The following is a 55565-nucleotide window of genomic DNA, read 5'->3' on the forward strand; positions in this document are numbered from 1 at the left end:
CGGGATGGCGAAAATGGCCGCGAACAGTAACGGTCCGCCCCTCATGCTCGCCGCCTGACGCGGCAAGCTCTCCCCCTTTAATTTCTGGAAGATTGGAGTTCGCCGATGCGCGAAGCGATGCAACTCGTCCCTATGGTCATAGAACAATCCAGCAGAGGGGAGCGGTCTTTTGACATTTACTCTCGCCTTCTTCGCGAACGCATCATCTTCCTCAACGGCGAGGTCAACGATACCGTTTCCGCTCTGGTCTGCGCGCAGTTACTGTTCCTTGAGGCCGAGAATCCAAAGAAGCCGATCAATCTTTACATCAATTCGCCGGGCGGCGTCGTGACCAGCGGCCTCGCCATGTACGACACCATGCGCTTTATCCGCGCACCGGTTCATACGCTTTGCATGGGGACAGCCCGTTCTATGGGATCGTTCCTGCTGATGGCAGGCGAGGCCGGCGAAAGAGCTGCTTTGCCCAATGCCAGTATCCTCATTCACCAGCCATCCGGTGGCTTTCAGGGGCAGGCTTCCGACATGCTGATTCATGCCGAGGAAATTCTGAAGACCAAGCATCGCATGACGCGGCTCTATGCAGAGCATTGCGGACGCTCCTATGAAGACTTTGAGCGCGGGATGGATCGCGACCGCTTCATGACGGCGGAAGAAGCATTAGAATGGGGTCTTATCGACCGTATTCTAAAGGTTCGGGAAGACACGAACAGCCTATAATCTGTCGCGAAAATCACGAAACCTACTACACGTTTTGTCCGTGGCCTAATGTCAGGTCTTCGGGGGCGCGCTCAAGCGAATGAATGACCGCAAGGGGGTCGAGAGCTGAATGGCAGCTAGACGTTCGAGCTGCCTGAAAGCGGACTGTCCGTTGCCGGCCCCGTTGCAAACGTTCCAAGGCTTATGCAACATCGAGGGGGTAGAACTCCTAGCGCAGCCACAAGGAGGCGGCATCCGTTGTGCAAAAGGTATTTGTCTTCGGGACGCTCAAGAGGGGTTTCCCGCTTCACGACCAGGGACTGTCAGGAGCGAAGTTTCTGGGAGGATATAGGACCCGGAAGCACTATCCGCTGCTCGTTGCCGGACCGTGGTTCGCGCCTATGATGGCAGTCGTTTGGCCGATGCTATTTGAACTTGCCTTGGTAGAATTCGGACCAGTTCGCTCGTACCAACCAAGGCTTCACAACAACGAGTTCTCCCGTCTCGGCCTTCGACTTTGCATCAAGCAGTGCCTTTGTCATGAACTGTATCTCCGGTGATGACGTTCCGGTAAGTTGTTGGAGGTCACGGGCTGAGAGCCGTTTTTTGGAACCGTAGCGTGCTGACATGTCATCCTTGATCGAGTGCCCCATGAGCAATTTTCGCCCTCTATGACTGATGCCAGTCGAATCGAGGAATTGTGCGTAGGAGTGCCGGGTAGAATAGGCCGCCACATTTGCTCTCTGAATGTGCACTTTCTTCTTCAGATACTGCCAGCTTTTGGTGATCGGCTGGCCCCATCGCATTTCCCCATTGGGTTTCGGATAGGGTTCCCATTCCGGGAACAAGGCCGTGCAACCGATCTTCTTCAATTCCTTCACGCGGGTCAGTAATCCAAGTTCGAGGACGAGAGGGTGGATCGGGATAACGCGCTCTGAACCGGCGGTCTTGAACTTGACGACTTCCTCGATCGGCACCCGTCCCTTTTCCGGATCGAATGAGCGCAGGTCGAAATACAAAATGCCATCTACTTCCCTGATGTGGCTGGCGTCGAGCTGACCGAATTCACCGATGCGCATGCCGTGAAGGATGAGGATAATATAGCCCCAATAGAGGTGCGATTGGACGAAATACTTACCCGGTTGCCAAATCTGTTTCGGGGTCTTGCACCCTTGAAACAGCGGTTGCGAAAATATCTTCACGACCTCGTCATATTCGAATGCATCGCGTTCAAGCGACGTCAGATTCTTGCCGCTAACCGTGTTGAAGACTGGTTTGGGATGTTTGTAATAGCCCTTCCTGATAAGCCAGCCGAAGAATTTCGAGAGCGAGTTGTGATAGCCGTTCCGGAGGCGTGCTTCCGTCAGGCGTTTTAGGTTTCTCCAACCGTACTTTTGCGCGTGTTCGTACCGCGCTGACAGGGACACGCGTTGGTTCCTGGGGATGCCCGTGCGATCAGGGATTTCAGGAAGCATCTTGTCGAGTGCCTTCGCCTGCTCGTTGGTGAAAAGGCCAACAGGCCCATCGCCCATCTGGTCGATCAGAAACTGGACGGTCAGTTCCACATCGCGGCGGCCGTCGGCACTGCCGCCGGTCGTCTGTAGATATTCGGCCAATGCTTCGGAGAAGAGCGGGCTCGATGCTGCCGGATCAATTTCAGTGGTCTGGTCCGTCATCTCCTGTGGCGGTGTTGATGCTGGTGACGAAGGCAATGGCGGTGTTTGCGTGACAGGCTGCGATATTCTGAAACTCTCGGGTACCGCGTCGAATTGGACCGCCGCCTGCATATCGGCTCGACCTCGTTCATATTCCTTCACCCGCTCAGCCTTTCGCAGATAGGCCTCGGCCTCCACATTTTGCTGAACGAAGGCCTTCAGAAGTTCCGGGAAGTCTGGCTCGATCATGCCCGGGTCGCATCCTGCCGCCTGTGCTCGTCGGTTCAGGTTCTTTAGTAGTTCCTCGTAATTCCGTCGGGCGAACAGGCGTTCATTGGAGATCGGCCATACGTCTTGGAGATACGTCCGGAGTTCAACGACGTTCTTCTTGAACAGGGAGGGGTAATCGATGCTCTCGTTCATCCTATGAAACCAGACCAGGCACTCCGAGAGCCTCATCCGGGCCAAGCGATAATCGCTCGTTCGGAGTGAGGCGCGGTAGAGCGGTTTGCCGACGAGCGGCGCACACTGAACGGCGAAACGGACCTGCATGAAATAGCGTCCGTCACGCCTTGCAAGATAGGAGGCACGTGCCATGAGATCTCCGCGTACATTTGCGTGAGATGTCTCACAGTCTCCGGAACCTCCCGGCTCCGTTAACTAGCTGATTTTCCTATTCGGGATCAATGGTAGCGGAGGAGGGACTCGAACCCCCGACACAAGGATTATGATTCCTCTGCTCTAACCAACTGAGCTACTCCGCCACAAGATGCACCGCGCGGGTTTCGAATGACGCAGCGTCTTGAAGACGGGCGGATATAAGGGGCTGTGTCCGGGCCTGTCAAGCGCATCCGGCGCCGATAACAGGGCAATTTACGGGCCTTTCTCGCGAGGGTTTCGGTTGACGAACGATCTTTGCCTTTTCTGCGGGGTTGAGTTGCGGCGTCCAGCCCGATAAGTGTCGGAAAAGCTAGCTATAAGAAGTATGTATGAAGCCGCGTATAGCCGTCCTCGGATGTGGGTATTGGGGGTCTAACCACATCCGCACGCTGAAATCACTCGGCGCACTGAGCGCCGTATCGGATGCCAACCGCGCGAGGGCAGAGGGGTTCGCCAGCGAACACGACTGCCGCGCCGTGGATCCTGACGGCCTGTTTGCGGATGAGAGCATCGATGCGATCGTCATGGCCCTGCCGCCGCAGTTTCATGCCGACTATGCTATCCAGGCCGTCGAAGCCGGTAAGGACGTGCTGGTGGAAAAGCCCATCGCGCTTACGGTTGCCGATGCAGAAGAGGCCGTCGCGGTGGCGCACCGGGCCAATCGCATTTTCATGGTCGGGCATGTGCTGCGGTTTCACCCGGCATTTGAAACCCTCAAGGCCCTGATCGATGCGGGGGAACTCGGGGAAGTCGGCTATGTCCATTCGCACAGGCTCGGCCTCGGCAAGTTTCACACGGAAAACGATGCGCTTTGGGATCTCGCGCCGCACGATCTGTCCATGATCCTTGCGATTACCGGGGCAGCGCCGGCCGAGGTGCGTGGAGAAGGAGCGGCGCTGCTCGACCATCTAAGCGATTTCGCTCATCTCCATATGCGTTTCGAGAACGGATTGCGGGGGCATCTGTTCACGTCGCGGCTCAATCCGTATCGCGAGCGACGTCTGACCGTGGTGGGGACCAAAGCCATGGCCGTGTTCGACGATGTGGAGCCGTGGAGTCGGAAGCTGGCCCTCTATAATCATGCCGTGTGGCAGGATAGCGGACAATGGGCCTTTACGACCAATGAGCCGCACTATGTCGACGTCGAGGAAGGCATGCCGCTGACACGTGAGCTGGAGCATTTCATCGAGTGCATAGAAACGCGCAGCACTCCACGCACGACGGGTGAGGAGGCCATCGAAGTCTTACGGATTTTGACTGCGGGGACGATCTCTCACAATCGTTGAGATGCTTGGTTATGCTGGTGCTTCTGCCAGCCGCGAAAGCATGGCCTCTGCTTCCACGTGCTTCTCCGTGCGGTCGATGAAACCTCCGCCAAGAACCCGGGTATCGTCGCTGTCATCGGCGTAGAGAACACAAGCCTGACCCGGGGCCACGCCGTTCTCGCCATCGTGAAGCTCGACCCATGTGGTATCATCCTGATGGTAAAGGGTGGCAGGCGCCGGCTGTCTGGTCGAGCGCACTTTGGCAAACACTTCGATGCCTTCGTCTGGCAATGTGTCGAGTGGGCCGTCGCCCAGCCAATTGACCTTGCGCAGGAAGATCCGCCGGGTCTCCAGAGCCTCGCGCGGGCCGACAATCACACGGGCGTTTTCGGCATCCAGATGAACCACATAGAGCGGCTCGCCCGTGGATACGCCAATACCGCGACGCTGGCCGATGGTGTAATGCAGAATGCCCTTGTGCCGCCCAAGCGCGCGCCCATCGATATGGACAATGTCACCCGGTGCCGCCGCATTCGGCCGCAAGCGCGAAATTATGTCGGTGTACTTTCCCTGAGGGACGAAGCAAATGTCCTGACTGTCCTGCTTCGTGGCCACCACCAGCCCCATCTCCTCAGCCAGCGCGCGCACCTGTGGCTTGGATAGATCGCCCAATGGGAAGCGCAGGAAATCGATCTGCTCCTGGGTTGTCGCGAACAGGAAATAGCTCTGGTCCCGGTCGGCATCGACCGGGCGATACATCGCCCGGTGCGTTCCGTTGGCCCGGGAACGAATATAATGTCCGGTCGCCAGCGCGTCGGCGCCAAGATCGCGTGCGGTTTCGAGAAGATCCGCAAACTTTACCGTCTGATTGCAGGAAATGCAGGGAATGGGCGTCTCGCCCGCGACATAGCTCTCGGCGAAGGGGTCGATCACCGCTTCACGGAAACGCTTTTCGTAGTCGAGGACGTAGTGCGGAATTCCCAATGTCTCCGCCACCCGCCGCGCATCATCGATATCCTGGCCGGCGCAGCAGGAGCCCGGCCGGTGTGCAGCCGCGCCATGGTCGTAAAGCTGAAGCGTAATCCCGATGACCTCGTAGCCTTCCCTCGCCAGAATGCCGGCAACAACGGAAGAATCGACACCGCCCGACATCGCTACGACGACGCGCGTCTCCTCCGGGCGGCCAGGCAGATCGAGGCTGTTCATGGGTATTCTTCCGTTGCTTGTACTGTCGCTTACATATCCGGAGGCTAGATGGCAACGCTGCGCTACCAGGTCAAGATGCGATCCGACGCAGGCCAACCCGTTCACTTCGCATTTGAATCAATACGTGCGCAAATCCCTAACGGCGGATTCATTTCCGTTACAGTACTCTTACCACGCGTTTAGGCAAATCTTAAAAGCTGCGGCTGTATGGTCGCGGCGGTTAGGTCAAGTGTAGAGAGTAAAATGACCGATCTGATGCGACCGCGCGTAAAATATGTTATCGGGCCGGACGGCAGTCCGTTGACCATTGCTGATCTTCCTCCGACGAATACGCGCCGTTGGGTCATACGCCGCAAGGCGGAAGTCGTTGCGGCGGTTCGCGGTGGCCTTTTGAGTTTGGAAGAGGCATGCCAGCGCTACAAGCTTACAGTCGAAGAGTTTCTTTCCTGGCAGGCCTCGATCGATGAATACGGCCTCCAAGGCTTGCGAACGACACGAATTCAACAATATCGGCACTGATTGTCAGAGCTGCTGAAGGGCGGCGTCGCGCTTGGCGCGCCCGGACCGGAGGCGTCGTATCTGCCCCGATGCGGTGTGGTACCGCCGATTAATTCTTCAGAGATAAAACGAGCTTCAGAGACGATTAAGGGCGCGCGTCATCCGCGCGCCCATGCTTTTGATAATACGTGGCCACAGACCGGGATCAGCTTCAGCCGGTCATTACCTGCGGCTTGCTGCCGGTTCCGCGTTGCTTGGTGTCGCGCGATTCCAGCGCTTCGGCTTTATGCAATTCGGTTTCGGCTTCTTCCAACTCGGCCTGAGCCTGCTCTTTCTGTTGCTGCAGGTCGGATTGCGAGGTCCGCAGGTTATCGCGGCGGAGCCGTGCCGCCTTTGCAAATGTCGGATAGGCAAAATGGTTCTGGTCGGTAATGCCGGCTTTGCTTTCCTCATTGGCAATTTGAGCATCCAGCTCGTCTGCCATGCGCTTGAACTCTGCGATCATGGTTTCGAGTTGCTCGACCCTGCGACGCTGTTCGCTCACCTGAAATTGTTTCAGTCGAACAAGATTTTCACGTGATTTCATCTTGGGTACTCCACAAGACGCGGACGATTCCCGGAAGCGTTGGCTCCGGATCCGGCGCCAGACCTACGGTTCAAGGTTACCGTCTGCCTGTTCAGCGGCCGGTTTGGAAAATAAAACCTCAAGCTTCGCCCCCCGCGGTAACGTTTCGTTTACGGACAACGTTAATCATAAGACCCATGGCTTAAGGCTCGGTAAAAATCCGGATTGTGCCGACGGCAGATCCTACGGGGCCTTCAGATTGCGAGCCGGCTAGGCAGCCGGGTCGAAGCTTGAAGTGAATTGAAGTGGATTCGGCATTTGAATCAGCGATATGGCCTGAAAAGCTGAAATCTGATCTTAGCGGTTGCAACCGCGAATCAGATTTTGTTAACCATTAAGTGGCAGCTTCCGAATCAGGCAATCATGCTCCGGTGTCGGATACCTGCTGGACCCGTTCGGCGGCGGAAAGGGGAATAAGATGCGCGTTCTGCTGGTTGAAGATGACAGTGCGATTGCACAAAGCGTCGAGTTGATGCTGAAGTCCGAGAGCTTCAATGTCTACACGACGGATCTTGGCGAGGAAGGTGTCGATCTCGGCAAGCTCTACGATTACGACATTATCGTTCTCGACTTGAACCTCCCAGACATGTCCGGATACGAGGTGCTGCGGACGCTGCGTCTTTCCAAGGTGAAGACGCCGATCCTTATCCTTTCCGGCATGGCCGGCATCGAGGATAAGGTGAGGGGGCTCGGCTTCGGCGCCGACGATTATATGACCAAGCCGTTCCACAAGGACGAGTTGGTTGCCCGAATTCATGCGATTGTCCGCCGTTCGAAGGGACATGCACAGTCGATCATCACGACCGGCGACCTGGTGGTGAACCTCGATGCCAAGACCGTGGAGGTCGGGGGACAGCGCGTGCATCTGACCGGCAAGGAATACCAGATGCTGGAGCTGTTGTCCTTGCGCAAGGGCACGACACTCACCAAGGAGATGTTCCTCAACCATCTCTATGGCGGCATGGACGAGCCGGAACTGAAGATCATCGACGTCTTCATCTGCAAGCTTCGCAAGAAGCTCGACACGGCTTCCGGCGGCCAGAATTATATCGAGACCGTCTGGGGACGCGGCTATGTGCTGCGCGAACCCGAAGAAATCCGCGAAAGCGCCTGACGCTTTCCTTTCCGACAATCACACAGGGCCCGGTCACGCGCCGGGCCCTTTTGCATGCCCGCGTGCAGAGTTACGCTACGCCGCCGCCAATTCGCGGAAGCTCTCCAGAAGCTGTGTGCGGGTGAAAGGCTTCAGCAGATAGCCTTTAGCGCCCGCACGCTTGGCGCGCATGATCTGGCCGACATCCACCGCGCTGAGGCACAGCAGGATGTGCGGCTTCGTTTCCGGATCGATGGCCATCAGCCGCGCTATGAGTTCGTCGGAGCGCATATCCGGCAGGCTGCCGTCGGCCATGATGATCTCGGGCAGCTCCTGGGCGCAGATGTTGAGCGCCTCCTGAGCGCTTGCGGCTTCTGCCACCAGCATCTCAGGTCCGGCAAGAATGCGCTTGGCGACTTTGCGGATCACGCTTGAGTCGTCGACGATAAGACAGCGCTTCATTGTTCCGGTCCTGTTTGCACGGCCGCACGACCCGTTTGCTACCAAGACGCTAGCAAAAGTCTGTAAAGGCGGAACAAACCGGTATGGTAAATTATGCGCTAACCCGCCGTCAGAACGATCTCTTCGGCCGTGGCGTGGATGGAGATTGGCATCTCCGTCTCCCGGCTCAGCAGAATCGTATAATAATGCTGCACACTGTGGGCGTCGATTGGTTCCTCGGGTTCCTTGCCTGAATGCAGTTCAAGGAACTTGGGCGGCACGCGCACCATCGGGCCTTTTGCGCGGATGGTGAATTTCGGCGCGGTTTCAAGGTTTTCGAGGTAGATCGACAGCTTGCCACCGCGGGGAATTGCGCCATTGGCCACGAGGATGAGGTTCAGGAGGAGCTTGACCTTGTTCTTCGGCAGGAGCGCGCGGCCGCCAATCCATTCCAGATCGGGCTTTTCGTTACGGATGAAGGCAGTGGCAACTGTTTCGGCATCGCCGGTGTCGATCTGCATGCCGGCTGAACCGGCCGCCCCAAAGGCTATGCGCGCGAATTGCAGTCGCGCCGAAGCGTTGATGGCGCTGGTTTGAATGAGGCGCATGGCGTCTTCGTCCGCGCCGCCTTCTTCCAGCAGTTCCAGCCCGTTGTTGATTGCCCCCACCGGGGAAATAATGTCGTGGCAGACGCGGCTGCACAGCAGTGCAGCGAGGTCGGGCGCGCTGAGTGAAGGAAAGTTTGTCATTGTCTTGAGCCGTCCCCTGTCGAATATCCGGATCGGGCATGGTGGAAGCCATGGCCCGCGAATCGCAATCACTACAACGGTATTCTTGGTTACACATCACGGGAGAGACGGGCAACAAAGCACTGCGATCGGATGCAGCGCAGACCGTATTCTCCTTCGGGTTTAATGGTTGAAAAAGATTTACCGGTTAATCTCAAATTATCCGCAGTATGGCGCTATGCGCCAATTCGGCCGCACGGGCAGCCTTAGGCTGTCAGGTACTAACAGCCTAGCACCAACGGGATGGAGATACCGATGCCATTCAGTCTTTTGAGCCGTGCAAGAATCGGGCTCTTCTTTTTGACGTTCACTATACTGAGCGTGGCGGCTGTGCTGACAGCGCCTACCGCGCGCGCTCAGAGTGACGGCTATACCATGCAGGAGATTGTCGACACGGGCAGCGACTTCTTTGGCGCGACGACCGGCGGCTTGGCCACCGTTGTGGAGAAAATTTTTTCCCGATACGGACTGCCGAACGGCTATGTTCTTGGCCAGGAGGGTTCGGGTGCCTTCGTGGGCGGATTGACCTATGGTGAGGGGACGCTCTTCACCAAAAACGTCGGCGACCATAACGTCTACTGGCAGGGTCCTTCGGTTGGTTGGGATTTCGGCGGACAGGGCTCCCGCGTCATGATGCTGGTTTACAACCTCAACAATATCAACGAGTTGTACCGTCGCTATGCTGGCGTAGCAGGGTCCGCCTACATTGTGGCCGGTCTGGGCTTCAACGTGATGAAAAACGGTCATGTGCTGGTCGTGCCCATCCGCACCGGGGTAGGGGCTCGTCTCGGAGTTAATCTGGGCTACTTGAAGATGACCGCCAGTCCGACCTGGAATCCATTTTGAGCGAGCGTGCAAGCCGGCAGAGAAACACTGGATTCCCGGTCGCCTGACGTGGCACACTGATAGCAGTCAAAGCGCGGGAATCCTGCCAGGTGTTACAACTCGTTCTGTCTTTCATTCTTGGCTTCCTCGTTGCGGGCGGTATCGCGCTCGCTATCATGCCGATTCTCTGGCGGCGGGCGGGCGCTGCCATGCGCAGGCGCATCGAGGCGTCGCTGCCCATGTCGCGTGAGGAATTGCAGGCTGAAATAGATGCGGTGAATGCAGAGCACGCCATGACCGTGCGCCGGTTGGAAATGAAGGTTGCGGCGAGCAAGAAAAAAGCCGGCGAGGACTTCATCGAGATCAACCGCCTCCGCGAACAACTTGCCCGGTTCCAGGACAGCAGCGCGGAAAAGGACGAAGCCCTTGCCGGGCTTGAGCAGGAAAGGGAAAGCTTAGCTTCCACGCTCGCAGCCCGCGAAGCGGAGTTTGCAAAGGCGTCCTCCCGCTTGGCGGAGGTAGAGCGCCGACTTGCGGACAAGCATGCAGACTTGGAAAGGCTTTCCGAATCGTACGAGGAAGCATCGCTGACCTCCAGCAGCCGGCAGGTGGAGTTGTTGGCGCGCGAGACGGAGGTCGAACGGCTTAATGATTCACTTGCACAGATGCAGCGCGAGCGCGAGAGAGCCGAACGCGCCGTTCAGGAGGCGAAAGTCGAAGTCAGCCAGACCGAGGAGCAACTGCGAACGGAACGCCATCAGGTGGAGGAACTGAAACGCCAGCAGGATCGTGCCGCGGCCGATTTGCGCGGCCGGGACGAGAACCTGGAGCGGCTGCAGAAGGAGATCGTGCGCTTGAAGGAAAAGGTCCGCGAACGCGACAAAGCTTTGAAGGAAGGGAAGGTCGCTTTGGCGGATATGAAGAAGCAGAACAAAGATCTGGAAGTACAGGTCGCCGATTTGCAGCTTCAGCTTTCCGGTGGGTCGGATACCACGGCAGCTCCCAAGAGGCGCAAGCCGCGGAAATCCTCGGCGAATGGGACGGCCGATGCGGCGCTGCGCGAGCAAATTGCCTCGCTGGCGGCAGAGGTGGTCAGCATGACTGCCGCTTTAGAAGGACCGGATTCCCCGATCGAGAAAAATCTTGCCGAAGTTCCCAAGGACAATGGCGAGGACGTGAGCGCGCAGCAAATGCCGAGTCTGGCCGAGAGGGTTAAAGCTCTACGGCTGAAGACAACGTCGGCGGAATAGCCCGCTCAACGACCCCACAAGCTATGGAGTGCGACGGCCGAAGCGGCGGCAACATTGAGGCTGTCGAAGTCCTCCCGTATTGGAATGCGAACGGATGTAAGCCTGTCGAGCAGAGCTGGCGGCAGGCCTGGCCCCTCGGCACCAAGCAGGAGAGCCGTGCGTCGTCCCGTTCTGATCGTGTCGATGTCCTGCGATCCGCCGGGGCTCAGCGCGATAATCTGAAATCCTTGTGTCTCGAGCGCCGTGATCATGTCTTCGGCGTTTCCGCCGCGCGTGAAAGGCACCTTCAGCGCTGCGCCGACCGAAACGCGGATGGCCTTCCGGTAAAGCGGGTCACAGGAGGTCGCATCCATGAGCACCGCATCGGCACCGAAAGCGGCGGCATTTCGGAAGATTGCGCCCATATTGTCGTGATTGGCGATGCCCGCAAGCGCCACGACGAGTGCACGGTCCGGCAATCGCGAAATCAGGGCTTCAGCCGTCTCTTCCTTGCCGCGCTTACCGATGGCTAGCACGCCGCGATGGATGGAAAACCCTGCGATCCGGTCCATCACCGCCCCGCTCGCAACATAAACCGGCACATCGCCGGGCACACGCCGCAGCAATTCGTCCATACCGGCAACACGATTGTCGCGCAGCAGAACGGATTCAGCGTTGAAACGAGCCCTCGAGAAGAGCACATTGAGCACGACCTTGCCTTCCGCCACGAAGCGGCCTTGCCGCCCGACGAGGTCGCGCTCGCGGATATCGCGATAGGCAGCGGTCCTCGGATCATCCGGGTCTTCGATGTGGATCAAACTGCGCACCACGGCTAAACTCCGCGGGCTTCCTTGGCCATGGCGACAAGGGCAGGGCGCACCTCCGATGCGTCATTCAGCGGCTGTTTGAAAAAGACGCGCTGAATTTCTTCGCCCCTGGCAAGGTCGATCCCTTCCGGGTCGATGCCGATAAGACGCCATTTACCGCGAGAGCTGCCTGCGAAGTGAACCGCATAGTTCTCTACAGCGTCCGCATGGTCGGCGTTCATGTGTTCGATGGCAGCCGTTTCCATTTGCCGGAAGTCGGCTAGCGGTCCGCCGGTCAGCAACTCGTCAGGCGTCAGCCGATATGCGCGGGCGAAACCTCCGTTCAGCAAGGCGTTTTCCGGCTCAAGCCGAAAAAGGGAGAAATCGGCAAAACCGGCATAGAGCTTTGCCTTGGGTTGTCTTTCTATGTAGCGGCGTTCGGCATAACCGTGCGCATCCGTGCCACGCTCCAGCTTCATGGCGCGCGCTTTCAGGGTCAGGCGTGGATGGGCGAGGGGATCCCCCTTTCCAGGTTCGCCTGTCAGAAGCGAGCAGCGGGTGTCTGCCTGTAGCGCTTGTGTGTGGGCCGACAGAGCGGAGACAAGGATGAGCGGAGCCCCGTCCAAATCGGTGGCAACGGCCACGCGGGTAGACAAGGGAGCGCCGTCAGACGGATCGAGCGTTGCCAGCGCGCCGAAGCGCGCGTTTCGCAGCAGCGTCTTTGCCAGCCGAATTGCTTCGGCGTCGGTCTCCAGGATGGTATCTTTCTTGGTCATAGCCCGGCAAATGCCGGATGCCGGGCCTCTTCGCAAGTCCTAAAAGTGGACACCCGCACAGATCACATAGCGGATTGCATTTGTCCGGTGCGCTGTACCTCGTCCTTCGTAAAGACAACGAATGCGAACAGGAGAACGCCCGCAAAGGTCACCAGCGACGCGAGGGCGACCAGAGGTTCGAGTGACGGATTGCCGAGCAGCATGAAAAGAAGCGCCGGAGTCATAACCGCAACGCCGAGCGTGTAAACGCCATACTGGACCATGGCGAAGCGGGTTTCAGCCTTCGCCGGGTTAAGCGCGTAGTATCCACCGAAAATGGCCATGGTCACCCACCCGAGCAGGTTCGCATGCGCGTGGGCGCCAATGATGCCGTGATTGCCCGAAATCGACATTTGCAATCCGAGGCCAATTCCGAAAATCAGGAAGACGATGGCGGTTTTGAAGTAGAGTTTCGAGACGTGCGGCATCTTATATCCCCAATGTTTTTTGTTGGGCCGCAAGGATACGCTCCGACTCGCCTGTAGTGAAATTTAATGTCATTATAAATGTTAGTTGTGGCGTGGATAGTTGCGCCATCGGTTCCTGCGGTGAAGGGGGCCAGGCCGTGAACCTAAATTCCTTCGATCTGAACCTGCTTCGTGTGTTCAACGCGTTATTGAAGGAGCGGAGCGTGACGCGAGCCGGGGAACGTATCGGGCTCAGCCAACCGGCCGTCAGTTCCGCACTCAATCGCCTTCGCCACATTTTTCAGGATGATTTATTCATCCGCAGCGGCTCGCAAATGGTTCCAACGCCGCGGGCGAGTTGCTTGGCCAGCCCGATCAGCGCAGCACTCGAATCTTTGGAAGCGGCTTTTCTACGCTACTTCGAACTTGAGCCGGCCAAGTTGCAGCGCAGCTACACTCTGCTCGGCGCCGACTTCTTCTCCATGTTGTTCGTACCGAAGCTCTCGACGGCAATCACGACCGTTGCACCGGGCGTGCGCTTGCGCCTTTTCGATTCCAGCCGCGGGGACGTAGCCCACCTCCTTCGGGAAGGTACGATCGACATTGCGTTGGAGCATCTGGCTGTGGTTCCGGAGGATATCTCAAGCGCCTATCTCTTCCGTTCCTGCTTTGTCGTCGTGGCGAACGCGCGTAATGGTGCGGTCCGGGAACTTGGCATCGAGAGCGGGCAAGTTCTTCCCTTAGGGGCGCTGAACGAGTTTTCCTTCGCCGTATATTCGCTCGACGGCGGTGACACGGGATGTGCTGTCGAGGCGCTTCGCAATATCGGCCTTGTGCACCGTGTGGCAATTGCATTGCCGCACTTTCATTCAACGGCACTCGCCGCGGCGGAAGGCGATTTCATCGCGCTCGTTCCCTGCCAGTTCGCCGAAGCGATTGCGGCGAGGTACGATTTGTCCATCTACCGCATGCCGATGGAGATGCCTGCCGTGGAAATTCGCATGTACTGGCACGCGCGAGCCGATGAAGATTTGCAACATGCTTGGCTGCGCGAGCGGATCATCGATACCGCCCGCACGCTGGCTTTTGATGGGTGCGCAGAGCGGTACCTTGTCCCTGTGTGATGCATTTGTGCCGATTTTACTGCCGTACGACCGCCTTCAGCACATCGCGGACACCGATCGAGCCGACGAATCGTGAGGCATCGTCGAACAACGCCACCGGTGCCGTTTCTGATTGGTGCATGGCCCTGATGACCGTCCGCAACGGTGTTCCGGCGCTGGCCCAGTAGACCTTCGGCTGATCGTCGGGCAACTTTTCTATATCGTCACATGACACCCAGATTGCGGGCTGACCGTCTCTCTCGGCGTCGACGACGAGCATGTTTTGATCGAATTTGAATCGTGTGGTCTGGCGGCGGTCGAGCCACAGCCAATCCTCACCGGCGTCCTCAAGATCTCGCGCATCACGCATGACGTTCCATGCCGTCAGAACCGAAAGCGGATTCACATTGGCGATGAAATCGCGCACGTAGTCGTTTTCCGAACGCAGAACGATGTCTTCCGGCGTGCCGCTCTGCACAATCCGTCCACTCTCCATGATGGAGATGCGGTTGCCGATCTTGAGCGCCTCCTCCAGGTCGTGGCTGACGAAGAGGATGGTTTTCTTCAGCCGATCCTGCAATTCTAGCAGTTCGTCCTGAAGCTTGGTGCGGATCAGCGGATCGAGCGCGGAGAAGGGCTCGTCCATAAGCAGGATCGGCGCCTGCGTGGCGAGAGCGCGCGCAAGCCCGACACGCTGCTGCATGCCGCCGGACAACTCATGCCCGTATTTGCCCGCCCAGTCCTCAAGATGCACCAGCTCGAGCTGGGCCATAACGCGCTCGCGGCGTTCCTTGGCCGGCAAACCGGACAGTTCGAGACCCAGGCCGACGTTCTCCTCCACGGTCCGCCACGGCAGAAGCGCAAACTGCTGGAACACCATGGCGATACATTCGCGGCGGATCTTTCTCAGCTCCGCTTCCGAGCAGGTCACCACATTGGCGGACCAATCGTTTTCGTCGTGCACGATCACGTTGCCCCGCGTGACGCGGTTCAGTCGGTTGACGGCGCGGAGCAGCGTCGATTTTCCGGAGCCGGAAAGGCCCATCAGCACCGAAATTTCACCGCGTGTCACGGTCAGGCTGGCACCGGCGCAACCCAGAACAGCGCCGGTTTTTTCCAGGATCTGGGCACGATCCGCCCCCGCGTCGAGCAGTGGCAGGGCCGCTGTCTGCTCCTTTTCTTCACCAAAAACGATGTCTACGTTCTTGAATTCAATGGCCGCTGTCATTTGTCTATATCCCGACTGATGCGCGCCACGCGGTCAAGAATGATGGCAAGAATGACGATGGCGAGGCCCGCTTCCAGTCCGAGCGGAATGTTCACCGTGTTCAGCGCCCGCACGACCGGCTTGCCGAGGCCATCGGCGCCGATGAGCGCTGCGATCACCACCATCGAGAGCGAGAGCATGATGCACTGCGTCAATCCCGCCATGATGGAAGGAAGCGCTGCCGGCAGTTCCACCTTCCACAAGAGTTGCCATTTTGTCGCGCCGAAGGCCTGTCCGGCTTCGAGCATAGGTTTCGGAACTGACGTAATGCCGAGATAGGTTAACCGGATCGGCGCGGGGGACGCGAAAATAACCGTCACAATGAGTCCAGGTGCGGCTCCAAGGCCGAACAGGATCAGCACGGGGATCAGGTAAACGAACGTCGGCAAGGTCTGCATCAGGTCGAGGATCGGGCGCAGGCCATGATAGACGCGCGCACTGTGTGCCGCCCATATGCCCACCGGTACGCCGATGGCCATCGACACCGCTGCTGCGGCGACCACCAGGACGAGGGTTTCGACCGTTTCCCCCCAAAGGCCCTGGTTGATGATGAAGAAGAGGCCGGCAATTACACCGACCGCGAGTTGCCAGGAACGTTGCCTCAGGTAGGCCAGGGCCGCTATCAGAAGAACGACCACGCTGGGGGGCAGCCAGAGCAAAAAGTCGACCATCCCGTCGAGAATGTCCGCAAGGACGTCGGCCAGCGTGTTGAAAAACCAGCTGAAGTTCGTGGTAAGAAAATCAAAGAACTCCTGGCCCCATCTCCCAATGGGAATTCGCCAGGCCGCGATCCATTCGGTTATCGGATCCATCTGATCGGCTTTATCCAACCTTGAACGGGTTTATGTCGTAGCAGCGCAGAGGCGATGCGCTGAGATAGGGCGCCGATCCGCACGGCGCCCCGTCGAGCGCTTCTTACAGATCCAGATGCGAGCGGACGGCCGGCAGGCCCTCTTCCCCGTCGAATGTGGTTACGCCTTCGAGCCAGGGTTCCAGTGTCTCCGGATTTTCCTGCAGCCATTCGCTGGCCGCGGTTTCCGGATCTTTGCCCTCATCGAGAATGGCGCCCATGATCTCGTTTTCCATTTCAAGCGAGAAAACGAGGTTTTCAAGGAACTGCCCGAGATTAGGGCATTCCTCTGTAAGGCCAGACCAGACATTGGTGTGCACGGTCGCGCCGCCGAAGTTCGGTCCGAAAACGTCATCGCCGCCGGCAAGATATTCCATGTCGAAATTGGCGTTCATGGGATGCGGCTCCCAGCCGAGAAAGACGACGTGATCTTCGCCTTGTACGGCGCGGCGCACCTGCGAGAGCATGCCAGCTTCGGAGCTTTCGACCAGGTCGAAGTCACCCAGGCCATACATGTCGTTTTCGATCATGTCGAGGATGAGCCGATTGCCGTCGTTGCCTGGTTCGATGCCGTAGATCTGCCCGTCCAGCTCTTCCTCAAAGTCTGCGATATCCTGAAAGCTCTGAAGACCGGCGTCATAGGTATATTGCGGTACGGCAAGGGTGTACTTCGCGCCTTCCAGATTGGTGACGACAGTCTCCACCGTGCCTTTCTCGCGATAGGGCGCGATATCGGCTTCCATCGTCGGCATCCAGTTGCCGAGGAAGACGTCGACATCCTTGCTTTCAAGCGAGGCGTAGGTCACCGGCACGGAAAGCAGTTGCGTCTCGGGCTCATAGCCCAGCCCTTCCAGTACCACTGAAGCGACCGCCGTTGTCGTGGTTATGTCGGTCCAGCCCACATCGGAAAAGGTGATGTCGCGGCAGGATTCAGGATCGGCGGCGACGGCGGTTCCGGCGGTGAGGCCAGCGGCAATGCCAACGCCGGCACTCAAACGTCTGATAATGGACATGACGTTTCCCCTTGAGATTGTTTGTAATCTTTTCTCGAAGCTGTCGTTTAACCGGCCCCGAAGTAATAATCAAACGCAAGCACCATTTCAGGTTTGTCGCAAGTGCAAAGGACGCGTTCCGGCCGCGCTCGCGTGGAGTGTCGTTTTTTTTGCATCGCGCGCCTTTTTCGGGACTGCGAGATCGTGCTTGCGCCCTTATCGCCGAACATTGTTATCTATACCGGTTATCCGAGAGTTTGGAGGAGATGTTTATGGCCGAGGTGAAATCCGATATCGAGATCGCGCGCGCTGCCCGGAAACAGCCCATTCAGGAGGTCGGCGGCAGGCTCGGTATTCCGTCGGAACACCTTCTCCCCTTCGGCCACGACAAGGCGAAGGTCTCGGCAGAGTTCATCGAGTCCGTACGCGGTAACGAGGACGGCAAGCTGATCCTCGTCACAGCCATCAATCCGACCCCAGCCGGAGAGGGCAAAACGACAACCACGGTCGGACTGGGAGATGGCCTGAACCGGATCGGGAAAAAGGCCGCCGTATGCATCCGTGAGGCCTCGCTCGGGCCCTGCTTCGGCATGAAGGGCGGCGCGGCCGGCGGCGGTTATGCGCAGGTCGTGCCCATGGAGGACATGAACCTGCACTTCACGGGCGATTTCCACGCCATCACCTCTGCGCACAATCTGCTGTCCGCTCTAATCGATAACCACATCTATTGGGGCAATGAATTGGAAATCGATGTTCGCCGCGTGACGTGGCGGAGGGTGATGGACATGAATGACCGGGCGCTACGTCAGATCGTGACGTCCCTCGGCGGCGTGCCCAACGGATTTCCGCGGGAGGCGGGCTTCGACATCACTGTCGCCTCGGAGGTGATGGCGATCCTCTGTCTGGCCACCGACCTGCGCGACCTCGAGCGCCGGCTGGGCGGCATCATCGTTGGCTATCGCCGTGACAAGGCGCCCGTCTATGCGCGCGACTTCAAGGCGGACGGCGCCATGGCAGTGCTCCTGAAGGATGCGCTTCAGCCAAATCTCGTGCAGACACTGGAGAACAATCCGGCCTTCGTCCATGGCGGGCCGTTCGCCAACATAGCCCATGGCTGCAACTCGGTCATGGCCACGACGACGGCACTCAAGCTGGCGGACTATGTGGTGACGGAGGCCGGCTTCGGTGCCGATCTCGGAGCGGAAAAATTCTTCGACATCAAGTGCCGCAAGGCGGGTCTGAAACCGTCCGCGGCCGTCATCGTTGCAACCGTGCGCGCGCTGAAGATGAACGGTGGGGTAAAGAAGGATGACCTCGGCATCGAAGATGTCGAGGCCGTGAAGAAGGGCTGCGCCAATCTCGGCCGTCACATCGAGAATGTGAAACAGTTCGGCGTACCAGCCATCGTCGCCATCAACCATTTCCACACGGATACGCCTGCCGAGATCGAGGCTGTGAAGGCCTACGTGGCGGCGGAGGGCGAGGAGGCCGTGCTTTGCCGTCACTGGGCGGAGGGCTCCGCAGGCGCCGAGGAGCTGGCGCAAAAGGTGGTGGCGCTGGCGGAGGGCGCGGTCTCGCAATTCGCGCCGCTCTACCACGATGATATGCCGCTCTTCGATAAGATCGACACCATCGTCAAGCGCATCTACCGCGGCTCCGGCGCCATCGCCGATAAGACCGTGCGTGCGCAGCTAAAGCAGTGGGAAGACCAAGGCTACGGCAAGCTGCCGGTCTGTATGGCCAAGACGCAGTATTCTTTCTCAACCGATCCGAACCTGCGCGGCGCACCGGTCGATCACGCCGTTCCGGTCCGAGAGGTCCGGCTTTCGGCGGGCGCAGGCTTCGTCGTCGCCATCTGCGGGGAAATCATGACCATGCCCGGTTTGCCCAAGGTGCCGTCAGCGGAGAAGATCGTGCTCAACGAGCAGGGCTATATCGAAGGGCTGTTCTGACAAAGGCGGGCGATACCGCCGGCGATTCCTTCCCGATATGTTCGAACGATTTCCAGGTGGTGTTGCAGTTTGGATTTGGCCTACGATTCACGTAGGTCATTAGGCGCTCTTCCTGCCATGCCGGAAAGCGGCCATACAATGGCGCTAACACAAGGAGACGCTAAATGACTGACTTGGTTCTCACCACCTTCGATTGGGTTCCCGAGACTCCGCGGGGCTATGTGCGTGACATACGTGTGCGTTGGGCATTGGAAGAGGCCGGGTTGCCCTATCGGGTCGAGAGCGTGCCGTTTGGCGCTCGGAATGCCGAGCATTTCTCGCACCAGCCCTTCGGCCAAGTGCCATGGTTGACCGATGGAGACATCTCGATCTTCGAGAGCGGCGCCATCATGCTTCATCTGGGCGAGCGCAGTAACGCGCTTATGCCTACCGATCCGCGTGGTCGCTGCGAGGTTCTGGAATGGCTGTTCGCCGCGCTTAATTCAGTCGAGATGGCGAGCCTGCCCTGGTCCATATTCATGTTCTCCGGTGACACCGTCGAAACGCCGGGCCGAAAGGCCCTGGACAAGTTCCTCGAAACCCGGCTCCAGCACATGGAGCCGGTCTTGGCAGGACGCGAGTGGCTGGCCGGGTCCTTCTCCGTCGCCGACATTCTCATGGCGGATGTGCTGCGCCTTATCGATCGGTTCGACGGGCTGGCGGGACATCCCGCCTGTCGTGACTATATCCAGCGCGCCACCGCCCGGCCGTCTTTCGTGAAGGCACACGCGGACCAGATGGCGCATTTTGCTGCGGCAGACTGAGCAACACCAGTGTCCGCTTTCGCCAGCGTACGGTTCAAAGCCGACCGTGGTGGTAGCACGCAAAGCCGAAATTCGAACCGAGATAATACCAAGAGCTTGGCACGAGTTGTTCAGGCGTGCTCGGCCGGTTGGTGAACCTCTGTGACGGTCAGCCGGTGCGTTTTGCCATTGCGCGCCATCCAGTCGATCGACTGGCCTGGCGAAAGGCCGATCAGCGCGGTGCCGAAAGGCGTGGTGATGGAGATCTTGCCGGCGGCGATATCCGCATCGCCGGGAAAAACCAGCGTTGCCGTCTGGGGTTCGCCGTCGTCGGCGGTATAAGTGATCGTCGAGCCCATACGCACGACGTTCTCCGGAAGCTTGGAGTCCTCGACAATACGAGCCCGTTCCAATTCGGTGATCAGGACGTCGGCGAGCGCCGGCTCGCGATCCTCGATCACGTCGGCAAGTCCAAGGAGACGGTCATGATCGCTCCTGGAGATAACGATCTTCGGCTTCCGCGCTGTCTTATTCGGCATTTGTCCCGTCCATATGTTCCGAAACACCGTTCTGGATTGAATATGAAATTTGCGCCTGGGTAACTTTCCGCGGCTGACACCGCGGCATCTTCGCCCCCGTGGTCCGGAGGCGCATAGCACCGAACCCCGGGGCTAGTGTCCCTTGAAGGGACACTTCCGAAGAGAACAGGAGGGGATGCGCGAAAGCTTGTTCATGATGGAAAGGTGGGGCGGATGCCCGGTGCTGTCAAGAACGATAAACCAGCGGCAACCGCGGCCTACTACTGAATACGCCTTAATAGGTAGGTGTTTCGAACGCCCTACACGCCTCGCGACCAGGGTTCAGCCCGTTTGCGGCGCATGCGTCCAAAACGAAAACCTTCGGGCATGGCCGAGCGAACCATCATCATCTCGCCGATGGTTTCGTGCGTCAGGAGCCCGACCAGGCGGTCGCCGCTGTCCACGACTGCTACGGCCGGCGCGCTGTTCTCCTGCATCAGGCGGAACCCTTCCGTCAGGCTTTGCCGGCGATGAACCTTGGGCACATCGGTGCGCATTACTTGTACAACGGGAGTGTCCGGGCCTGGGTCCTTCAGAGCCGCGATCATGTCGTTACGCGTCAGGAGTCCTTCCAGATGGCCGTTGCTAGCCACAATGGGAAACTCGCTTTGGGTGGTGGCGAGCAGCCGGTCGATGGCCTCGCCGATACTTGCCGAGCGGTCGAGCGCTGCATATTCGGTGATCATTACATCGCCGGTCAGGACACTGTTGGAGATGTCGCGTATTTGCGCGTTCTGCGCTTCCGCCGCTGCCGCCAGATAGACGAAAATTGCGATAAAGATGAGCAGCGGATTGTAAAGCAGACCGAGAAAGCCGAACAGGAAGGCCAGGCCCTGGCCGATATTGGCGGCGATCTGTGTCGCGCGCGCCCAGGTGAGCCGCGTGGCCAGCAGCGCGCGCAGCACGCGTCCGCCGTCCATCGGGAAGGCCGGGATCATATTAAACAGGACGAGAAAAACATTCACGCCGGCGAGCCGCACGAGGAAGTCGGCGCGCGGATTTTCCACCTGCAGCATCTGTTCAATGCCTGCCGTTCCGCCCAGTGCGATGAAGATGATTGCGGCAATGACGACATTCACCAGTGGTCCGGCCACCGCGATGAAGAATTCCTGGCCCGGCTCCTCGGGCATGCGTTCCAGCCGCGCCAACCCTCCAATCGGGAGCAGTGTGATATCCGGCGTACGAATGCCGTAGCGGCGTGCGGCGAGTGCATGGCCGAACTCATGCAGCACCACGCAGGCGAAAATGGCGAGAATGAAAGCTACGCCTTCCCAGGCTGCGGCAGCGCCGCCGATCTGGTAATGCATGAACCAGATCCATATCAGGAGCAGGAAAAAGGTAACGTGTACTCGCACAACCGTGCCCGCGAACTTACCGATGCTGAAAGACCATCTCATTGCAGGCGTGCTCCCATTGATGGAAACCGAACAAAACCAATGTACTGCACATTTGTCACCACTGCGCGAATTTCAAGCACGCGGCACGGCACGGAGGCGAAATGGCCTTTACGATGAGTGATATAGAACGGATCACGAGCAATCTGCTTCGCGGTATAGCGCGCCGGCGCGAGGCGCTGGTGCCCGTTGTGGTCCTCGGGCTGCTTGCATTCGGCGCATATGTCTTTCTCGCTATTGCCGACGAGGTGGCGGAGGGGGAAATTCGCGAGTTTGACGAACTCCTGTTTCTGGCCTTGCGCGTTGCGGATAACCCTGAACAGCCGCTCGGGCCGCCTTGGCTCGAGGAGGCGGCGCTGGAGATCACGGCACTCGGCGGTTATGCGCTCATCATCCTTGCCGTTGCCGTGGTAACGGGCTTGCTGATCGTCACCCGGCGTTATGGCGCGGCGCTTTACACGATCCTTACCGTCAGTTCGGGCGTTCTGTTGTCTTATTTCTCAAAGCTGTATTTCGCGCGTCCGCGTCCCGATCTGGTCGAGCATCTTGATATAACCCACACAGCCAGCTTCCCGAGCGGCCACGCGGTCGCAATCACCGTTGCGTATTTCACGCTTGCAGCGCTCGTCATCCGCTTTTTCGATGATTTGCGCGTGCGCATCTACGTGGTCTGCGTCGCTGTGGCGATCTCCATGCTTGTCGGGTTGAGCCGCATCTATCTGGGGGTTCACTGGCCGAGTGATGTTGCTGCCGGCTGGGCGCTTGGCGTTGCGTGGGCAAGCCTGACATGGCTTTTGGGCTCGGCGCTGCGCTTCTGGCGGGGCAGCCACTAATGGCCTCACTGGTTCCACGTGATGCCAGTCTGGTCAACCTGACCAAAATGGTTGCGCTGCTCCGCTTCCGCGGCTATGGATGACGGCATGAACACGATCTCGAACGCAAAGCTTTGGTGGTGGGCCCGCTAGAAGAGCGGCCGGCACGAGCGTGTGCGTGTAACCTTTGTATGGCCGCAGGTGAGAACCGGGCGGCCATTTTCATGATCAGGCTTCCCGGCAACGCCTCAACGGGAGCAGGAAATGAGCGTGGAAGTCTTGGAAAACGCAGGGGAGCGCTTCGTCACCGCGGGCGGGATCGCAATGGTTCGCAGCCGGCGCGAGACGCCCTATGGCAATGCACTAAACGCCTATATCGACGCGCTGGATTCGCGCCGGGGCGCGGTCTTCTCCTCCAATTACGAATATCCCGGCCGCTACACGCGCTGGGACACGGCCATCATCGATCCGCCTCTCGTCATTTCCGCGCGTGGGCGCGCCATGAAGATCGAGGCACTCAACAAGCGCGGCGAGGTCATGCTGCCGGCCATCGTCGGCGTTGTTGAACCACTTTCGGAAGTAACGGTCACGGAGCGGAGCAAGCGCCTGCTCGCAGTCATGATCGCGGAGCCCACCAGCATCGCGACGGAAGAGGAGCGCTCCCGGGTTCCTTCCGTTTTCACCGTGTTGAGAGCGATAACCGACCTCTTTCACACCGAGGACGACAGCAATCTCGGCCTATACGGCGCTTTCGGCTACGATCTTGCCTTCCAGTTCGACCCGGTGAAGCTGCAACTCGAGCGACCCGAAAGCCAGCGCGATCTGGTGCTTTTTCTTCCGGATGAAATTCTCGTGGTGGACCACCACGCCGCGAAGGCATGGCACAACCGCTATGACTATTCCGGCGAGGGCTTTTCCACCGAAGGCATGGTTCGGGAAGGGCGCGAGGAGCCCTTCAAGCCGGCCGATCGGGTGCCCCCGCGTGCCGACCATGAGCCCGGCGAGTACGCCAAGCTGGTGGAAAAGGCGAAGGAGAGCTTCCGCCGCGGCGATCTTTTCGAGGTCGTGCCGGGACAAATGTTCTTCGAGCGCTGTCAAAACCGGCCCTCCGACATCTTCCGCCGCCTGAAGCAGATCAATCCCTCGCCCTATTCGTTCTTCATCAATCTGGGCAGCCAGGAATATCTTATCGGCGCATCGCCCGAGATGTTCGTGCGCGTGTCCGGCCGGCGGGTCGAGACCTGCCCGATCTCCGGCACGATCAAACGCGGAGAGGATGCGATTTCCGACTCCGAGCAGATCCTGAAGCTGCTCAATTCGAAGAAGGACGAGTCGGAGCTGACCATGTGCTCCGATGTGGACCGCAATGATAAGAGCCGGGTCTGCGAGCCGGGCTCGGTGCGTGTGATCGGGCGCAGGCAGATCGAGATGTATTCGCGTCTCATCCATACGGTGGATCACATCGAGGGCCGTTTGCGCGAAGGCATGGATGCCTATGACGCGTTCCTGTCTCATGCCTGGGCGGTCACTGTCACAGGTGCGCCGAAATTGTGGGCCATGCGTTTCATCGAGGAAAACGAAAAGAGCCCGCGGGCATGGTATGGCGGCGCGGTCGGCATGGTGCATTTCAACGGCGACATGAATACCGGGCTGACGCTGAGAACGATCCGCATCAAGGACGGCATCGGCGAAGTTAGGGCCGGGGCGACACTGCTCTTTGATTCCAATGGCGAGGAAGAAGAAGCGGAAACGGAGCTCAAGGCATCGGCGATGCTTGCGGCTATTCGCGATGCAGGGAAAACCAATATGGCGAACGAGGCGAGAGAGACGGCAAAGGTCGGTGAGGGCGTGAAGGTCCTGCTCGTCGACCATGAGGATTCCTTCGTCCACACGCTGGCCAATTATTTCCGCCAGACCGGGGCGGAGGTCGTCACGGTGCGCACGCCCGTGGCCGAAAGCGTGTTCGACAGCGTCAGTCCGGACCTGGTGGTGCTGTCGCCAGGGCCGGGCACGCCGGAAGATTTCGACTGCAAGGCGACCATCAAGAAGGCGCGGGCGCGGGACTTGCCGATCTTCGGCGTGTGCCTCGGTCTTCAGGCGCTTGTCGTCGCCTATGGCGGCGATCTGCGGCATCTGCACGAGCCGATGCACGGGAAACCCTCGCGCATCCGCGCTAGCGGCAACAGCCTGGTTTTCTCCGGCTTGCCGCACGAGGTCACGGTCGGGCGCTATCACTCCATCTTCGCCGATCCGGCGGTCTTGCCGAAGTGTTTCGTCGTGACCGGTGAGACGGAGGACGGCGTTGTCATGGCCGTGGAGCATGAAAGCGAACCGGTGGCGGCGGTGCAGTTTCACCCCGAATCCATCATGACGCTGGGGCAGAATGCCGGAATGCGCATGATCGAGAACGTCGTGGCACACTTGCCGCGCAAGGCGAAGGTTAAGGCGGCGTGAGACGCAGCCTGGGCGCCAGTTCTTCCTCCTTGAGGAGAGGGTGGACACCCGCCCTCGCGCGGCTGGAAGGGTGGGGTCGGGCTACGCCGGGCTCTGCCGAACGGACCCCCTCTGGCGTGGCGCGCCATCTCCCCCTCAAGGGGGGAGAAAACGCCTAGCTATGCCATACAGCTCCACGGTCCGCCGCCTCTCCTTCTGGTCCATCATCGTCGGCGCGGGAATTTTCGCGCTGAAGCTCGTTGCCTGGTGGCTGACCGGCTCGGTAGCGCTGTTTTCCGATGCCATGGAATCGATCGTCAACATCGTCGCCGCGGGGGTGGCCTGGTATGCGATCCGTGTTTCGCACGAGCCGGCGGACGAGAACCATCCATTCGGACATCACAAGGCGGAGTATCTGTCGGCCGTTCTTGAAGGCGCGTTGATCGTCGTTGCTGCGCTTCTCATTCTGCGCGAGGCGGCAGTCGCCTTTTACACGCCCCACCAATTGCGCGAACTGGGTGTTGGTCTGGCGATCAGCGGCCTTGCGGCGGTGGGCAATGGCGTGTGGGCTTTCATCCTGATGCGGGTGGGGCGTGCTGCTCGGTCACCGGCTCTGGTGGCGGATGGCCGGCATCTATGGACTGATGTGGTCACCTCGGCGGGGGTGATTATTGGGCTCCTGCTGGCGCTTGTCACCGGCTGGCTGTGGCTCGACCCGCTGATGGCGGTTGTCGTTGCCGTGAATATTCTATGGCATGGCTGGTACATGGTGAGTTCTTCGGTGCAAGGCCTTATGGACGTGGCGGTGGATCCGGAGGATCGCGCCGACATCGAGCGCATCGTGGCCGCCAACAGCGACGAAGCGCTCGAATTTCACGATCTCAAGACGCGTGAAGCCGGCCGTGTCCGTTTTATCGAGTTTCACTTGGTCGTGCCCTCCGACATGACGGTGGAGCGGGCGCACGAGATGTGCGACCGCATCGAGGATGCGCTAGAGCGGCAACTTTCAGGTATCCGCGTTACGATCCACGTCGAGCCTACACACAAGGCCAAGAACGGCAACGACAGGCGCTAGGGCCTGTAGCAGTTCACACCTACTCGCAGGCCCCGAAGGCGACGCCTCAGCTTTTCTCGCTCAACGGCACGTCGGGATATTTTTCGACGATTGATTTCACCTCTTCGGAGTAATCCTCCACCTCCTGGATCCGACGGATCTCGATCGTTTCGTTCGGAGAGCCCGGGCAGCGCTTGGCCCACTCGATCGCATCCTGCAGCGTCGGCACGTCAATAATCCAGTAGCCGCCGATCACCTCCTTCGCCTCGATAAAGGGCCCGTCGATGACGACCGGCTCGCCGCTCGCGAAGGATACGCGGGCGCCGGAGGAGGGCGGATGCAGCCCATCAAGCGAGACCAGAACGCCAGCCTGCTGTAGCTCCTCGTTGTATTTCATCATCGCGTCCACCGCGTCGGCCGGCAGATCCAGTTCGGGTCCGGCGCTTTCATAACCGGCGGGGATCATCAGCATCATATAGCGCATGGTCTTTCTCCTATGCTTGCGTGTTGGTGTAGAGTGCACCGCCGGCCCATGCGCAGGGCAGGGCAGTTAGGATCAGGGCAATCGGGTACCAGTGGTCGGCCAGATGCACATGGCCGCGGCCCCGGCGATGCTTAGCGCCAGCCCGATGAACCCGAGCACCATGGCGTGCAGCATTGGCCGGACGGGTGCGAACCGTGCGGCGATATAGCTGCCGAGCACCGCGTAAACGATGCGATAGATCAGAGCCAAAAAATATTGGCCGGTGCTCATCGGCTCGCTCCAGGGCGGATAGACTTCCAGGCTATGCAACACCTGATCCGTACCCAGCGACAAGACGAAAACGACCAGCAAACCTAAAAGAACGGCACCGACGCTGCGTAACGGCTGCGGGGCCCATTCACCTGTATTCTCCCTCTGCAGGCTCATTGCCATACTCCCTTCATCGTTCTATATGACCAAGGACGAAGAAAAAGGGCGCTGTCCGACAGCGCCCTTATGGTTCTTATCTGATATTCTACTGATATATCACAAATAGCCCGTTTCTTTCGGGGCGCGGTCCCAGGCATCGTTGCGGCCGTCCTCGAAGGTAACCGGCGCGGACGCCAGCTCTTCCGGTGCTGCATCGTCAAGACAGGCGACATTGATGGCATAGAACGTGCCGCCAAGCTCTTCCAAATGCCCCCGTCCGAATGGCTTGACGCCGCAGGTGCGGCAGAAGAGGTGCGCAATGCTGCCGCTACCGAAGCGGTACTCATTAAGTGAATCTTCTCCGGCGAGCAGCTGGAACTCCTTGGCGGGAACCACGCTCTTCCAAAACCGGGCCTTGGCGCAGACGGAGCAGTTGCAACGGCTGGTTCCCTCGCTGAGATCCAGATCGGCCGAGAAACGCACCGCCCCACAATGGCAGCTTCCGTGATAGGTCTTTTCCATGAGGTTTACCTTCTCAGCACTGGAACTCAGGCGATGGACCTGTAGATTTGATTCCAGAAGTCGACGTAAGTCACTGGTGGCTCTGGCGAATCCATTAGTCGTTGTGTGAACAGCATGGCCACCAGACCGTTTTCCGGATCCGTGAAAGCCGTGGTGCCGTATCCGCCATTCCAACCGAAAGCGCCGGGCTTGAGGCCCATCTTCGTCTCGCCGAGTATGACAGACATTCCCAGCCCCCAGCCCGCGCCGCCTTCCTCCATGAACATGGCGGCATCGGACGTGCTCATCTGCTCGGGCGTGAGTTGGTTGCGCGTCATCTCAGCCACCGTTCCGGCCTGAAGAATGCGCGTGCCGTCGAGTTCGCCCTTATTGTGCATCATGCGGGAAAAGGCGGCATAATCGTCCACAGTGGTCACCAGCCCACCCGCACCGGAGTCCATTGGCGGTGGGGCCGTGAAGTCGATCCCGAGGTCGGCGTCGTAGACGATGATCGAGCCGTCACCGGCGGCGAAATCCATTCCGTACTGTGTCGGCAGGCGGTCGCGTTTTTCCGGCGGCACGAAGAAGGCGGTGTCCTTCATTCCGAGCGGCTCAAACAGCCATTCCTGCATGACCTCGCCAAGCCGCTTTCCGGTGGCCCTTTCGATCAGGATGCCGGCCACGTCGAGGCCGTTATTGTAGAGGAAGCGTTCGCCGGGCTGATAGGCAAGGGAGAGGTCGCTCAGCCGTTGCATGTATTCGTCGGACGTCATCTTGGGCAGCACCCAACTCGGCGCGATGCCCGCCTCGCGCATGGCTGACTGGATCGGATATTGTTCGGGGAAAACCATGATGGCGCCGAGGCCGAAGGTCTGGGTCAGAAGATGACGCAGGGTGACCGGGCGTTCGGCTGGCACGGTGTCGTTGATATCCGATTCCACACTCTTAAGCACGCGGGGCTGGGCGAGCTCCGGGAGGAACTCGCCGACCGGATCATCGAGGCCGATCGTGCCGTTTTCCACCAGCGTCATGGCAATTGCGGCGGTCACTGGCTTGGTTATGGAGGCGACGCGGAAAATCGTGTCGCGTGCCATTGGTTTGCCCGCGCCGTTCATTTCAAAGGTGCCGGCGGTGCCGATTTGGGTTTCGCCGTCATGGTGGATGAGCCAGGTCGCGCCGGGGATATAGCCATCGCCTACGTGGCGGTCCATCTTCTCTTGCAGGGCTTTAAGAACCTCCGCCTTTGCAGCTTTGCCGGCCATAGTCTCTCCTTTTGCCGTCCCGCCACCGGCGGCGCGGGCGAGGCCCGCGACACCAAGCGCTATGGACGCGGTGGCGCCCTTCAGTAGTGAGCGCCGGCCGATGGTGTGATGCGAATCCATGGTGGTCCTCGTTAGTTATCAAAGAATGGGACGCTGGCGCGGGCGCTTTCGACACGCTCCGCGCTCAATGCATCGCGCGCCCGCGTCATCTCCTTTTCCTTGGCTAGGAGTGCTTTGCGGGCTTCCAGCCATTCTTCACGAGGGACGATTTCCGGTAGGCTCATTTTCTCCTCCTCGGCTCTGGCTGCAGCTACTGGGCGGCGTATTCATCATGCAGGCGCCACCATTGATACGGCGCCGATTGCGGCCAGCCCGGTGGCGAATCTTCCCAGCTTTCCTGTCGCCCAAGGGGTGTGAGGTCGAGGAAGGTCCAGGTGCTGCCCAGCGCCTCTACGCCGCGACCGGTGGTGAAATACGTTCGATAGATATCCTGACCGTCGCGCAGGAAGACATTCAGCCCAAAGCCACCCGTCACGCCGAAATCGGGGTTGAAATCGTCCTTGGTCTCGTACCAGGGCAGCGTCCACCCCATCCGCTTCTTAAACGCCTCGATTTCGGCCAGTGGAGCGCGTGAGACAAGCGCGAGCGTCGTATCGCGAGCGTTCAGATGGGCCAGGTGGCCTATGTTGTCGGTGAACATCGAGCAGCCGGAGCAGGGGCTTTCGTCGTTGGGCTTCAACATGTGGTGATAGACGATCAATTGTCGCCGGCCTTCGAAAAGGCCGAGAAGCGTGGCCTCGCCCGCCGGGCCGTTGAATGCGTAGTCCTTCTCGATCTTCACCATGGGCAGCTTGCGGCGCTCGGCGGCAAGCGCGTCGAGCGCCCGCGTCATGGCCTTTTCCTTTTCCAGAATAGCGTCGCGCGCGTCCGCCCACTCTTCTTGCGATACCACCTTCGGCAGGTTCATTTCCGCTTCCTTCTCGGTTTTTTGGTCCGCCGTGCCGTACTCAGGATGGCTGAAAGACGCCGTCGGCATACGCCGCGCCGAAATAGACATTGACGGCGCGAATGCGGCTGCCTTCGAAGTCGAAAGTCTCGACATTGCAAAATTCCTTTCCCTCGCGGGTCCGGCACAGATACAAGACGAAGACACGGTCCCCCGATCCGACAACCTCTTCCAGAAAATGTTGCTCGATGCGTTCGCTGTTGGGCCAGCAGCGCTCGAAATAAGTCTGCTTGTCGATGGCGTCGTCATACGGGCTGGTGAAGGTGAAATCGTCTGCGAGCAGCGGTTCGATCATGGCGCGATCCTTGACGCGATAGGCTTCGAAGAGCTGCCGGACGGCGTTTTCCTTCTCGTTCGTCATCTTGATCTCCTCAGCGGCCTTCATGCCTGTTCTCAGGTGCGTAGTGGAGGATGACCACTCCGGACTTCAGTGTTCTCGTCTCAAGGTGCTTTAGAGGCAGTCTGTTTGTGCTGCCCTTGAAGAGTGGCGAACCGCTCCCGAGAATGATGGGATTGATGCCGAGGTGGTATTCGTCGATCAGGTCGTGCTCAATCAGGGTTGCCGTGAGGTCGGCGCTGCCGAACACGAAGATGTCTCCGCCGTCCCTGGCCTTCAGCTTGGCGACTTCCTCCGCGACGTTGCCGTTGAAGAGCTTCGTGTTGTTCCAGTCGGCGCTTTTCAGCGTGCGCGAGAAGACGACCTTCTCGATATTGTTCATGAACTCCGCGATCCAGCCTTCCTCGGACGGCCAAATACCGGCCATAAATTCGTAGGTTACGCGGCCAAAAACGAGCGTATCGGCGTTTTCCTGGGTCTCACGGATGTACTCTTCGAGTTCTTCCTCGAAAACGAACCAGCCGATGTCCCTGTCCGGCCCCTCGAAGAAGCCGTCGACGGTCACCATGTCCCATGCGATCAATTTTCTCATGGTATTCTTCCTCCTTTGTCCAGTGTGTGTTGAGATTGGTCGCTCGCGTGGTCGCTGGTGTGCTCTACGATAGCGCCGATAATCGTATCCCAGTCGCTCTTATGCAGTTCGTGTCCGCCGCCTTCCAGGCGGACAAGCCTCGCGCCGGCGACGGCCTGCGCGAGTGTGGTGCCATGCTCCGGCGGAAAAACCGGATCGGCGGTGCCGTGAATGACGAGAAGCGGTACTTTCGACTGGCGCAGCTTGCCCTGCCACGCCTCGCCGACATTGATGAGGACGCTATGATTGGTGGCGCTGAGATAGCCGCCTGAGCGGTCGAAATCCCGTTCAATAAAAGCCTTGGTCTCGGCTTCGTCGAATGGATGTGCCGTGCTCGCGACCAGGCGCGCTTCCTCGACCATGTAAGCAATCACCTCTGCCCGGTCCGACCAGTCCACATCCATCTGCATGTGTTCCATCCAAGCCTCGCCACTCGCAGGGCAGTGGGACGTATCCACTCCTATCGGCGAAGTGCTGATTGTCGTCAGGGACAGCACGCGTTCCCGCCGCTTGAGCGCAGCGCCCTGACCGGCCATGCCGCCGAGGGAGAAGCCGACGATATGGGCGGCGGAAATCCCGTAGCCATCGAGCACGCGGAACACGTCATCAACCGAATCGTCGAAGCTATAGCCCGGTTGGCCGGGCGGATATTTCGTCGACAGACCGGTGTCGCGCTGGTCATAGCGGATGACGAAGCGGCCGCGTTCCGCAAGCCTCGTACAGAACTCCTCGGGCCACCAGAGCATGGAGGCCATCCCGCCCATAATCAGAAGCACCGGCGGCTTCGCCGGATCCCCGAATGCCTCGGCGGCAAGCTCGACACCGTCGCTGCGGACCATGCATTCGTTCAACTGCGTGTCGCGTGATTGCGTCATCTCTTCCTCCTTGCATTACAGTTGAGGAGAAGAAGGCTCAGAAATGCCCTCACGCCGTTCCGCCTCCCGCACGGAGGGACGCGTCTCAATGCGGGCCACATAGTCGCGAAAGCACTCGGCAAGCGGGAAGCCAAGTTCTCCAGCACCGCGCGCCAGCATGAAGAGATACGGATCTGCTACGCTGAAGCTGTCGCCAAACAAGTATTTCGTGCGTTCCAACCGGCCGGCCAGAAGGCCGAAGCGCTGAAGGATTTCGTCCCGAAGCACCGGCTTGGAATCCTCGGATACCGAGAAATAGATCGGGAAGCGCTTGTGAATTTCGCTGGCGAGGAAGCTCAGCATCTCAATCAGCCTGTAGCGGCCAAGTTCGCCGCGCGGTGCCAGGTCCGGAGCATGATCCGCGACCCAGGCAAGAATGGCGGCGTTCTCCGTCAAGAGTTCGCCATCGTCGAACATCAGGGCCGGGACGTAGCCTTTGGGATTGATATCCGTATAGCTCCCGCCGCCCTCGATCTGCTTGGTCCAGATATCCACCTTGACGAGGTCGAACTGAAGTTCGGCCTCAAGCATCGCGATATGGTCGGCGATACTGCTGAATCCGGGTGCATAGAAGAGTTTCATTGAACCAAATCCTTATCGAGGTCCTGCCATCACCACGCCGTTGTGGCATCGTCACGCCATTGCGGCGTCTTCTTGACTTCATTCTCGTCTGATTGCATTTTGCAACTGGTTGCAAGATATCAAACTGATCCTATTTAGCAACCGGTAATTGGAGAACGTGACTTGGTCGCTGAAAGGGAAGAAATCGCCCACCGTTCGGGCTGCCCCATCAACCTCACCGTGGAGGTGCTGGGAGACAAATGGTCCTTCATCGTCGTGCGCGACATGATGTTCGGCAATCGCCGGCATTTTCGCACGTTATTGACGCAGTCGGAGGAGGGGATTGCCAGCAATATCCTGTCGGACCGGCTGCGGCGGCTGACGGCGGCGGGCATCATTTCCAAAAAGGACGATCCAAGCCACAAGCAGAAGGCCATCTACAGCCTGACAGAGCAGGGGATCGAGCTTCTGCCGGTCTTCGCCATGATCGGCGCCTGGGGACGCAAATGGCTGCCGGTCACCGAGGAACTCTCGATCCGCGCACAGCTTCTGGAGGAGGGCGGACCGCAGCTCTGGGAAAAATTCATGAATGAGTTGCGCTACGAGCATCTCGGAGACGAGAATTGTCGTCCGGAGCCCGGCACCAGTGTCGGTAAGCAGTTGGCGGAAGCCTACAAGGCAGTGGTGGCCCGGAAAGGAGCGAAAAAGTGAACACCATTCGGGGGTTTAAAGGCGATCGTTCGCTTGTTGACTCACGGCTGCTGAAGATGCGTGGCGAAACCAGTGCCGCGCGAAGTACTTGCACCAAAACTGTCCGTCCGTTATCAAGGCACCATGACTCGGAAAGCGCACATTTTATTTGATGCTGTCGGCGCGGTTGCCGCGGTTTCGCGCGCGCTTTCCCTTGAGCTGCTCCTTCTCGGCCTTAGTGGCGGTCGCCGGGTCCATTGAAGGGGCGCCCGGCGGTCGATGCCGCCGGATGCGCTGGCCCGCTCCTTCCCGCTACAAATTTTGAAATGAGGTCTTGATAGGCACGTGGTCGATAGAACCCGTGGCCCCGGAGTAGACGAATGGACGCGAAGAACGAATCCTTGGACGGCAAGCCGCAAAAGGGAATGCCCGGCGCGGCACACAAATACCAGCCATATCCGCAGGTGGAGCTGCCCGACCGCACCTGGCCATCGATGCGCATCGAGAAGGCGCCGATCTGGTGTTCGGTCGATCTGCGCGACGGCAATCAGGCGCTCATCGATCCCATGGGCCACGAGCGCAAGGCGCGTATGTTCGCCCTCCTGCTCGAAATGGGTTTCAAGGAAATCGAGATCGGCTTTCCCTCCGCCTCTCAGACGGATTTCGATTTTGCGCGCTGGGCGATCGAGGAAGCCGGCGTTCCCGAGGATGTGTCGCTTCAGGTGCTGGTGCAGTGCCGGCCGGAGCTGATCGCGCGCACATTCGAGTCGCTGAAGGGCTCGCACCGGCCGATCGTCCATTTCTACAACTCCACCAGCGAGTTGCAGCGCCGCGTGGTGTTCGGAAAGGATATCGCCGGCATCAAGCAGATCGCCACGGACGCCGCAAAGATGGTCGCCGACATGGCGGCCAAGGCGGGCGGCGGCTACCGCTTTCAGTATTCGCCGGAAAGCTTTACCGGCACGGAACTGGACGTGGCGCTGGAGATCTGCAACGCCGTTACCGAGATCATCGATCCGACGCCCGACAACAAGCTCATCCTCAACCTGCCGGCGACGGTGGAGATGTCCACGCCCAACATCCACGCCGACCAGATCGAATGGATGAGCCGCAATCTCGACCGGCGGGACTCCATCATCCTTTCACTGCACCCGCATAACGACCGGGGCACCGGCATCGCGGCAACCGAACTCGGCCTTCTGGCCGGTGCGGACCGGGTCGAGGGTACGCTGTTCGGCAATGGCGAGCGCACCGGCAATGTCGATCTCGTGACGCTGGCGCTCAACATGTACACGCAGGGCGTTGACCCGATGCTCGATTGCTCGGACATCAACCGCATCAAGGATGTCTACGAGTATTCGAACCAGCTCACGATTCCCGAGCGGCATCCGTATGTTGGCGAGCTTGTCTACACCGCTTTCTCTGGCTCTCACCAGGATGCGATCAACAAGGGCATGACGGCGATCCGCAAGGCCAACAAGGCGTTTTGGGAGGTTCCCTACCTGCCCATCGATCCCGCCGATGTGGGGCGCACCTACGAGGCGATCATCCGCATCAATTCGCAATCGGGAAAAGGCGGCATCGCCTATGTCCTGCAGGCCGATTACGGGCTCAACCTGCCGCGCAACCTTCAGGTGGAGTTCCGAGAGGACATTCAGGCCATCACCGATGCCGAGGGCAAGGAACTGCCGGCCAAAAGGATTTATGAGCGGTTCCTTGAGCTTTACGTGGAGCAGCCCGATGCCCGGCTGAAATTCATTGACCACCAGACCTTTCCCGACGCGGAAGTGAAGGGGCGCCGGATCGTCGAGGCGACCATTCTCGACAATGGCAAGGAGACGACGATCAAAGGTGTCGGAACCGGGCCGGTTGACGGCTTCATCAACGCCCTGTCGAAGCATGTCGGCGTGGAGATGACGGTGATCGACTATTCCGAGCACTCGCTTCAGCACGGCGCGGATGCCTCAGCGATCTGCTACATGGAAGTGGGCTATCCGGACGGAAAGCTCTTCGGTGCGGGCATCAATAAGAACATCGTCACCGCGTCTCTCGAGGCGATCGTCTCGGCGGCCAACCGCATCATCGCATAGCCATGTCGGGCGGGGGCAACATGCCCCCGCCGGCAATCCCGCACGAAAGCGGGATTGGGAAGCACGAAAACAGAACAAAACGAGATGATTTTCCTTCGCCTCCGTGTTAACGGTAGGTTAAGGTTAGTTTTTGCTCTGGAGAACTGGCATGGCTGACGCTGGCCCGAACGTAGTTTCAGTCAAGGGCAGGGGCGGGCTTGCGGATGCCGTCCGCGACGTCAAGAACGCGGCGGCGGATCGTGAAGATGTGGTCGTGGAGATGCGCGAAACCAGCCGCACACGGCTGGAGCTTCTGGCGCAGGAACTCGAGCCGATCTTTGCGGACGTTCCGGAAGATGATCCGGCCTTCGATTTAGTAATTTCCTCGGGCCAACAGCCGCGGCTGTGGATCGATGCCGTCGCGCACGTCTCTATGGGCAGTGACCGGCGCACCTATCGCTTCCTGCGCGACACGCGGCTGGGGCGCGTGGTGCTGGCCGAATCAACGGAGATCCAGCCCGTCGCCGATCAGGTAACCCGCTACATTGCCGAGCGCATGGTGGAACGTCAGCGCATGATCGAGGGCGAGGTCGTCTCTCTGCCGCGGGGCAGCGCGGCTGATAATGGGGAAGAGACCGCCGATACTGCCGCAGGGGCTCGCGAGCGCAACCCGCGGAAGGCGCTCTTCGGATCCGCGTTTCTGGTCATTCTGGGTGCCGCCGTAGGCGTTGCAAGCGTCATGCTCTTCCTCTCGGACCGCTTCCCGGAGGTGCAGCAACTGCTGCAGCCATAATCGCTATGCGGTCGTTCGATCGGGCGAGATCAGCCATTGGCTTGAAAGCTCGGTGACGTCTCCGTCTCCGCCGATTGCACCGCGCCGGGTGAGGTGGAGTCTCCAGGATCCGGCCTCACCGGCAATCTCGAAAAGATTGTAGTGGGCGGGCGGTTTGGCGCCGCCATGGGCCTGTCCGGCTGCTGCCACCCCGACCACCGGCACGGCGGTGTCCTGCGGGCCGGTGATGCGGTGCACGGTCGGCAGGTGCGTGTGCCCGTGCAGGACAAGTTCCGCCCCGTGTTCTCGCACCAATTTTTGAAAGCGGGAAATGCCTAAAAGCCGCTTGTGCGGCCCGGTGGCGCCGCGCACCGGCGGATGGTGTATGAGCACGATGCGGAAAAGACCGCGCTCGCCTGTCTCGTCCAGTATCCTGGCCGTTCTGCGCTGCTGTTTCTCGGTAAAATAGCCGCTCGCCAGAAAAGGGGCGGTTGCCCGCGCCGAAGACACGCCAATGATTGCAACGGGCCCGCGAACCCGCAGATAGGGAAAACGATCGCGGCCCGCTGCCCCCGCCTTGTCGCCGGTCATATACGCGTCCCAAGCTTGGCAGACCTTGTACAGCGCGCGTGGCACATAGGCATCGTGATTACCGGGTACGACTGAAATATCGTGCGGTTCGCCCAGGCTCTCCAGCCACAACCGGGCCGTCTCGATCTCCTTCTCGAGCGCGAGGTTCACCAGATCGCCGGTCAGCGCGATGTGGTCCGGCTTCGCCGCCAGAATGTCATCGCTGATCTTGTCGATCAGTCCGTGATCGAGGCTCAGCCGTCGATGACGGTGCCAGTTGATGAAACCGGTGATGCGCTTGGAGAGAAGCTCGCGATAGGTCACATCGGGGAGCGGGCCCAGATGGATGTCCGAAAAGTGTGCAAGCCGAAACATGATGTTTGTCTAGAGCATCGAATGTTCAATTGGAACATCTGCAAGCGCTGTCAGCTCCTGTCAGCAGCCTGAATTTTTTTCTAGGAATTTTATCCCCGCTCTCTCAGCCGCGCTTATCATCCAACCCATCGCTCTCGCGGGAACCGGATGCGCACCGGGTGTTCGGGAGGGCGGCGGTGGCGAGCCTTTGGGCGGCGGGACCGAGACCCGCAATTCGAAGGTTCCGCGACGGGCCGGTGCCCCCGGCCGGTCGGGCGGTTACGATCCCTAGCCTCTCTCGGAGGCTGAGACAGGAGGTCGCCCGGCGGGACATGTCAACGGGGGTGAAGCCGCAAGCAGGGTCCCAGGTACGGGCCTTTGCGAGCGGCCGGCCGACGGCGGCGATGTCCACCGGCGGGGCGCGTGCGAACGTGCCTGACATAGAAGTGAGAAGTCCGGAGCACGCGCCCCGCTTCCCGCTTTCTCTACAATGGCCAGACGGCGAAAGCCGGGCGGTGGCGACGATGCCGCGCGCCCGCTATGCCGCCTTTGCCAGCCTTTCCCGGTTGTGGGGTGCGGAAAAATTCAGTTCCGGGCCCGCGGGCACGATGCGGGTCGGGTTCACCGTTTCGTGGCTTTCGTAATAGTGCCGCTTGATGTGGCTCATGTTCACAGTCTCAGCAACGCCCGGCACCTGATAGAGCTCGCGCGCATAATTGGACAGGTTCGGGTAATCGGCGATGCGGCGCAGGTTACACTTGAAATGACCGACATAAACGGGATCGAACCGAACCAGCGTGGTGAAAAGCCGCCAATCCGCCTCGGTCAGCCGGTCCCCGGCAAGATAGCGCTGCCGCGACAGGCGCTCTTCCACCTCGTCCAGCGCCTTGAAAAGCTGGTGGAATGCTTCCTCATAGGCTTCCTGACTGGTGGCGAAGCCCGCCTTGTAGACGCCGTTGTTGATGTTCTCGTAGACGAGGTCGTTGATGGCATCGATTTCGCCGCGCAGCTCCTGCGGATGGAAGTCCAGCGAGCCGTCGCCCCATTCGTCGAAGGCGGTGTTCAGCATGCGGATGATTTCCGCTGATTCATTGGAGACGATCGTCTCGTTCTTCTTGTCCCAAAGCACCGGCACCGTCACGCGGCCGGAATAGCTGGGGTCGGCCTTCGTATAGATCTGATGCAGGAAATCGAGGCCGTAAAGGTCGTCGCCGGTTGCACCTTCTTCCTTTTCGAAGCTCCATCCGTTCTCACCCATGAAATGGTGGACGACCGAGAAGGAAATCACGTCCTCCAGCTTTTTCAGCTTGCGGAAGATCAGCGTGCGATGCGCCCAGGGGCAGGCGTAGGACACATAAAGGTGATAGCGGCCGGGCTCGGCCTTGAAGCTGCGTTCACGGCCTTCCGCCGGGCTTCCGTCCTTCGTCACGAAATCGCGGAACTGCGATTTGGAGCGTTCGAAACGACCGCCCGTCTTGGATGTGTCGTACCACTGGTCGTGCCATACGCCGTCAACTAAGAGACCCATAAGCTTTCTCCTTCTGCGTCCCGCTCCATGTAGGGTATGTGCCCTTCCGGCCCAAACACAAGCACATGAACGCACCGTCAATTACCAGTGGACGACGCATGATTTTAATGGTAGCGGAGCTTCGCTTTTGGAGAAGACCGATGAACCTGTTCCGGGTGGAGCGACGACGAAAGGACTGACGCGCTGAACAGGCGCGGAGTGTGCGGCCATTGCCGCTCTTATCCTTTCATGCCACCGGAACACGCCCATGTCCCTCAATATCCGCTTCCTGCCGGAAGAACCGGCGCACGACGCTCAGATCGAACAGATCAATGCCGAGGCCTTCGGCCCGGGCCGTTTTGCCCGCGCGGCTTACAAGATCCGCGAAGCCGGGCCGCACGACTCGAAACTTTCTTTCGTCGCGTTGCATGAGGATGAGGTCGTCGCCTCCGTGCGCCAGACATGGATCATGGCCGGCGAGGGCAGGGCGCTTCTGCTTGGGCCCCTCGCCGTGCGCCCTGTCTACAAGAACAAGGGGATCGGGCGAAAGCTCGTGCGGATCGCACTGGACGCGGCGCGCGAGGCCGATGCCGGTGTGGTCGTCCTCGTCGGAGATGAGCCCTATTACGGGCCGCTCGGCTTCAAACGTATCCCGAATGGTCAGATCACCATGCCGCGCCCGGTCGATGCCAACCGGCTTCTCGCCGTGGAACTGCAGGAGGGGGCTTTGGCACGGCTTACCGGCAGAGTCGTGCATGCGGGGGTGCCGAATGCGAAGAATCCGTTGGAAGAACGCGCTTCCACGGTGAACAGAGCCGATGCGTAGGATTAAAGTTGTAAATCGATGACGGAGGGGCGCCGAAGGGACACAATGGCAAACGTAACTGTAAAGCTATCTTTCGCTTCTACTGCTTTCACCTGCGCGAACAGTAAGATGGGAAATCACTTCGCGTAGCGCGGTTCTATCGAACGGTTTCGACACAATCGGGAAACTGGTCCATTCCGACGGGAAATCATCCCGCGAAACGGCGGTCTCGCCTTAGACGCGAAAAGATGTGCTGTTTTTGGCGCCAAATTGGTGGATTTGTGCGCTGCCGCCCGGAAGAGGGCCAGAATCCTGGTCCCTAGCGCCCTTCGCGGTACCACATGGCGCCGAGGGCAAAGAGGAGCAGTCCGAGGCCCAAGAAGCCGGCGAAGAGGGGCACGCGCTCCACGGACCGTAAAATGCTGTCGTCAGTCGATTGCAGACCGATCCAGTCGCGTCCGGCAGCCGAAGTGGCATTGCTTCGCACGGGAACGATGTTGGGAATGTTCCCGGCATTATCCCCGAGCCGGCGTACGCTGCCGGCGCTCTCTTGCGCCAGCGGTCGGAGTATCTCCTCTGTCGAGAGCGGATCGGAAAATTCGGGCGCGTTGACCGGTCCGACATGGGCCAGGGCTGTCAGGTCACCATTGGCGACCTCGTAAAGTCCGATCTCGTCGGTCTCCATGGTTCCGCTGAAAAGCCCCGGATCGTCCGCTACGAGCGGCAGTTCGCGCGTCTCGCCCGACGGCGTCGTTACGATCGCCTCGCCCGCTTCATCTTCCATCGTCTGACGGATCACCTCAAGTGACATGCCGCGACCGTTAGCGGTCAAACGTTCCTCTTCCAGTTCAGGCTCCTTCATCAGCCAGTGTGCTATGCGCCGGTAGAGGGAAACGTAGGGGCCGCCGCCTTCGAAGCCGCGTGCCCAAAGCCATCCCTGGTCGGAAAGGAACATGCCGACGCGGCCTTCCCCCTCCTGCGAAAGCACAAGCAATGGACTTTCCTGCGGGCCTTGCATCACCACGCGGCCCTCAGGCCGGTCGACGCCAACGATGCGAAACCAGCGGCTCCAGTCCGGCGGGTCAGCGGCAGAGCCGTCCAGACCACGCGTGACGGGATGGCGTTCGCCGGTCTCGGTCAGGCGCGGGTGAAAACCTGTTTCCTGCACTTCTCCATTGGGAAGCGCCGGCAAGGTGGAAATCAGCGGCGTGCGCGCGATCGATTGATTGCTTGCGAATTCCGGACCGGCGGCAACGAGGAGCGCGCCGCCATGCTGCACGTACTCGGCGATGTAGTCGTAATAGAGCATGGGCAGCACATCGCGATGCTGATAGCGGTCGAAAATGATCAGGTCGAAATCCTCGATCTTTTCGACGAACAGCTCCCGTGTCGGAAACGCGATCAGCGAGAGTTCATTGATCGGGGTCCCGTCCTGCTTTTCCGGCGGACGCAGAATGGTGAAATGCACCAGGTCAACCGAGGCGTCGGCCTTCAGCAGGTTGCGCCAGGTCCGTTCGCCCGAATGAGGCTCTCCGGAGACGAGCAGCACACGCAGACTCTCCTGAATTCCGTCGACGAGGGCGACCGTACGGTTATTCACATCCGTGAGTTCGCCCTCTTCAGCGGCGATGCGCAGTTCTACGATGTTCCGGCCTGCATTGGGAATGGTGATCTCAAGCGGCATTTCGCGGCCGATCTCGGCCTGCTCGACCAAAGCCAGCTCACCGTTGATGAAGACCTCGACCTCCATCGGTCCGCTTTCGTCTTCGGTGGAGAGCACGCGATAAGTCATTTCGAGCGGGCTGTCGACGATGCCGAAGCGCGGTGCGCGCTCGAAGCGGATGCGACGGTCATGCTCGTCTTCCTCGCCGGTAATCAGGGCGTGGAGCGGGCCGGACAATCCGGATGCATTTTCCGGAACGTCGTGGACCTGACCGTCGGTTATCATGATCGAGCCGGCCACGCGCGAGGGCGGGACGTCCCGCAACGCGCTTTCCAGCGCCCCGAAGAGCCGCGTTTCGGTGTTTTCATCCACCGAATCGCCCCGGCCGGCTTCCACCACGCGAACCTCGAACTCGTCGAAGTTTTCGAGGCGTCGCGTCAGCGTCTCGGCGGCTTGCCGGGCCGACTCCGCGCGTGTGCCGATATCCTGGCTCTGGCTCTCATCCACAACGACGGCGACCACGCTCCGCAAGGGATCACGCTCTTCTTCCAGAAGCACTGGATTGAGGAGCGCGAGCGCAAGCGCGGCAAGTGCTGCGAGGCGAAGAAGCGCGCCGCGTCTGCCAAGGAAGAGGCTGAGCGCCATCAGGGCGGCAAGCGGAATCAGCAGGATTCCCAGGACCTGCCAGGAGAACAGCGGGTCGAAGCTGAGCGTCCAGTCCATCACTGTCCCAGCCTCTCAAGCAGCGCCGGCACATGGACCTGGTCGGATTTGTAGTTGCCGGTCAGCATGTACATCATGATGTTCACGCCCGCGCGCAGGGAGTAAACCCGCTGCATCGAGTTGGACGGCACAGTGGGCAGCAGTGGCTGGCCGTCGCTGTCTATGGCCCAGGCGCCGGCCATGTCGTTGCCGGTGATCATGATGGGAGAAACCCCGTCGCCGGAACGCACCGGCCGGTCGGACGGGCTTGCAGCGTTCATGTCGGCAGCTACCCAGAGCGGGCTGCCGTTATATCGGCCCGGAAACTCGGAGGTTATGTAAAACGCTTTGGTCAAAACGTGATCCTCCGGCACCGGCTCCAGCGGGGGAACGTCGAGATTTGCCAGGATGTCCCGCAGCCGCTGTGTTTCGGGGCTTACCGAGTCGGAAGAATCGAACCCGGCGGAATATTGATCGCGCGTATCGAAGAGAACGGTTCCGCCTTCCTGCATGTAAGCGTCGATGCGCGCAATCGCTTCCTCTGAAGGCATGGGCGCATTGGCGTCTATCGGCCAGTAGATAAGAGGATAGAAGGACAATTCATCGGTATCAATATCGACGCCCGCCGGCTCACCCGGCTCCAAAGCGGTTTTGTCAGTGAGGAAGCGCGATAGCCCCATTATTCCTGCGCGGCTAATCGCGTCGACCGAGGAATTGCCGGTTATCACATAGGCGATCCGCGTGGCCGAAATGGCATCGATGGCTTCAGCTTCGGACGTCTGCGTCTGCTGCGCCAGTGCGCGGTCAGGCGAAAGCAGGCCAAAGGCCAGAAAAGCAATCAATATCGCCGATGCGGCAGATGCGGGGCGGCGGCGTGATGACCGGCGCAGAAGGCCGCCCAGCCACAGAACGGCGAGTGTGTCGAGCGCCAGCAATCCAAGCGCGGCGGCCAGAAGTGCGCCTCTCAACGGCTGTGCACTGTCGAACGCGTAGTGTGCCTCAGTGATGGTGACGGGGGCTTCGGGGCGGGCGAGCGTTTCCAGAGTCGCATCCGATGCCAGCAGGTTGTGCGCCACGACGCCGTCTTCGGATCCGTAGAGCCCGGGCGGGTGCGCCAGGTCGACCGTGGCGTCGGGGCCCGGCGTAAGGGGCTCGGCCTCCGGACCGGGCGGGACCATCGTGCCGGTCGCTGAAATCATGCGATAAGGGGCGAGCCTGGTGGCCGTTTCCTCTTGTTCACCGGCGACGCTGCCTTGGTTTTGGGAAAGCTGTACGATCCGCCGCAGCATTTCCACGAAAGTGCCGGAGATCGGCAGGTTCGACCAGGTTGCCTCCGGCGTGATGTGGAACAGGATAACCCGGCCTGCCTCGCGCGTCGCGCCGGTGACCAGCGGCGTGCCGTCGGCGAGACTGGCCCAGGCCCTCTCCACAATGTCTGCTGAAGGTTCGGCAAGAACTTGGCGGTTCACCGTCACGTCGCGCGGCGGCGTCAAGTCCGAGAACGGGCTGCCGACCGGAAACTCCGCAACGGGCTGCGGCTCCGACCAGGATAGCGTGCCCCCAAGCGAACGTTCGCCCACCCGCAGGCGGACCGGAAGGAGTTCTTCATCGTGTTCGGCAGCGGCGAGCCGCGGCCCGGCAAAGCGTATCAGCGTGCCGCCATTGTGTATCCATTCAACAAGCTGCTCGCGGGCCGCGTCGGGCAGCGTGCCGACATCGGCCATGATGATAGCGGCCGGCTGCTGATCCAGCAGCTCCGGGATTGCTTCGCTTCGGTCCGCGCTTTCGGCTTCGATGAGGTCGGCATAAGGGCTGAGCGCCCGGCGGATGTAATAGAGCGGCGAAAGCAGCGGCTGCGCCTCGTCTTCCGCGCTTTGTGCCAGCAGACCGATGCGCCGGCGGCGTGAATTTTCGTCCAGCAGGTGCAGGGCGCCAGCATGGTGTTCGCCCGAGATCCCGATGGAGGCGAAGTCGTTGCGCAACTCGAAGGGAACGCGCATCTCGCCAGTGGCTGCCGTTTCGCCCGCACCGAAAGTGATCAGCGCCTCGGCGATGCGGCGCCCGCGCTCATCGGAGGCATAGGCGGTCGCCTGCCTTGGGGCGGTGTCGCTTTCGGGCCGTATGGCGGTCACGGTAAAGCGCTCAGGCTCATTGGTGCTGTCGGTGAACGCCAGGAGGGAGGTCCGGTCCGGCGCTCCCCAGCGGATTTCGCTGGGGTCCGCCGCAACAATCTGTTCAAAGGCGGCGTCGTCGCCCGGAGCCGCAAGGCCGTTCGTCAGCAATGCGAGCGTAGCGCCGGGCATGGTCTCCAGCGCATCGGCCACGCGTTCATAAATCACCGGCCGGTCTGGCGGCACCGGGCGCGGCTCTGCCGCGTTCAGCCTCTGGATCGCCGTGTCGGCGTCAAAGGGTCCGATGTCCTGGTTCGGTCGATCCGCTGTCAGGGCCAGCACAATGGGCAGACCGCTGCCCCTGGCGTCAGCGATCAGCCGTTCGGCCGTGGCCACGCGCCGGTCCCAGTCGGGTGCGCTGGACCAGTCATTGTCGAGCACGATGGCCAGCGCCTGGCCGCTTACCGCCGTCCGCTCGCGCGGATTGAACACAGGGTCGGCCAGCGCCAGAATGACGAGCGCAGCCAGCGCAAGACGCAGCAGAGTAAGCCACCAGGGGCTGTTTTGCGGCGTTTCTTCCCGCCTGACGATGCGGGCCAGGATGGCCAGCGGCGGAAACGTCTCTCTCTGCGGGCTCGGCGGTGTCAGGCGCAGCAGCCACCAGATCACAGGCAGGGCAATCAAGCCCCAAAGAACCATCGGTGCGCCGAAGGAGAGAGGGAGGAAATTCATCGGCCTATTTCCATGTCGCTGGTCATGGCCGTGTGCACCTGAATGAGTGCCTCGGAGGCGAGCCGGTCCGTATGGTTGACTGTATAGCTCCATCCGAGCGACTTGCACCAGCGGCGAAGTTCCTCGCGTCGGGCCGCGTAAAGGTTCCTGTACTCCTCTGCCACTGTCTCGGCACGCCCCGCAGTCAGCCGCTCGCCGGTCTCGGGGTCGTGGAATTCGATTCGTCCCGTGTAAGGGAAGGTTTCTTCGGTCGGGTCGGCAACTTCGATCAGATGGACGCGAATGCCGCCGCGCGTGAGCGGATCGAGCCAGAGCTTGATCTCGTCCGGCGGGTCGAGGAAATCGCTGGATATCACCACATCGCAGAAACGGCGGATCTGCTTCATGTCCGGCCGTTCAGCACTCGGCTCCGCGTGGGCAACATATTGGGCCAGCCGCTCGGCGCCGTTCCGCGCGGCAAAGGGATCAGTCAAGCCCGGCCAGGCGATGCGCTCGCCGCTGCGCGAGAGCAGCTCGGCCAGTGCGAGTACATGGACGATCGCTCGCGACTCCTTCGAGACTTCCGCCCGGTTGGAGCGGTACAGCATCGAGGGCGAGCGGTCCGCCCACAGCCAGACCGTATGAGCTGCTTCCCATTCCTGGTCCCGCACGTAGAGGTGGCCTTCCTCGCGCGCCGAGCGCCGCCAGTCGATGCGGGAAATGGCATCACCCTCGACATAGGGTCGAAACTGCCAGAAATTCTCGCCGATGCCGCGCCGGCGCCGGCCGTGCCATCCGGCAATCACAGTGTTGACGACGCGGCGAGCCTCCACCATAAGGTCCGGCACAAGTGCAGCGCGCGTACGGGCACGTACCAGCGCATCCTGTACCGTTACATGGGGGGTGACTTCACCGATCCGCGCCATCAGCCTCTCGTTGCCATTGCATCAATCCAGCGCCTTCACGAGCCGAGCGACCACGTCGCGCACGCTCATGCCCTCTGCGCGGGCAGCGAAGGTCAGCGCCATACGGTGCTGCAGCACGGGCTCGGCCAAGGCACGAACATCGTCGACCGAAGGCGCGAGCCGGCCATCGTAGAGCGCGCGGGCGCGGGCGCACAGTGTTAGCGCCTGGCTTGCGCGCGGGCCGGGGCCCCATGCCACATGGCGGTCCGTCTCCGGGAAGCCGAGGCCGGGACGCGCCGATCGCACCAGCGCCAGAATGGCTTCCACCACACTTTCGGGAACCGGCATTCGGCGAATCAGCTCCTGAACTTCCTGCAGGCGCGCCGGCGTAAGCACATTTGCCGCGCGCGCTTCTTCCGTTCCCGTGGTTTCCAGGAGGATACGCCGCTCTGCGTCGAGTTCAGGATACAGGATGTCGATCTGCATCAGGAAGCGGTCGAGCTGCGCTTCGGGCAGAGGATAGGTGCCTTCCTGTTCAAGCGGATTCTGCGTCGCGAGCACATGGAAAGGGGCGGGCAGGTCGTATCGCTGTCCGGCGACCGTGACATGATACTCCTGCATGGACTGCAGAAGCGCCGATTGCGTGCGCGGGCTGGCGCGGTTGATCTCGTCTGCCATCAAGAGCTGCGCAAAGATCGGACCGGGAATGAAACGAAAAGCGCGGCGTCCGCTTTCCTCCTGCTCCATGACTTCTGAACCCAGAATGTCGGAGGGCATCAGGTCGGGCGTGAACTGGATGCGCTTGGCATCGAGGCCCAGAACGACTCCAAGCGTTTCTACCAGCTTCGTCTTGGCCAGCCCCGGCACGCCGACGAGAAGGGCGTGTCCTCCGGCCAGTATAGCCACCATGGACCGCTCGACGACTGCCTCCTGGCCGAAGATCACCCTGCCGACACCTTCCTTGACGCGAGCGATGTCTTCCAGGGCTGCCTCGGCTTCGGCCACCATCTGCCCTTCGTCGGCTTGCTTTGTGCCGGCTTCCCGGCCTCTTGCAATGATGCTCATGCGGCTTGTCCTCGCGCTTTGCCGGTGGGGCCCTTGTTGCGATATAGGGTACAGGAATCGCACCATCCACTGTGATGGCAAGTTAGATGCTCACGCAAGGCTGACAAGCCGGAGGACAGTGACTATTTCGTGACGATGACCGGTCAAACTGGGAAAAATCGAACTGATGCGAGCGATCTGAGGCAGGCGGCGGACCCGGCTGCCCTGTCGGCGCTCATCTCACGCGCCGCGCGCGCAGGCAAGGGAGCAGCGCCGGTCGAACGCTGGAACCCGGAGTTCTGCGGCGATCTCGATATGGTAATCAAGGCGGACGGAACGTGGTTCTATCTCGGCACGCCGATCGGCCGCATGCCGCTCGTGCAGCTCTTTTCGTCTGTCTTGCGGAAAGACGAGGACGGCAAAACCTACCTGGTCACTCCGGTCGAAAAGGTCGGCATCAGGGTTGAGGACGCTCCCTTCATCGCTGTCGAAATGGCCGTTACGGGAGAGGGCGGATCACAGATTCTAACGTTTCGCACAAATGTTGGTGATGTTGTCGAAGCCGGGCCGGAACACCCCCTCCGCTTTGCCGACGAGCCGGAGACCGGCGGTCTTAAACCTTACGTGCTTGTGCGCGGGCGTCTGGAAGCACTTGTTTCGCGCTCGGTGATGTATGAGCTCGCCGAACTGGGCGAGGAAATGGACATAGACGGCCAGCACATGGTTGTCGTGCGTTCCAATGGGGCTGTTTTCCCGATCATGCCGGTCGAAAAGCTTCAGGCGTCGGCCGAATGAGTGTGCAGCGGTCGACCGTGCCATCTTTTTCCGCGGACGATTTTCGCCGCCGTGCCGCCGCGCAGGACCCTAACTTCATGTCCGGCGAGTACGGCGATCACCGGCTCAATCCCGACCTGAAACATCTGATTGTGCGCGACGGGCTGCATGACGCCGCCGTCCTCGTGCCGGTGGTCGATCACAGCGATGGCGCAACGATCATCCTGACGCAGCGCTCCAATCAGTTGCGCCGCCATTCGGGGCAGATCGCCTTGCCGGGCGGACGCATCGATCCCACTGACGTCTCGCCGGAAAGCGCAGCCGTACGGGAAGCGGAGGAGGAGATCGGTCTACCGCCTTCCCGAGTCGACATTGTGGGACGTATGCCGGACTACGTCACCGGGAGCGGCTATCGGGTCCGGCCCGTTCTCTCCGTGGTCAGCCCCAATTTGCCGCTGACGCTCAATCCCGATGAGGTCGAAGCCGCGTTCGAGGTTCCGCTTGCGTTCCTCATGGACCCTGCCAATCATCGGCGCGAAAGCCGCATATGGCAGGAGCGGGAACGGTTTTACTATACAATGCCTTACGGTGATCGCTTCATATGGGGAGTCACCGCCGGGATTTTGCACATGCTCTATGAAAGGCTCTATGCCCGATGACAGGCACCAGCATTGCCGACGCACAATGGCTCAATCGATCCGGCCTGCAAACGCTTCTTGCCGCGCTCAACGAAGGTGAAGAAGAGGCGCGCGTGGCCGGCGGCGCCGTGCGCAATGCCGTTCTGGGGGAGGCAGTGGCCGATGTCGACATCGCCACCACCACCCACCCGGACGAGACCATGCGGCGTGCCGAAGCAGCCGGTTTCAAGGTTATCCCCACCGGGTACGACCATGGAACGGTAACGGTGGTTGTGAAGGGGAAGCCTTACGAGGTCACGACACTCCGAGCCGACGTGGAGACCGACGGGCGCCACGCCCGTGTGGATTTCGGCCGTGACTGGAAGGCCGATGCGGAGCGCCGCGATTTCACGATCAATGCGCTTTACGCTAAGGCCAATGGCCAGGTGGTGGACCTTGTCGGTGGGTTGGCCGATCTGGAATCGCGCACGCTGCGTTTCATCGGCGATCCCGAGGAGCGGATCCGCGAGGACTACCTGCGCATCCTGCGTTTCTTCCGCTTCTTTGCATGGTACGGGTCGGGGCGGCCGGATGCGGCGGGGCTGAAAGCCTGCGCGCGATTGAAAGATGGACTTTCGATGCTTTCGGCCGAGCGTGTGTGGACAGAGTTGTGTAAGCTCCTTGCAGCTTCCGATCCCACGCGCGCGGTGCTCTGGATGCGGCAGACCGGGGTGTTGTCCGCCGTGCTGCCGGAATCCGAGCGTTGGGGAATTGATAACTTGCGTCCACTTCTTGAGGCGGAGCAGGCGCTCGGGTGGACCGTTGAGCCCCTTTTGCGGCTGGCGGCCATCATTCCGCCGGATGCCGAACGGGTGTCGGCTCTCGCGAGGCGGCTGCGGATGTCCAACGCAGAGGCGGCAGCACTTTCCGCCTGGGCCGAGGCTCCGCTACCGGACCCGGCCACCCCGGATATGGTTTTCAAGAAACTGCTTTACCGTGCTGATCCCAAAGGGGTCGAATGGCGTTTGCGCCTGGGACTTGCAAGCGCGCGGTCGCGGGCGCCGGAAGATGACAAGGCACTCGAAGAGGCGGCCGGATACCAGCGGTTGCTCGATATTCTCGGGCGTTGGGAGCGGCCGAGCTTTCCGCTACGCGGGCGCGACCTTCTGGCTCGTGGTTTTGCGCCGGGAGAGGAACTCGGCACAGCCTTGAAAGAACTCGAGGAGCGGTGGATCGAGTCTGGGTTCAAACTCAGCAAGGAAACGCTGCTGGAGGAAAGCGGGCGATATTCAGCCGATAGGGACGGCTAACAAGAATTCTCTTTAGCCCTTGACCTCAACTTAGCTTGAGACTGTAGGCGTCATGCATCTTGAAGGAGCAAGAGCATGACGGCACTGCAATCAACGCCCGTAGCGCCACCGTATTTGGCGCATTGCCTCGCCGGAGGCCATGGAAGCGGACAGCGCGAGGTTCAGGCTGCGCGTTTTCTCCCGCATCGGAATAAGCAGGCGGTGGTCGGCGCTCTGGTGAACGTCGTCCGGCACACCGGCGGATTCGCGACCGAAAAGCAGGACATCACCATCGCGGAAGGAAAAGGACGTGTAGGGAACAGCGGCTTTCGTGGAAAACAGGGCCACGCGTCGCCCTTCGGCGCGACGCCACTTTTCGAATTCGCTCCAGGAACTGTGCCGTTCCAGGGAGGCGAGTTCCAGATAATCCATGCCGGCGCGTTTCAGCGCTCGGTCGGAAAGGTCGAACCCGGCGGGCTCTATCACGTCCACTGTCAGCCCGAGACAGGCGGCAAGTCGCAAAATCGTACCGGTGTTGCCGGGGATATCCGGCTGGAAGAGCGCGATGCGAATGCCCTTATGCGTCATACCGATCCTAACTGTCGTCAAATGGCCACAGACTGTCAGGAAGACGTCAGAATGTCGTTCCTGGCTCTGGCCAGCGCGCACATTTATGGATATAAGGCCTACGCTTTCAATGGAAACCGCAGGAGTCGGAGATGGATATCCGTATCTTGGCATCCTTGGCCTGCATGCGCCCACGCATCGGAGTTGGGCACGCGGCCTGACGGCGGTTTTCGTTCCGACACTCTTTCCCGTTTAAATTCACGCGAGCGAATCCGCCGGACCTTTTTCCGGAAACACCCAAGGATTCGCTTCATGTCTGCACGTATCTCCAAAGGGCGCTTTTCGCCCGAGAAGCCCGCTTCCTCTGCCGAAACGGCTCTGCCCACGGCACATGCGGGACAGGACGCCGGCAAGAAGAAATTGTCGGGAGCCTTCACCGCGGCGATCGGCCATGCTCCGCATCCGGGCCAAGCGCAACCGAAATCCCACACGGGCGCGGACGCTTTAAAGCCGTTTTCGGCCGCGTCCGAGAAGCCCCCAGTGAAGAACTGCAAGCCCGGCGCGCCCAGTCTGCCGCGCAAGGGCCACCGCTGAGATTTTATCCGAGGTCAGTAATGTTTAGCTGGTTCGAACGAAAACTGCCGCCGTTTCCCGAAGCCGAGCTGGAACAGCCGCCGAAGACGCTGTTCGGCTTTTGCTGGCATTTCACGCGGGATACCTGGCCGGCGATCCTTGTCGCCGCGATCCTGGCGGCCGCCATTGCCATCACAGAGGTCTGGATGTTCTCCTTCCTCGGCAATATCGTTGATTGGCTGACGGAGCAGGATCGCGAGACCTTCCTGCAGTCGGAAGGATGGAAGCTGGCGGGCATGGCGTTCGTCATTCTCGTCTTCCTGCCGGGAATCGTGGCGCTGAGCTCGCTGGTGCTCCACCAGATCCTGATGGGCAATTATCCCATGCGGATTCGCTGGCTCGTCCACCGCTATCTGCTCAAGCAATCGATGGCCTTTTACCAGGACGAGTTCGCCGGGCGCATCGCCACCAAGCTGATGCAGACGGCGCTGGCTGTGCGCGAGACCGTCATCAAGCTGATCGACGTTCTGAACTATGTCATCGTCTATTTCGTCGCCATGGTGTTTCTCGTCGCCTCCGCCGATATCCGGCTGGCGGCCCCGCTCGGCGTGTGGCTGATCGGCTACATCGTACTTCTGCACCAGTTCGTTCCACGCATGGGGCGGGTGGCCAAGCAGCAGGCCGATGCGCGCTCGATCATGACCGGCCGCGTGGTCGACAGTTACACCAACATCCAGACGGTCAAGCTGTTCTCCCACGGTCAGCGCGAGGCGGCCTATGCCAGGGAGGGCATGGGCAGCTTTCTGAACACGGTCTACCGGCAGATGCGGTTGACGACCGGGCTTTACAGCCTGCTCTACGTGCTCAACTCTCTGTGCCTGTTCGCCGTGGGCGCGATCTCAATCTGGCTGTGGATGGGCGAGTTGGTCTCCGTCGGCGCGGTTGCCGTGGTTCTCGGTCTGGTCCTCCGGTTGTGGGGCATGTCCCAGTGGATTATGTGGGAGATGACGACGCTTTTCGAGAACATTGGTACGATCCAGGACGGCATCTCCACTATCTCCGTGCCCCGCGCGGTGGATGATAAGCCGAACGCGAAGGAACTGCGCGTCAGCAAAGGCGAGATCGCCTTCGACCGGATCCGTTTCCACTACGGGAAGGAAGGCGGCGTGATCGAGGATCTTTCGCTGAACATCCGGCCGGGGGAGAAGGTCGGTCTGATCGGCCGCTCCGGCGCTGGCAAATCGACGCTCGTCAACCTGCTCCTGCGCTTTTACGATCTGGAAGGCGGACGCATCCTGATCGACAGCGAGGACATCTCCGAGGTCAAGCAGGACAGCCTGCGTGAGCAGATCGCCATGGTAACGCAGGATACATCGCTGCTGCACCGTTCCGTACGCGATAACATTCTGTACGGCCGGCCGGACGCCGACGATGAAATGGTGCTGGAAGCGGCAAAACGTGCCGAAGCTCTGGATTTCATCGATGACCTTGCCGACATTAAAGGGCGCAGAGGACTCGAGGCCCATGTGGGCGAGCGCGGCGTGAAACTTTCAGGCGGGCAAAGGCAGCGTATCGCCATTGCGCGCGTTATGCTGAAAAATGCGCCGATTCTGATCCTGGACGAGGCGACGTCGGCGCTCGATTCGGAGGTCGAGGCCGCCATTCAGGAGAACCTGTATCGCCTGATGGAGGGCAAAACCGTGATTGCGATTGCCCATCGGCTCTCGACCATCGCCGCGATGGACAGGCTGATCGTCATGGACGAGGGGCGTATCGTCGAGCAGGGCACGCACGAGGAACTGATCAAGAAGGGCGGCATTTACGCCCAGCTTTGGCAGCGCCAGTCGGGCGGGTTCCTCGATATAGGTCAAGTGGAGGCGGCTGAGTGAGCCAGGAAGAGGAAACACGATCCGGCCCAGGTGAGGGGCTCTGGCGCCGCGCCGAAGGGGTGATAGACCCCTTCGGCGATACGCCGCGCGAGGTCCTGCCGGCCGAAGCCCGCGATTTCATCTGGTTCTTCGCCACGCAGGCGAAATGGCCGTTCATCCTTCTTTTGACGGCCGGCGGGCTGATGGGCGCGGTCGACGCCGGGCTCTATTGGGGGCTCGGCTGGCTGATAGACCTTCTCGACACCTCTTCGCCCGAAACGCTTTTGGCTGAGAATTGGCTGGCGCTCGTGGCCCTGGCAGCTCTGGTGCTGGTTGGCCGCGCAGCCATCATGATCGGCAACACTATCCTGGAAGAGCAGGTCATCGCACCATCCTTCTACCAGCGTGTGCGCTGGCAGGCGTTTCGCCGGGTTATCGAGCAGCCCTACGAATTTTATCAGAACGATTTTGCCGGCCGGATCGCCACGAAGATTATGCAGGGCGGCGAGTCGACAGGCGATTTCATCGTTTCCTCGCTGCAGACTCTGTGGAGCTTCGTCACTTTCGTCGTTTTGGCAGGTACGATCCTGACCGTACTGGACCCCTTCATGGGGCTGGTTCTTGCTATCTGGCTGGCGGCATTTCTCATCATTGCGCGTGTACTTTTGCCGCCGCTCCGCAGGGCCGGCCGGCGCACTGCCGATGAGCGCTCGATCCTCAACGGCCGAATGGTCGATGCGTTTACCAACATCATGGCGGTCAAGCTCTATGACAGCGGTCAGCGCGAGCACAGCTATGTGCGCGAGGGGATGGCGCGTTTCCTGGCGGCGGTGCGCACGCTGACGCGCGCCATCACCCGTGTTCGCGCCGCCGTGGCCATTCTCAACGGCTTCATGATGACGGCAATAGGCGTGCTCGCGGTGACGCGCTGGATGAACGGACTGGCCACGACGGGAGAAATCGCGGCGGCCATGGGCCTCGTCTTCCGGCTCAACCAGATGTCCGGCTACATGATGTTCAACATCAACGGTCTCATCCGGGCATATGCGACGGTGCAGGACGCCACCGGCGTGATTTCACAAAAGCCGGCCATTCGAGACGCCCCGAATGCGCGGAGCATCGACAAGGCCGAGGGCGATATCCGCTTCGACAACGTCACCTTCAATTACGGGAAGGAGGATGGCATCCTCGAAGGGCTCAATCTGCATATCCGCCCCGGCGAGCGCGTGGCGCTTGTCGGACCGTCGGGCGCGGGCAAAACGACCATCGTCAACCTGTTGCTTCGCCTGTTCGACATTGAAGGCGGGCGGATTCTGCTCGACGGGCAGGACGTCCGCGACGTTACCCAGGCTTCGCTGCGCAGCCAGTTCGGCGTGGTGAGCCAGGAACCGATGCTGATGCACCGTTCCATCCGCGATAACATCGCCTATGGCCGTCCGGGCGCGACGGAGGAGGAGATAATCGCCGCCGCCAAACGCGCCTCGGCCCATGACTTCATCGTCGATGTCAGTGATCCGCGCGGCCGGACGGGTTATGACGCGCATGTGGGCGAGCGCGGTGTCAAACTCTCCGGCGGTCAGCGCCAGCGCATCGCGATCGCCCGCATGATGCTGAAGGACGCGCCGATTCTCATTCTCGACGAGGCGACCTCATCGCTCGACTCGGAAATCGAAGCGGCGATCCAGGAGAACCTCGAAGGTCTCATGGAAAATAAGACGGTGATCGCCGTCGCCCACCGTCTCTCCACCATCGCCGCTCTCGACCGACTGATCGTGCTCGATCGCGGGCGCATCGTCGAGGAGGGCACTCATGACGAACTGGTGGACGGCGATGGGCTCTATGCCCAGCTCTGGAAGCGCCAGTCAGGCGGGTTCCTGCCCGAGCGCATGGCGGCGGAATAGCACATTCAATCGGATGTGCCGCAACATGCCTAGTCGCGAAGAGCGCTGAAGGGCAGGTCTGCTCTTTCGCGCTCGTCCATGGCCTTTATGGCGGGATGCGCCAGCGGGTCGCGACGCCAATGTTCCACATCGTCCGCGCGTTCCTCGATCGCCTGACGCTTGGCCATGTGGTTGCGCAGATAGCCGGAGAATCTCAACAAAAGCTTCATCATCGGAGTGTCTCCAGGGGTGTTATCCCAGAGGATCCTTCGCAATGAGCGATTTCTCAATGGAGATTGCCTGCTGTTTAGTCTAGAAAAACTATATGAAGAATCTCAGCAGCGTCCACCTTAACGGCCTGCGGGCGGCCGAGGCCGCGCTGCGGCTGGGCTTGCTCTCGGCGGCGGCGGATGAACTGGGCGTTACGGTCGGGGCGGTCAGTCAGCACATTATCCGGTGCGAGGAGCAACTCGGCCTCAGTCTGTTCGACCGTTCCGGGCGCGGAATGCACCCGACTGCTTTCGGCCGGCAGGTCGCCGGCTTGCTCAGCGAGGGCTTTGGCAAGTTGGATCAGGCCGTGGCTCTGTCGCGGCGACAGGCGGACACGGTTTTGACCATTTCGGTCGCGCCGGTGTTTGCGTCGAAATGGCTGGTGCCGCGTCTTTCACGCTTTTCCACGCTGCATCCGGAATTGCGGATGCGGCTCGATGCATCCATCGGGCTCGTCAACCTCGATACATCCGATGTCGATCTCGCGATCCGTGTCGGGGTAGGGGACTGGCCGGGTGTGAAGGCGGAATTCATCCTTGCACAGGAGGTCTTTCCGGTCTGCGCGCCGGCATTGGGGGAGCGGCTGAACAACCCGAATGATATTCTGACGGCTCCCATCGTGCGCGATGCAAACTCGAACATCAGCTGGAATGTCTGGCTTGCTCAGTTCGGTCTGGACGAATCCCAACTTCGCGATGGCAACAGCTTCACGGATGCCGCCCTGGCCCTCGATTCGGCCATTGCGGGACAGGGTGTGATGCTGGCCTGGCCCACACTGGCTCACGATGCGCTTGCGGCGGGCCTGCTGGTTCGCCCTTTCCAGGGCTTGGCGCGAACGGACTTCGGCTACTGGCTTGTGACGTCAAAGAACCGTTACGAGCCGAAAAAAGTAAAGGCGTTCAAGTCCTGGATTCGGCAGGAAGTCGCCGAAACCGCGGAAAAATACAAAACTTAATCCGTTTTCCTTGCCTGGTCGCGGCATTGATCCACATTTTGTGGTATGTTGTCAGGCCCTGACGATACGAAAGGAGGATCGACAATGAAGGAATTTCATTGCGGATCGCTCGTTCCTGGTTGCAACTGGCATACCCGGCACGAGGATGAGGCTGAAGTGACCCGTCGTGCCGTCGAACATATGCGTTCCGCCCACGGGGAGACGATCATTCGCAACAGCATGATCGAAGCAATCCGTTCGCGGATCACACACGCAAAGAATGCTGCATGAGCAGGCTTTTCCCTCCCTTTTCGGGAGGGAAGTCTTGCACCCTCAGTCGGCGCTCGGCAGCCGGCGCATTGTAAACTCAATGACATCGTCGGGGCGTTCGCACCAGCTTTCCACTTCTGTCCAGTAGGCTTGCTTGGGCCAGCGCTCCAGCCATTCCCGGGCTTTGGCGCGGGCCTCCTCGCGCGGCAGCGCGTATGTTTCGCGCAGGAAGCCGTCGCGCGGCAGGCGTTCACCGCCGCGAGCACGCGTCTTTTCGACGCTGCGCTTCA

At 60.3% G+C, this 55565-nt stretch carries 56 protein-coding genes, 1 tRNA gene and 1 pseudogene (1 of these 58 running past the window's edge); 25 read left to right on the plus strand and 33 right to left on the minus strand.

Annotated features, from left to right (window positions below; all coding sequences use genetic code 11):
* The first annotated feature begins 105 nt into the window (after positions 1–105).
* Both LY631_RS15470 and LY631_RS15475 read left to right on the plus strand, forming a co-directional pair.
* A complete protein-coding gene (locus LY631_RS15470) occupies positions 106–717 on the plus strand; it encodes an ATP-dependent Clp protease proteolytic subunit (RefSeq protein ID WP_274426491.1) in 612 nt (203 codons plus the stop codon).
* Positions 718–956: 239 nt separating this feature from the next.
* Positions 957–1091, plus strand: a pseudogene (locus LY631_RS15475) (gamma-glutamylcyclotransferase family protein); the annotation flags it as partial.
* A gap of 30 nt (positions 1092–1121) precedes the next feature.
* Here LY631_RS15475 and LY631_RS15480 read toward each other — a convergent pair.
* Both LY631_RS15480 and LY631_RS15485 read right to left on the minus strand, forming a co-directional pair.
* Entirely contained in the window at positions 1122–2903 is a 1782-nt protein-coding gene (locus LY631_RS15480) for a site-specific integrase (RefSeq protein WP_274426492.1), read from the minus strand.
* 135 nt (positions 2904–3038) lie between these two features.
* Positions 3039–3115, minus strand: a tRNA-Met gene (locus LY631_RS15485).
* Between the two features lie 225 nt (positions 3116–3340).
* On the opposite strand from LY631_RS15485, the gene LY631_RS15490 reads away from it, so the two are divergent.
* Complete coding sequence (locus LY631_RS15490; protein ID WP_274426493.1) at positions 3341–4297, plus strand: Gfo/Idh/MocA family protein; 957 nt, start codon at positions 3341–3343, stop codon at positions 4295–4297.
* A gap of 9 nt (positions 4298–4306) precedes the next feature.
* On the opposite strand, the gene mnmA is transcribed toward LY631_RS15490, so the two are convergent.
* Positions 4307–5488, minus strand: coding sequence for a tRNA 2-thiouridine(34) synthase MnmA (mnmA, locus tag LY631_RS15495; RefSeq protein ID WP_274426716.1), 1182 nt, complete (start codon positions 5486–5488; stop codon positions 4307–4309).
* A 237-nt stretch (positions 5489–5725) separates the two neighbouring features.
* Here mnmA and sciP point away from each other — a divergent pair, with 237 nt between their 5' ends.
* Entirely contained in the window at positions 5726–6001 is a 276-nt protein-coding gene (gene sciP, locus LY631_RS15500; RefSeq protein ID WP_274426494.1) for a CtrA inhibitor SciP, read from the plus strand.
* 190 nt (positions 6002–6191) lie between these two features.
* Here the strand turns inward: sciP and LY631_RS15505 are convergent, their stop codons facing one another.
* Entirely contained in the window at positions 6192–6566 is a 375-nt protein-coding gene (locus tag LY631_RS15505; protein WP_274426495.1) for a flagellar export protein FliJ, read from the minus strand.
* Positions 6567–7023: 457 nt separating this feature from the next.
* On the opposite strand from LY631_RS15505, the gene ctrA reads away from it, so the two are divergent.
* Entirely contained in the window at positions 7024–7719 is a 696-nt protein-coding gene (gene ctrA / locus LY631_RS15510) for a response regulator transcription factor CtrA (RefSeq protein WP_274426496.1), read from the plus strand.
* 75 nt (positions 7720–7794) lie between these two features.
* Here the strand turns inward: ctrA and LY631_RS15515 are convergent, their stop codons facing one another.
* Positions 7795–8160 carry a response regulator gene (locus LY631_RS15515; protein WP_274426497.1) on the minus strand — a complete coding sequence of 122 codons (366 nt, stop codon included), beginning with the start codon at positions 8158–8160 and terminating at the stop codon, positions 7795–7797.
* Positions 8161–8258: 98 nt separating this feature from the next.
* Positions 8259–8888: a histidine phosphotransferase ChpT gene (gene chpT / locus LY631_RS15520; protein ID WP_274426498.1), complete on the minus strand. Its 630-nt coding sequence runs from the start codon at positions 8886–8888 to the stop codon at positions 8259–8261.
* 294 nt (positions 8889–9182) lie between these two features.
* Between chpT and LY631_RS15525 the strand changes: the two genes are divergently transcribed.
* Positions 9183–9773: a DUF1134 domain-containing protein gene (locus LY631_RS15525; RefSeq protein ID WP_274426499.1), complete on the plus strand. Its 591-nt coding sequence runs from the start codon at positions 9183–9185 to the stop codon at positions 9771–9773.
* Positions 9774–9862: 89 nt separating this feature from the next.
* Positions 9863–11002, plus strand: coding sequence for a hypothetical protein (locus LY631_RS15530; protein ID WP_274426500.1), 1140 nt, complete (start codon positions 9863–9865; stop codon positions 11000–11002).
* A gap of 5 nt (positions 11003–11007) precedes the next feature.
* Here the strand turns inward: LY631_RS15530 and LY631_RS15535 are convergent, their stop codons facing one another.
* The 3 genes from LY631_RS15535 to LY631_RS15545 form a co-directional block, all read right to left on the minus strand.
* On the minus strand, positions 11008–11811 hold the full coding sequence (locus LY631_RS15535) for a TrmH family RNA methyltransferase (protein ID WP_274426501.1): 804 nt from the start codon (positions 11809–11811) through the stop codon (positions 11008–11010).
* A 2-nt stretch (positions 11812–11813) separates the two neighbouring features.
* Positions 11814–12563: a HugZ family pyridoxamine 5'-phosphate oxidase gene (locus LY631_RS15540; RefSeq protein ID WP_274426502.1), complete on the minus strand. Its 750-nt coding sequence runs from the start codon at positions 12561–12563 to the stop codon at positions 11814–11816.
* Positions 12564–12625: 62 nt separating this feature from the next.
* Positions 12626–13030, minus strand: a complete 405-nt coding sequence (locus LY631_RS15545) for a hypothetical protein (protein ID WP_274426503.1) — start codon at positions 13028–13030, stop codon at positions 12626–12628.
* A 137-nt stretch (positions 13031–13167) separates the two neighbouring features.
* Here LY631_RS15545 and LY631_RS15550 point away from each other — a divergent pair, with 137 nt between their 5' ends.
* Complete coding sequence (locus LY631_RS15550; RefSeq protein WP_274426504.1) at positions 13168–14133, plus strand: LysR family transcriptional regulator; 966 nt, start codon at positions 13168–13170, stop codon at positions 14131–14133.
* Between the two features lie 16 nt (positions 14134–14149).
* Here the strand turns inward: LY631_RS15550 and choV are convergent, their stop codons facing one another.
* The 3 genes from choV to LY631_RS15565 all read right to left on the minus strand — a co-directional run bounded on the left by choV (position 14150) and on the right by LY631_RS15565 (position 17242).
* Positions 14150–15340, minus strand: a complete 1191-nt coding sequence (gene choV / locus LY631_RS15555; protein ID WP_274426505.1) for a choline ABC transporter ATP-binding protein — start codon at positions 15338–15340, stop codon at positions 14150–14152.
* Positions 15337–16191, minus strand: coding sequence for a choline ABC transporter permease subunit (gene choW / locus LY631_RS15560; RefSeq protein WP_274426506.1), 855 nt, complete (start codon positions 16189–16191; stop codon positions 15337–15339). The genes choV and choW overlap by 4 nt, the downstream gene beginning before the upstream one ends.
* Positions 16192–16294: 103 nt before the next feature.
* Positions 16295–17242, minus strand: coding sequence for a choline ABC transporter substrate-binding protein (locus LY631_RS15565; RefSeq protein ID WP_274426507.1), 948 nt, complete (start codon positions 17240–17242; stop codon positions 16295–16297).
* A gap of 251 nt (positions 17243–17493) precedes the next feature.
* Here LY631_RS15565 and LY631_RS15570 point away from each other — a divergent pair, with 251 nt between their 5' ends.
* Together LY631_RS15570 and LY631_RS15575 are read left to right on the plus strand one after the other, a co-directional pair.
* Positions 17494–19173, plus strand: a complete 1680-nt coding sequence (locus LY631_RS15570) for a formate--tetrahydrofolate ligase (protein ID WP_274426508.1) — start codon at positions 17494–17496, stop codon at positions 19171–19173.
* A gap of 164 nt (positions 19174–19337) precedes the next feature.
* Positions 19338–19976, plus strand: a complete 639-nt coding sequence (locus LY631_RS15575; protein ID WP_274426509.1) for a glutathione S-transferase family protein — start codon at positions 19338–19340, stop codon at positions 19974–19976.
* Positions 19977–20086: 110 nt separating this feature from the next.
* Here the strand turns inward: LY631_RS15575 and rnk are convergent, their stop codons facing one another.
* Entirely contained in the window at positions 20087–20494 is a 408-nt protein-coding gene (rnk, locus tag LY631_RS15580) for a nucleoside diphosphate kinase regulator (protein ID WP_274426510.1), read from the minus strand.
* 299 nt (positions 20495–20793) lie between these two features.
* Positions 20794–21930 carry a site-2 protease family protein gene (locus LY631_RS15585; protein WP_274426511.1) on the minus strand — a complete coding sequence of 379 codons (1137 nt, stop codon included), beginning with the start codon at positions 21928–21930 and terminating at the stop codon, positions 20794–20796.
* Positions 21931–22043: 113 nt separating this feature from the next.
* Between LY631_RS15585 and LY631_RS15590 the strand changes: the two genes are divergently transcribed.
* From LY631_RS15590 to LY631_RS15600, 3 genes are all read left to right on the plus strand, one after another.
* A complete protein-coding gene (locus LY631_RS15590; RefSeq protein WP_274426512.1) occupies positions 22044–22760 on the plus strand; it encodes a phosphatase PAP2 family protein in 717 nt (238 codons plus the stop codon).
* A 243-nt stretch (positions 22761–23003) separates the two neighbouring features.
* A complete protein-coding gene (locus LY631_RS15595) occupies positions 23004–25193 on the plus strand; it encodes an anthranilate synthase (protein ID WP_274426513.1) in 2190 nt (729 codons plus the stop codon).
* A 160-nt stretch (positions 25194–25353) separates the two neighbouring features.
* Positions 25354–26247: a cation diffusion facilitator family transporter gene (locus tag LY631_RS15600; RefSeq protein WP_274426514.1), complete on the plus strand. Its 894-nt coding sequence runs from the start codon at positions 25354–25356 to the stop codon at positions 26245–26247.
* A gap of 46 nt (positions 26248–26293) precedes the next feature.
* Here the strand turns inward: LY631_RS15600 and LY631_RS15605 are convergent, their stop codons facing one another.
* The 10 genes from LY631_RS15605 to LY631_RS15650 all read right to left on the minus strand — a co-directional run bounded on the left by LY631_RS15605 (position 26294) and on the right by LY631_RS15650 (position 32351).
* A complete protein-coding gene (locus tag LY631_RS15605) occupies positions 26294–26710 on the minus strand; it encodes a YciI family protein (RefSeq protein WP_274426515.1) in 417 nt (138 codons plus the stop codon).
* Positions 26711–26782: 72 nt separating this feature from the next.
* Positions 26783–27136 (minus strand): hypothetical protein, encoded by a 354-nt coding sequence (locus LY631_RS15610; protein ID WP_274426516.1) that lies wholly within the window; start codon positions 27134–27136, stop codon positions 26783–26785.
* A 99-nt stretch (positions 27137–27235) separates the two neighbouring features.
* Complete coding sequence (locus tag LY631_RS15615; protein WP_274426517.1) at positions 27236–27640, minus strand: GFA family protein; 405 nt, start codon at positions 27638–27640, stop codon at positions 27236–27238.
* Between the two features lie 26 nt (positions 27641–27666).
* Positions 27667–29001, minus strand: coding sequence for a serine hydrolase domain-containing protein (locus LY631_RS15620; protein WP_274426518.1), 1335 nt, complete (start codon positions 28999–29001; stop codon positions 27667–27669).
* Positions 29002–29012: 11 nt separating this feature from the next.
* Positions 29013–29165, minus strand: coding sequence for a DUF899 family protein (locus LY631_RS15625; protein WP_445082898.1), 153 nt, complete (start codon positions 29163–29165; stop codon positions 29013–29015).
* A 26-nt stretch (positions 29166–29191) separates the two neighbouring features.
* Positions 29192–29848 (minus strand): DUF899 domain-containing protein, encoded by a 657-nt coding sequence (locus LY631_RS15630; protein ID WP_274426519.1) that lies wholly within the window; start codon positions 29846–29848, stop codon positions 29192–29194.
* A 40-nt stretch (positions 29849–29888) separates the two neighbouring features.
* The gene (locus LY631_RS15635; RefSeq protein ID WP_274426520.1) at positions 29889–30248 is read right to left on the minus strand and encodes a nuclear transport factor 2 family protein; all 360 of its coding nucleotides are present in this window, start codon (positions 30246–30248) and stop codon (positions 29889–29891) included.
* Positions 30249–30258: 10 nt separating this feature from the next.
* Entirely contained in the window at positions 30259–30816 is a 558-nt protein-coding gene (locus LY631_RS15640) for a dihydrofolate reductase family protein (RefSeq protein WP_274426521.1), read from the minus strand.
* Positions 30813–31730, minus strand: coding sequence for an alpha/beta fold hydrolase (locus LY631_RS15645; RefSeq protein WP_445082899.1), 918 nt, complete (start codon positions 31728–31730; stop codon positions 30813–30815). The genes LY631_RS15640 and LY631_RS15645 overlap by 4 nt, the downstream gene beginning before the upstream one ends.
* A gap of 15 nt (positions 31731–31745) precedes the next feature.
* On the minus strand, positions 31746–32351 hold the full coding sequence (locus LY631_RS15650) for a glutathione S-transferase N-terminal domain-containing protein (RefSeq protein ID WP_274426522.1): 606 nt from the start codon (positions 32349–32351) through the stop codon (positions 31746–31748).
* Between the two features lie 162 nt (positions 32352–32513).
* Here LY631_RS15650 and LY631_RS15655 point away from each other — a divergent pair, with 162 nt between their 5' ends.
* The 3 genes from LY631_RS15655 (at position 32514) to LY631_RS15665 (ending at position 35882) form a co-directional block, all read left to right on the plus strand.
* The gene (locus tag LY631_RS15655; RefSeq protein ID WP_274426523.1) at positions 32514–33041 is read left to right on the plus strand and encodes a winged helix-turn-helix transcriptional regulator; all 528 of its coding nucleotides are present in this window, start codon (positions 32514–32516) and stop codon (positions 33039–33041) included.
* Positions 33042–33400: 359 nt separating this feature from the next.
* Complete coding sequence (gene leuA, locus LY631_RS15660; protein ID WP_274426524.1) at positions 33401–35110, plus strand: 2-isopropylmalate synthase; 1710 nt, start codon at positions 33401–33403, stop codon at positions 35108–35110.
* A gap of 148 nt (positions 35111–35258) precedes the next feature.
* Entirely contained in the window at positions 35259–35882 is a 624-nt protein-coding gene (locus LY631_RS15665) for a hypothetical protein (RefSeq protein ID WP_274426525.1), read from the plus strand.
* A 3-nt stretch (positions 35883–35885) separates the two neighbouring features.
* Here the strand turns inward: LY631_RS15665 and LY631_RS15670 are convergent, their stop codons facing one another.
* Together LY631_RS15670 and LY631_RS15675 are read right to left on the minus strand one after the other, a co-directional pair.
* A complete protein-coding gene (locus LY631_RS15670) occupies positions 35886–36806 on the minus strand; it encodes a metallophosphoesterase family protein (RefSeq protein ID WP_274426526.1) in 921 nt (306 codons plus the stop codon).
* Positions 36807–37323: 517 nt separating this feature from the next.
* Positions 37324–38313 (minus strand): glutathione S-transferase family protein, encoded by a 990-nt coding sequence (locus tag LY631_RS15675; RefSeq protein WP_274426527.1) that lies wholly within the window; start codon positions 38311–38313, stop codon positions 37324–37326.
* Between the two features lie 247 nt (positions 38314–38560).
* On the opposite strand from LY631_RS15675, the gene LY631_RS15680 reads away from it, so the two are divergent.
* Positions 38561–39118, plus strand: a complete 558-nt coding sequence (locus LY631_RS15680) for a GNAT family N-acetyltransferase (protein WP_274426528.1) — start codon at positions 38561–38563, stop codon at positions 39116–39118.
* 298 nt (positions 39119–39416) lie between these two features.
* Here the strand turns inward: LY631_RS15680 and LY631_RS15685 are convergent, their stop codons facing one another.
* From LY631_RS15685 to LY631_RS15700, 4 genes are read right to left on the minus strand one after another with little or no spacing between them, the layout of a single operon-like run.
* On the minus strand, positions 39417–41483 hold the full coding sequence (locus LY631_RS15685; protein ID WP_274426529.1) for a hypothetical protein: 2067 nt from the start codon (positions 41481–41483) through the stop codon (positions 39417–39419).
* Positions 41483–44305, minus strand: a complete 2823-nt coding sequence (locus LY631_RS15690) for a DUF4159 domain-containing protein (RefSeq protein ID WP_274426530.1) — start codon at positions 44303–44305, stop codon at positions 41483–41485. Before LY631_RS15690 ends, LY631_RS15685 begins: the two co-directional genes overlap by 1 nt.
* Positions 44302–45210 (minus strand): DUF58 domain-containing protein, encoded by a 909-nt coding sequence (locus LY631_RS15695; RefSeq protein WP_274426531.1) that lies wholly within the window; start codon positions 45208–45210, stop codon positions 44302–44304. The genes LY631_RS15690 and LY631_RS15695 overlap by 4 nt, the downstream gene beginning before the upstream one ends.
* 21 nt (positions 45211–45231) lie before the next feature.
* Positions 45232–46254, minus strand: a complete 1023-nt coding sequence (locus LY631_RS15700) for an AAA family ATPase (RefSeq protein WP_274426532.1) — start codon at positions 46252–46254, stop codon at positions 45232–45234.
* Between the two features lie 135 nt (positions 46255–46389).
* On the opposite strand from LY631_RS15700, the gene LY631_RS15705 reads away from it, so the two are divergent.
* Genes LY631_RS15705 through LY631_RS15715 form a run of 3 tightly spaced genes read left to right on the plus strand, consistent with a single transcriptional unit; the run spans position 46390 to position 48934 of the window.
* Positions 46390–47028 carry a DUF1285 domain-containing protein gene (locus tag LY631_RS15705; RefSeq protein ID WP_274426718.1) on the plus strand — a complete coding sequence of 213 codons (639 nt, stop codon included), beginning with the start codon at positions 46390–46392 and terminating at the stop codon, positions 47026–47028.
* Complete coding sequence (locus LY631_RS15710; RefSeq protein ID WP_274426533.1) at positions 47025–47666, plus strand: CoA pyrophosphatase; 642 nt, start codon at positions 47025–47027, stop codon at positions 47664–47666. The genes LY631_RS15705 and LY631_RS15710 overlap by 4 nt, the downstream gene beginning before the upstream one ends.
* A complete protein-coding gene (locus LY631_RS15715; RefSeq protein WP_274426534.1) occupies positions 47663–48934 on the plus strand; it encodes a CCA tRNA nucleotidyltransferase in 1272 nt (423 codons plus the stop codon). The genes LY631_RS15710 and LY631_RS15715 overlap by 4 nt, the downstream gene beginning before the upstream one ends.
* A gap of 90 nt (positions 48935–49024) precedes the next feature.
* On the opposite strand, the gene LY631_RS15720 is transcribed toward LY631_RS15715, so the two are convergent.
* Positions 49025–49501 (minus strand): tRNA (cytidine(34)-2'-O)-methyltransferase, encoded by a 477-nt coding sequence (locus LY631_RS15720; protein WP_274426535.1) that lies wholly within the window; start codon positions 49499–49501, stop codon positions 49025–49027.
* Between the two features lie 291 nt (positions 49502–49792).
* Between LY631_RS15720 and LY631_RS15725 the strand changes: the two genes are divergently transcribed.
* Genes LY631_RS15725 through LY631_RS15735 form a run of 3 tightly spaced genes read left to right on the plus strand, consistent with a single transcriptional unit; the run spans position 49793 to position 53822 of the window.
* Entirely contained in the window at positions 49793–50074 is a 282-nt protein-coding gene (locus LY631_RS15725) for a hypothetical protein (RefSeq protein WP_274426536.1), read from the plus strand.
* A 20-nt stretch (positions 50075–50094) separates the two neighbouring features.
* Entirely contained in the window at positions 50095–51942 is a 1848-nt protein-coding gene (locus tag LY631_RS15730) for an ABC transporter ATP-binding protein (protein ID WP_274426537.1), read from the plus strand.
* Complete coding sequence (locus tag LY631_RS15735; RefSeq protein WP_274426538.1) at positions 51939–53822, plus strand: ABC transporter ATP-binding protein; 1884 nt, start codon at positions 51939–51941, stop codon at positions 53820–53822. The genes LY631_RS15730 and LY631_RS15735 overlap by 4 nt, the downstream gene beginning before the upstream one ends.
* Before the next feature lie 29 nt (positions 53823–53851).
* On the opposite strand, the gene LY631_RS15740 is transcribed toward LY631_RS15735, so the two are convergent.
* Complete coding sequence (locus tag LY631_RS15740; RefSeq protein ID WP_274426539.1) at positions 53852–54034, minus strand: hypothetical protein; 183 nt, start codon at positions 54032–54034, stop codon at positions 53852–53854.
* Positions 54035–54126: 92 nt separating this feature from the next.
* On the opposite strand from LY631_RS15740, the gene LY631_RS15745 reads away from it, so the two are divergent.
* Together LY631_RS15745 and LY631_RS15750 are read left to right on the plus strand one after the other, a co-directional pair.
* The gene (locus LY631_RS15745; protein ID WP_274426540.1) at positions 54127–55026 is read left to right on the plus strand and encodes a LysR substrate-binding domain-containing protein; all 900 of its coding nucleotides are present in this window, start codon (positions 54127–54129) and stop codon (positions 55024–55026) included.
* Positions 55027–55110: 84 nt separating this feature from the next.
* A complete protein-coding gene (locus tag LY631_RS15750) occupies positions 55111–55296 on the plus strand; it encodes a DUF1059 domain-containing protein (RefSeq protein ID WP_274426541.1) in 186 nt (61 codons plus the stop codon).
* Positions 55297–55338: 42 nt separating this feature from the next.
* On the opposite strand, the gene LY631_RS15755 is transcribed toward LY631_RS15750, so the two are convergent.
* A protein-coding gene (locus LY631_RS15755) for a hypothetical protein (RefSeq protein WP_274426542.1) crosses the window boundary here: on the minus strand, positions 55339–55565 show its 3' portion. 34 nt of this gene lie beyond the right edge of the window; only the last 227 of its 261 coding nucleotides appear in the window; the start codon falls outside the window, past its right edge; its stop codon occupies positions 55339–55341.

The sequence above is a fragment of the Chelativorans sp. YIM 93263 genome (genome assembly GCF_028767125.1).
Lineage (GTDB): Bacteria > Pseudomonadota > Alphaproteobacteria > Rhizobiales > Rhizobiaceae > Chelativorans.

Coding starts and splice junctions, on each gene's coding strand:
- LY631_RS15740 (WP_274426539.1), bottom strand. CDS start 54,034: ATGATGAAGCTTTTGTTGAGATTCTCCGGCTATCTGCGCAACCACATG.
- LY631_RS15700 (WP_274426532.1), bottom strand. CDS start 46,254: ATGAGCATCATTGCAAGAGGCCGGGAAGCCGGCACAAAGCAAGCCGAC.
- LY631_RS15595 (WP_274426513.1), top strand. CDS start 23,004: ATGAGCGTGGAAGTCTTGGAAAACGCAGGGGAGCGCTTCGTCACCGCG.
- LY631_RS15620 (WP_274426518.1), bottom strand. CDS start 29,001: ATGGATTCGCATCACACCATCGGCCGGCGCTCACTACTGAAGGGCGCC.
- LY631_RS15585 (WP_274426511.1), bottom strand. CDS start 21,930: ATGAGATGGTCTTTCAGCATCGGTAAGTTCGCGGGCACGGTTGTGCGA.
- LY631_RS15610 (WP_274426516.1), bottom strand. CDS start 27,136: ATGAGCCTGCAGAGGGAGAATACAGGTGAATGGGCCCCGCAGCCGTTA.
- LY631_RS15690 (WP_274426530.1), bottom strand. CDS start 44,305: ATGAATTTCCTCCCTCTCTCCTTCGGCGCACCGATGGTTCTTTGGGGC.
- LY631_RS15645 (WP_445082899.1), bottom strand. CDS start 31,730: ATGACGCAATCACGCGACACGCAGTTGAACGAATGCATGGTCCGCAGC.
- LY631_RS15635 (WP_274426520.1), bottom strand. CDS start 30,248: ATGACGAACGAGAAGGAAAACGCCGTCCGGCAGCTCTTCGAAGCCTAT.
- sciP (WP_274426494.1), top strand. CDS start 5,726: ATGACCGATCTGATGCGACCGCGCGTAAAATATGTTATCGGGCCGGAC.
- LY631_RS15470 (WP_274426491.1), top strand. CDS start 106: ATGCGCGAAGCGATGCAACTCGTCCCTATGGTCATAGAACAATCCAGC.
- LY631_RS15685 (WP_274426529.1), bottom strand. CDS start 41,483: ATGGACTGGACGCTCAGCTTCGACCCGCTGTTCTCCTGGCAGGTCCTG.
- LY631_RS15730 (WP_274426537.1), top strand. CDS start 50,095: ATGTTTAGCTGGTTCGAACGAAAACTGCCGCCGTTTCCCGAAGCCGAG.
- leuA (WP_274426524.1), top strand. CDS start 33,401: ATGGACGCGAAGAACGAATCCTTGGACGGCAAGCCGCAAAAGGGAATG.
- LY631_RS15505 (WP_274426495.1), bottom strand. CDS start 6,566: ATGAAATCACGTGAAAATCTTGTTCGACTGAAACAATTTCAGGTGAGC.
- LY631_RS15480 (WP_274426492.1), bottom strand. CDS start 2,903: ATGCAGGTCCGTTTCGCCGTTCAGTGTGCGCCGCTCGTCGGCAAACCG.
- LY631_RS15525 (WP_274426499.1), top strand. CDS start 9,183: ATGCCATTCAGTCTTTTGAGCCGTGCAAGAATCGGGCTCTTCTTTTTG.
- choW (WP_274426506.1), bottom strand. CDS start 16,191: ATGGATCCGATAACCGAATGGATCGCGGCCTGGCGAATTCCCATTGGG.
- LY631_RS15650 (WP_274426522.1), bottom strand. CDS start 32,351: ATGAAACTCTTCTATGCACCCGGATTCAGCAGTATCGCCGACCATATC.
- LY631_RS15710 (WP_274426533.1), top strand. CDS start 47,025: ATGAGTGTGCAGCGGTCGACCGTGCCATCTTTTTCCGCGGACGATTTT.
- LY631_RS15695 (WP_274426531.1), bottom strand. CDS start 45,210: ATGGCGCGGATCGGTGAAGTCACCCCCCATGTAACGGTACAGGATGCG.
- LY631_RS15600 (WP_274426514.1), top strand. CDS start 25,354: ATGCCATACAGCTCCACGGTCCGCCGCCTCTCCTTCTGGTCCATCATC.
- LY631_RS15545 (WP_274426503.1), bottom strand. CDS start 13,030: ATGCCGCACGTCTCGAAACTCTACTTCAAAACCGCCATCGTCTTCCTG.
- LY631_RS15540 (WP_274426502.1), bottom strand. CDS start 12,563: ATGACCAAGAAAGATACCATCCTGGAGACCGACGCCGAAGCAATTCGG.
- LY631_RS15515 (WP_274426497.1), bottom strand. CDS start 8,160: ATGAAGCGCTGTCTTATCGTCGACGACTCAAGCGTGATCCGCAAAGTC.
- chpT (WP_274426498.1), bottom strand. CDS start 8,888: ATGACAAACTTTCCTTCACTCAGCGCGCCCGACCTCGCTGCACTGCTG.
- LY631_RS15670 (WP_274426526.1), bottom strand. CDS start 36,806: ATGTTTCGGCTTGCACACTTTTCGGACATCCATCTGGGCCCGCTCCCC.
- choV (WP_274426505.1), bottom strand. CDS start 15,340: ATGACAGCGGCCATTGAATTCAAGAACGTAGACATCGTTTTTGGTGAA.
- LY631_RS15615 (WP_274426517.1), bottom strand. CDS start 27,640: ATGGAAAAGACCTATCACGGAAGCTGCCATTGTGGGGCGGTGCGTTTC.
- LY631_RS15605 (WP_274426515.1), bottom strand. CDS start 26,710: ATGCGCTATATGATGCTGATGATCCCCGCCGGTTATGAAAGCGCCGGA.
- LY631_RS15720 (WP_274426535.1), bottom strand. CDS start 49,501: ATGACGCATAAGGGCATTCGCATCGCGCTCTTCCAGCCGGATATCCCC.
- ctrA (WP_274426496.1), top strand. CDS start 7,024: ATGCGCGTTCTGCTGGTTGAAGATGACAGTGCGATTGCACAAAGCGTC.
- LY631_RS15745 (WP_274426540.1), top strand. CDS start 54,127: ATGAAGAATCTCAGCAGCGTCCACCTTAACGGCCTGCGGGCGGCCGAG.
- LY631_RS15705 (WP_274426718.1), top strand. CDS start 46,390: ATGACCGGTCAAACTGGGAAAAATCGAACTGATGCGAGCGATCTGAGG.
- LY631_RS15640 (WP_274426521.1), bottom strand. CDS start 30,816: ATGAGAAAATTGATCGCATGGGACATGGTGACCGTCGACGGCTTCTTC.
- LY631_RS15680 (WP_274426528.1), top strand. CDS start 38,561: ATGTCCCTCAATATCCGCTTCCTGCCGGAAGAACCGGCGCACGACGCT.
- LY631_RS15565 (WP_274426507.1), bottom strand. CDS start 17,242: ATGTCCATTATCAGACGTTTGAGTGCCGGCGTTGGCATTGCCGCTGGC.
- LY631_RS15715 (WP_274426534.1), top strand. CDS start 47,663: ATGACAGGCACCAGCATTGCCGACGCACAATGGCTCAATCGATCCGGC.
- LY631_RS15590 (WP_274426512.1), top strand. CDS start 22,044: ATGAGTGATATAGAACGGATCACGAGCAATCTGCTTCGCGGTATAGCG.
- LY631_RS15625 (WP_445082898.1), bottom strand. CDS start 29,165: ATGAGCCTACCGGAAATCGTCCCTCGTGAAGAATGGCTGGAAGCCCGC.
- LY631_RS15750 (WP_274426541.1), top strand. CDS start 55,111: ATGAAGGAATTTCATTGCGGATCGCTCGTTCCTGGTTGCAACTGGCAT.
- rnk (WP_274426510.1), bottom strand. CDS start 20,494: ATGCCGAATAAGACAGCGCGGAAGCCGAAGATCGTTATCTCCAGGAGC.
- LY631_RS15630 (WP_274426519.1), bottom strand. CDS start 29,848: ATGAACCTGCCGAAGGTGGTATCGCAAGAAGAGTGGGCGGACGCGCGC.
- LY631_RS15665 (WP_274426525.1), top strand. CDS start 35,259: ATGGCTGACGCTGGCCCGAACGTAGTTTCAGTCAAGGGCAGGGGCGGG.
- LY631_RS15575 (WP_274426509.1), top strand. CDS start 19,338: ATGACTGACTTGGTTCTCACCACCTTCGATTGGGTTCCCGAGACTCCG.
- LY631_RS15570 (WP_274426508.1), top strand. CDS start 17,494: ATGGCCGAGGTGAAATCCGATATCGAGATCGCGCGCGCTGCCCGGAAA.
- LY631_RS15675 (WP_274426527.1), bottom strand. CDS start 38,313: ATGGGTCTCTTAGTTGACGGCGTATGGCACGACCAGTGGTACGACACA.
- LY631_RS15725 (WP_274426536.1), top strand. CDS start 49,793: ATGTCTGCACGTATCTCCAAAGGGCGCTTTTCGCCCGAGAAGCCCGCT.
- LY631_RS15490 (WP_274426493.1), top strand. CDS start 3,341: ATGAAGCCGCGTATAGCCGTCCTCGGATGTGGGTATTGGGGGTCTAAC.